Origin of the sequence: Thioalkalivibrio sp. ALE16 (genome assembly GCF_000381305.1) — a bacterium.
Lineage (GTDB): Bacteria > Pseudomonadota > Gammaproteobacteria > Ectothiorhodospirales > Ectothiorhodospiraceae > Thioalkalivibrio.
Map to the genome: position 1 here is coordinate 1 of NZ_KB906368.1, position 55,904 is coordinate 55,904.

General features: G+C 69.5%; 54 protein-coding genes and 1 pseudogene (1 of these 55 running past the window's edge). 21 read left to right on the top strand and 34 right to left on the bottom strand.

Features of this window, described 5'->3' with window-relative positions; translation table 11 throughout:
* Positions 1–259: integrase core domain-containing protein (locus tag F627_RS0111695; RefSeq protein WP_019583405.1), on the top strand; the 259-nt coding region annotated here is incomplete at its 5' end.
* Positions 260–514: 255 nt separating this feature from the next.
* Here F627_RS0111695 and F627_RS0111700 read toward each other — a convergent pair.
* A complete protein-coding gene (locus F627_RS0111700; protein WP_018875780.1) occupies positions 515–2,113 on the bottom strand; it encodes a hypothetical protein in 1,599 nt (532 codons plus the stop codon).
* 13 nt (positions 2,114–2,126) lie between these two features.
* Positions 2,127–2,711 (bottom strand): cytochrome b, encoded by a 585-nt coding sequence (locus F627_RS0111705; RefSeq protein ID WP_019584118.1) that lies wholly within the window; start codon positions 2,709–2,711, stop codon positions 2,127–2,129.
* 130 nt (positions 2,712–2,841) lie between these two features.
* Here F627_RS0111705 and F627_RS0111710 point away from each other — a divergent pair, with 130 nt between their 5' ends.
* The 3 genes from F627_RS0111710 to F627_RS0111720 all read left to right on the top strand — a co-directional run bounded on the left by F627_RS0111710 (position 2,842) and on the right by F627_RS0111720 (position 8,597).
* Complete coding sequence (locus tag F627_RS0111710; RefSeq protein WP_018875782.1) at positions 2,842–3,588, top strand: HAD family hydrolase; 747 nt, start codon at positions 2,842–2,844, stop codon at positions 3,586–3,588.
* A 282-nt stretch (positions 3,589–3,870) separates the two neighbouring features.
* Entirely contained in the window at positions 3,871–5,148 is a 1,278-nt protein-coding gene (locus F627_RS0111715; protein ID WP_019584119.1) for a metallophosphoesterase, read from the top strand.
* A complete protein-coding gene (locus F627_RS0111720; RefSeq protein ID WP_019584120.1) occupies positions 5,145–8,597 on the top strand; it encodes an AAA family ATPase in 3,453 nt (1,150 codons plus the stop codon). The genes F627_RS0111715 and F627_RS0111720 overlap by 4 nt, the downstream gene beginning before the upstream one ends.
* A gap of 15 nt (positions 8,598–8,612) precedes the next feature.
* Here the strand turns inward: F627_RS0111720 and kdsB are convergent, their stop codons facing one another.
* From kdsB to cysM, 10 genes are read right to left on the bottom strand one after another with little or no spacing between them, the layout of a single operon-like run.
* Positions 8,613–9,380 carry a 3-deoxy-manno-octulosonate cytidylyltransferase gene (gene kdsB / locus F627_RS0111725; RefSeq protein WP_019584121.1) on the bottom strand — a complete coding sequence of 256 codons (768 nt, stop codon included), beginning with the start codon at positions 9,378–9,380 and terminating at the stop codon, positions 8,613–8,615.
* An 8-nt stretch (positions 9,381–9,388) separates the two neighbouring features.
* Positions 9,389–9,583, bottom strand: a complete 195-nt coding sequence (locus tag F627_RS0111730) for a Trm112 family protein (protein ID WP_018866918.1) — start codon at positions 9,581–9,583, stop codon at positions 9,389–9,391.
* 3 nt (positions 9,584–9,586) lie between these two features.
* Entirely contained in the window at positions 9,587–10,609 is a 1,023-nt protein-coding gene (gene lpxK, locus F627_RS0111735) for a tetraacyldisaccharide 4'-kinase (RefSeq protein WP_019584122.1), read from the bottom strand.
* Between the two features lie 2 nt (positions 10,610–10,611).
* The gene (locus F627_RS0111740) at positions 10,612–11,745 is read right to left on the bottom strand and encodes a glycosyltransferase N-terminal domain-containing protein (protein ID WP_019584123.1); all 1,134 of its coding nucleotides are present in this window, start codon (positions 11,743–11,745) and stop codon (positions 10,612–10,614) included.
* Positions 11,735–13,516 carry a lipid A export permease/ATP-binding protein MsbA gene (gene msbA / locus F627_RS0111745; protein ID WP_018875789.1) on the bottom strand — a complete coding sequence of 594 codons (1,782 nt, stop codon included), beginning with the start codon at positions 13,514–13,516 and terminating at the stop codon, positions 11,735–11,737. Before msbA ends, F627_RS0111740 begins: the two co-directional genes overlap by 11 nt.
* Positions 13,506–13,934 carry a biopolymer transporter ExbD gene (locus F627_RS0111750; RefSeq protein ID WP_018875790.1) on the bottom strand — a complete coding sequence of 143 codons (429 nt, stop codon included), beginning with the start codon at positions 13,932–13,934 and terminating at the stop codon, positions 13,506–13,508. The genes msbA and F627_RS0111750 overlap by 11 nt, the downstream gene beginning before the upstream one ends.
* Positions 13,931–14,578, bottom strand: a complete 648-nt coding sequence (locus F627_RS0111755; protein ID WP_019584124.1) for a MotA/TolQ/ExbB proton channel family protein — start codon at positions 14,576–14,578, stop codon at positions 13,931–13,933. The genes F627_RS0111750 and F627_RS0111755 overlap by 4 nt, the downstream gene beginning before the upstream one ends.
* A 35-nt stretch (positions 14,579–14,613) precedes the next feature.
* The gene (gene rlmD / locus F627_RS0111760) at positions 14,614–15,942 is read right to left on the bottom strand and encodes a 23S rRNA (uracil(1939)-C(5))-methyltransferase RlmD (protein WP_019584125.1); all 1,329 of its coding nucleotides are present in this window, start codon (positions 15,940–15,942) and stop codon (positions 14,614–14,616) included.
* Positions 15,942–16,748: a 3'-5' exonuclease gene (locus tag F627_RS0111765; RefSeq protein WP_019584126.1), complete on the bottom strand. Its 807-nt coding sequence runs from the start codon at positions 16,746–16,748 to the stop codon at positions 15,942–15,944. Before F627_RS0111765 ends, rlmD begins: the two co-directional genes overlap by 1 nt.
* Positions 16,745–17,656: a cysteine synthase CysM gene (gene cysM / locus F627_RS0111770; RefSeq protein ID WP_019584127.1), complete on the bottom strand. Its 912-nt coding sequence runs from the start codon at positions 17,654–17,656 to the stop codon at positions 16,745–16,747. The genes F627_RS0111765 and cysM overlap by 4 nt, the downstream gene beginning before the upstream one ends.
* A 218-nt stretch (positions 17,657–17,874) precedes the next feature.
* Here cysM and F627_RS0111775 point away from each other — a divergent pair, with 218 nt between their 5' ends.
* A complete protein-coding gene (locus F627_RS0111775) occupies positions 17,875–18,582 on the top strand; it encodes a MarC family protein (protein ID WP_019584128.1) in 708 nt (235 codons plus the stop codon).
* Positions 18,583–18,596: 14 nt separating this feature from the next.
* Here F627_RS0111775 and F627_RS0111780 read toward each other — a convergent pair whose 3' ends face one another.
* Complete coding sequence (locus F627_RS0111780) at positions 18,597–19,367, bottom strand: HAD family hydrolase (protein WP_019584129.1); 771 nt, start codon at positions 19,365–19,367, stop codon at positions 18,597–18,599.
* Between the two features lie 168 nt (positions 19,368–19,535).
* Between F627_RS0111780 and dksA the strand changes: the two genes are divergently transcribed.
* The 6 genes from dksA to thpR all read left to right on the top strand — a co-directional run bounded on the left by dksA (position 19,536) and on the right by thpR (position 26,025).
* Complete coding sequence (gene dksA, locus F627_RS0111785; protein WP_018866929.1) at positions 19,536–19,988, top strand: RNA polymerase-binding protein DksA; 453 nt, start codon at positions 19,536–19,538, stop codon at positions 19,986–19,988.
* A gap of 13 nt (positions 19,989–20,001) precedes the next feature.
* Positions 20,002–20,949, top strand: a complete 948-nt coding sequence (gene gluQRS / locus F627_RS0111790; protein ID WP_019584130.1) for a tRNA glutamyl-Q(34) synthetase GluQRS — start codon at positions 20,002–20,004, stop codon at positions 20,947–20,949.
* Between the two features lie 92 nt (positions 20,950–21,041).
* On the top strand, positions 21,042–21,215 hold the full coding sequence (locus tag F627_RS17150) for a hypothetical protein (RefSeq protein ID WP_018866931.1): 174 nt from the start codon (positions 21,042–21,044) through the stop codon (positions 21,213–21,215).
* Entirely contained in the window at positions 21,205–24,132 is a 2,928-nt protein-coding gene (locus F627_RS0111800; RefSeq protein WP_019584131.1) for a sensor histidine kinase, read from the top strand. Before F627_RS17150 ends, F627_RS0111800 begins: the two co-directional genes overlap by 11 nt.
* Positions 24,129–25,493 (top strand): sigma-54 dependent transcriptional regulator, encoded by a 1,365-nt coding sequence (locus F627_RS0111805; protein ID WP_019584132.1) that lies wholly within the window; start codon positions 24,129–24,131, stop codon positions 25,491–25,493. Before F627_RS0111800 ends, F627_RS0111805 begins: the two co-directional genes overlap by 4 nt.
* 10 nt (positions 25,494–25,503) lie before the next feature.
* Positions 25,504–26,025: an RNA 2',3'-cyclic phosphodiesterase gene (gene thpR / locus F627_RS0111810; RefSeq protein ID WP_019584133.1), complete on the top strand. Its 522-nt coding sequence runs from the start codon at positions 25,504–25,506 to the stop codon at positions 26,023–26,025.
* A 55-nt stretch (positions 26,026–26,080) separates the two neighbouring features.
* Here thpR and F627_RS0111815 read toward each other — a convergent pair whose 3' ends face one another.
* From F627_RS0111815 to F627_RS0111825, 3 genes are all read right to left on the bottom strand, one after another.
* Positions 26,081–26,680 (bottom strand): hypothetical protein, encoded by a 600-nt coding sequence (locus F627_RS0111815; protein WP_018878860.1) that lies wholly within the window; start codon positions 26,678–26,680, stop codon positions 26,081–26,083.
* Between the two features lie 146 nt (positions 26,681–26,826).
* Positions 26,827–27,117, bottom strand: a complete 291-nt coding sequence (locus tag F627_RS0111820; RefSeq protein WP_026280909.1) for a nitrogen regulatory protein P-II — start codon at positions 27,115–27,117, stop codon at positions 26,827–26,829.
* A 4-nt stretch (positions 27,118–27,121) separates the two neighbouring features.
* Entirely contained in the window at positions 27,122–28,069 is a 948-nt protein-coding gene (locus F627_RS0111825; protein ID WP_018881507.1) for a sodium-dependent bicarbonate transport family permease, read from the bottom strand.
* A gap of 204 nt (positions 28,070–28,273) precedes the next feature.
* On the opposite strand from F627_RS0111825, the gene F627_RS0111830 reads away from it, so the two are divergent.
* On the top strand, positions 28,274–28,852 hold the full coding sequence (locus F627_RS0111830; protein WP_018881508.1) for an NAD(P)H-dependent oxidoreductase: 579 nt from the start codon (positions 28,274–28,276) through the stop codon (positions 28,850–28,852).
* 185 nt (positions 28,853–29,037) lie between these two features.
* Here F627_RS0111830 and F627_RS16600 read toward each other — a convergent pair whose 3' ends face one another.
* The 12 genes and pseudogenes from F627_RS16600 to F627_RS0111885 all read right to left on the bottom strand — a co-directional run bounded on the left by F627_RS16600 (position 29,038) and on the right by F627_RS0111885 (position 39,689).
* On the bottom strand, positions 29,038–29,367 hold the full coding sequence (locus tag F627_RS16600) for a hypothetical protein (RefSeq protein ID WP_081630755.1): 330 nt from the start codon (positions 29,365–29,367) through the stop codon (positions 29,038–29,040).
* 115 nt (positions 29,368–29,482) lie between these two features.
* Entirely contained in the window at positions 29,483–30,004 is a 522-nt protein-coding gene (locus F627_RS0111835; RefSeq protein ID WP_018866939.1) for a phosphatidylglycerophosphatase A, read from the bottom strand.
* A 276-nt stretch (positions 30,005–30,280) separates the two neighbouring features.
* On the bottom strand, positions 30,281–31,294 hold the full coding sequence (gene thiL / locus F627_RS0111845; RefSeq protein ID WP_019584134.1) for a thiamine-phosphate kinase: 1,014 nt from the start codon (positions 31,292–31,294) through the stop codon (positions 30,281–30,283).
* Positions 31,295–31,319: 25 nt separating this feature from the next.
* The gene (gene nusB, locus F627_RS0111850; protein ID WP_018881511.1) at positions 31,320–31,847 is read right to left on the bottom strand and encodes a transcription antitermination factor NusB; all 528 of its coding nucleotides are present in this window, start codon (positions 31,845–31,847) and stop codon (positions 31,320–31,322) included.
* A 17-nt stretch (positions 31,848–31,864) separates the two neighbouring features.
* A complete protein-coding gene (gene ribE, locus F627_RS0111855) occupies positions 31,865–32,350 on the bottom strand; it encodes a 6,7-dimethyl-8-ribityllumazine synthase (protein ID WP_018875807.1) in 486 nt (161 codons plus the stop codon).
* Positions 32,351–32,822: 472 nt separating this feature from the next.
* A pseudogene (locus tag F627_RS17350) lies at positions 32,823–33,027 on the bottom strand (hypothetical protein); the annotation flags it as partial.
* A gap of 364 nt (positions 33,028–33,391) precedes the next feature.
* Positions 33,392–34,498 (bottom strand): bifunctional 3,4-dihydroxy-2-butanone-4-phosphate synthase/GTP cyclohydrolase II, encoded by a 1,107-nt coding sequence (ribBA, locus tag F627_RS0111860; protein WP_018867828.1) that lies wholly within the window; start codon positions 34,496–34,498, stop codon positions 33,392–33,394.
* 27 nt (positions 34,499–34,525) lie between these two features.
* A complete protein-coding gene (locus F627_RS0111865) occupies positions 34,526–35,209 on the bottom strand; it encodes a riboflavin synthase (protein WP_018875809.1) in 684 nt (227 codons plus the stop codon).
* 366 nt (positions 35,210–35,575) lie between these two features.
* A complete protein-coding gene (gene ribD / locus F627_RS0111870) occupies positions 35,576–36,751 on the bottom strand; it encodes a bifunctional diaminohydroxyphosphoribosylaminopyrimidine deaminase/5-amino-6-(5-phosphoribosylamino)uracil reductase RibD (RefSeq protein WP_019584135.1) in 1,176 nt (391 codons plus the stop codon).
* Positions 36,751–37,332 (bottom strand): transcriptional regulator NrdR, encoded by a 582-nt coding sequence (gene nrdR / locus F627_RS0111875; protein WP_026280521.1) that lies wholly within the window; start codon positions 37,330–37,332, stop codon positions 36,751–36,753. The genes ribD and nrdR overlap by 1 nt, the downstream gene beginning before the upstream one ends.
* Positions 37,333–37,362: 30 nt before the next feature.
* On the bottom strand, positions 37,363–38,622 hold the full coding sequence (gene glyA, locus F627_RS0111880) for a serine hydroxymethyltransferase (protein ID WP_019584136.1): 1,260 nt from the start codon (positions 38,620–38,622) through the stop codon (positions 37,363–37,365).
* Between the two features lie 272 nt (positions 38,623–38,894).
* Positions 38,895–39,689 (bottom strand): transglutaminase family protein, encoded by a 795-nt coding sequence (locus F627_RS0111885; RefSeq protein ID WP_019584137.1) that lies wholly within the window; start codon positions 39,687–39,689, stop codon positions 38,895–38,897.
* Between the two features lie 152 nt (positions 39,690–39,841).
* Here F627_RS0111885 and F627_RS0111890 point away from each other — a divergent pair, with 152 nt between their 5' ends.
* From F627_RS0111890 to F627_RS0111920, 7 genes are all read left to right on the top strand, one after another.
* Entirely contained in the window at positions 39,842–40,852 is a 1,011-nt protein-coding gene (locus tag F627_RS0111890; protein ID WP_026279322.1) for a TAXI family TRAP transporter solute-binding subunit, read from the top strand.
* Positions 40,845–43,628, top strand: a complete 2,784-nt coding sequence (locus F627_RS0111895; RefSeq protein WP_019558234.1) for a TRAP transporter permease — start codon at positions 40,845–40,847, stop codon at positions 43,626–43,628. The genes F627_RS0111890 and F627_RS0111895 overlap by 8 nt, the downstream gene beginning before the upstream one ends.
* A 30-nt stretch (positions 43,629–43,658) precedes the next feature.
* Positions 43,659–44,063: a DUF302 domain-containing protein gene (locus F627_RS0111900; protein WP_018867836.1), complete on the top strand. Its 405-nt coding sequence runs from the start codon at positions 43,659–43,661 to the stop codon at positions 44,061–44,063.
* 181 nt (positions 44,064–44,244) lie between these two features.
* The gene (gene glcE, locus F627_RS0111905; RefSeq protein ID WP_019584138.1) at positions 44,245–45,354 is read left to right on the top strand and encodes a glycolate oxidase subunit GlcE; all 1,110 of its coding nucleotides are present in this window, start codon (positions 44,245–44,247) and stop codon (positions 45,352–45,354) included.
* 4 nt (positions 45,355–45,358) lie between these two features.
* Positions 45,359–46,624 carry a glycolate oxidase subunit GlcF gene (gene glcF / locus F627_RS0111910; protein ID WP_018875816.1) on the top strand — a complete coding sequence of 422 codons (1,266 nt, stop codon included), beginning with the start codon at positions 45,359–45,361 and terminating at the stop codon, positions 46,622–46,624.
* A 64-nt stretch (positions 46,625–46,688) separates the two neighbouring features.
* Complete coding sequence (locus F627_RS0111915; RefSeq protein WP_026280250.1) at positions 46,689–47,873, top strand: alanine--glyoxylate aminotransferase family protein; 1,185 nt, start codon at positions 46,689–46,691, stop codon at positions 47,871–47,873.
* Positions 47,874–47,945: 72 nt separating this feature from the next.
* Complete coding sequence (locus F627_RS0111920; RefSeq protein WP_018867840.1) at positions 47,946–48,275, top strand: hypothetical protein; 330 nt, start codon at positions 47,946–47,948, stop codon at positions 48,273–48,275.
* A 147-nt stretch (positions 48,276–48,422) separates the two neighbouring features.
* Here F627_RS0111920 and F627_RS0111925 read toward each other — a convergent pair whose 3' ends face one another.
* The 6 genes from F627_RS0111925 to F627_RS0111950 all read right to left on the bottom strand — a co-directional run bounded on the left by F627_RS0111925 (position 48,423) and on the right by F627_RS0111950 (position 54,510).
* A complete protein-coding gene (locus F627_RS0111925) occupies positions 48,423–48,953 on the bottom strand; it encodes a phosphatase PAP2 family protein (protein WP_026280251.1) in 531 nt (176 codons plus the stop codon).
* The gene (locus F627_RS0111930; RefSeq protein WP_019584139.1) at positions 48,928–50,163 is read right to left on the bottom strand and encodes a glycosyltransferase family 1 protein; all 1,236 of its coding nucleotides are present in this window, start codon (positions 50,161–50,163) and stop codon (positions 48,928–48,930) included. The genes F627_RS0111925 and F627_RS0111930 overlap by 26 nt, the downstream gene beginning before the upstream one ends.
* A gap of 26 nt (positions 50,164–50,189) precedes the next feature.
* Positions 50,190–50,933: a 1-acyl-sn-glycerol-3-phosphate acyltransferase gene (locus F627_RS0111935; protein ID WP_019584140.1), complete on the bottom strand. Its 744-nt coding sequence runs from the start codon at positions 50,931–50,933 to the stop codon at positions 50,190–50,192.
* A gap of 4 nt (positions 50,934–50,937) precedes the next feature.
* Complete coding sequence (locus F627_RS0111940) at positions 50,938–51,753, bottom strand: GNAT family N-acetyltransferase (protein ID WP_018867844.1); 816 nt, start codon at positions 51,751–51,753, stop codon at positions 50,938–50,940.
* A gap of 157 nt (positions 51,754–51,910) precedes the next feature.
* On the bottom strand, positions 51,911–52,324 hold the full coding sequence (locus F627_RS0111945; protein ID WP_018867845.1) for a rhodanese-like domain-containing protein: 414 nt from the start codon (positions 52,322–52,324) through the stop codon (positions 51,911–51,913).
* 152 nt (positions 52,325–52,476) lie between these two features.
* Positions 52,477–54,510 carry a thioredoxin domain-containing protein gene (locus tag F627_RS0111950; RefSeq protein ID WP_019584141.1) on the bottom strand — a complete coding sequence of 678 codons (2,034 nt, stop codon included), beginning with the start codon at positions 54,508–54,510 and terminating at the stop codon, positions 52,477–52,479.
* Positions 54,511–54,611: 101 nt separating this feature from the next.
* On the opposite strand from F627_RS0111950, the gene lgt reads away from it, so the two are divergent.
* Both lgt and F627_RS0111960 read left to right on the top strand, forming a co-directional pair.
* Positions 54,612–55,427 (top strand): prolipoprotein diacylglyceryl transferase, encoded by an 816-nt coding sequence (lgt, locus tag F627_RS0111955; protein WP_019584142.1) that lies wholly within the window; start codon positions 54,612–54,614, stop codon positions 55,425–55,427.
* A 1-nt stretch (position 55,428) separates the two neighbouring features.
* Positions 55,429–55,904, top strand: the 5' portion of a protein-coding gene (locus F627_RS0111960; RefSeq protein WP_018875823.1) for a thymidylate synthase. It continues 343 nt past the right edge of the window; only the first 476 of its 819 coding nucleotides appear in the window; its start codon is at positions 55,429–55,431; the stop codon falls past the right edge of the window.

Genomic DNA, 55,904 nt, shown 5'->3' on the forward strand with positions numbered 1-55,904 from the left:
CGGGCTCCAGCCCTCGGTGGGCCGGGTCGGTGACTCCTACGACAACGCCCTGGCGGAGACCATCAACGGGCTGTACAAGACCGAGGTCCGGGCCTACTGGGGACGTCTTAACGATCGACGCGACGTCGAGTGGGCTACGCTCCAGTGGGTCGACTGGTTCAACCGGCGACGCCTGTTGGAATCCAACGGGTATCGACCGCCGGCAATCATCGAAGCGCAGTACCATCAACCACTTCAGGGGTCCGTTCGTGCAGCGTGACCCAAACCAACGGGTCTCCGGGAAACCCGGGGCGGTTCACTTTCTTGGGCAAGCAAGAAAGGACCTCGGGGCGCGCTGGCGAGTCAGCGCCGGGCAGGCGGCGGACCGGAGGCACCGTAAACACCGGAGGACGAACCAGGACCAGCCACAGAAAGGCATGCGGCTGAACAAAGTCTCCGGATACACCCGATGCCGAAACAGGGTCTTGATGGGGCCGGGCAACCGAGGCGCTCGGCCAACGGCGGACAAGCCGCGTCACCCGTCCACTTTGGATGACGCACCGAACGCGTCGCGCAGCCAGCCTCGCAGGGCATCAAACCCTTCTTCGGCAGACTCGGACGGCGGCTGCATCCCCGACACAAAGCCGCGCGCGCGGAACGGCTCCAGCAACTCTGGATCGCCCGAGATCACATGCACCGGCACCGCCCAACTGGCGTCCTGCCCGGTGATCAACGCCGCCGGCTGATGATCCCCCAGCAGGAAAAACAGCGTGTCCTCGTCCGCATAGCGTGCCGCATAGTCCCCAGTCACCTCCAGCGAATAGCGCACCGACTCCGCGTAGAAATCGCGCACCCGGTCGAAGTCGCGCCAGAGCACCTCCGGCTCCGGCCCCTTCCCCGCCCACTCGTGGAACCGTTCACCATCCCCGATGCCCTCCCAGTCCTCCAGGACCGGCAGGATGGGGGTCCACGGCGCATGCGAACTGACCAGCGCGAGCATCGCGAACACCGGTGCATCGGAAGGCGACCGAACCTGCTGTTCGAAGAACGACCAGGTGTACTGGTCCGGCATGGTCACCCAGAAGAACGGCGGGCCGGCGTAGTCAAAGCCATGCTTGTCCACGATCCGATCCCAGCCGAACCAGCGTCCCTCGGGCCAGTCGAGCTGGATGGCCGGGGACAGCATCGCCGTGTGGTGGCCGGTCGCCTGGAAGTCCTGCACCAGGGTGTCGCGCGACGTGTCCTGCAGCGCCTCGTAATGCCCGGCGTAGCGCACCTGCAGGCCGGAGAGCAGGGAGGCATGGGCCAGCCAGGACTGGCCGCCGGCGATCGGCGCCTCCAGTACGCCGCTCACCACGTGCAGGTCCGCGGCCTCCAGGTCCCCTTCCAGCCGGTCGAGCGCGGGAACGATGACCGGCGCGTAGCGCGCGTCGAAAACGGCGGAGACGCCATAAGACTCCACCAGCCCGAGGATCACGTCGACCTCCGCGAGCCCCGGAAGGGCTGCCGCAGAGGCCTCTTCGCGGGTCGCCTCCAGACGGGCACGAAAGCGCTGGTTCTCGGCAAGGGCCGACCGCCCCGCCGCGACCTGCTGCTGGATCATCGCCATACCCGGCGCAGCCGTTCCCGGGGGTGCTGCTCCGCGCTCGGCGGCCAGCACGCCCCCCAGACCGACGCCAAACGCCCCGATGGCGATGGCCAGCGGAACACGACGACCGCCCCCCGCAGGCGCCGCGAGGGCACCGAGCCCCCGCCCGGCTCCCCAGATGACCGCCACCAGCAGGGTCACCAGGAAAACCCCCAGCAGCCCGGTCGCCAGCGCGCCCAAGTTGCCGGTCACCAGGCGGTAGACGGCGTCCAGCAGCACCCAGTCCTGCACCACGTTCAACGGTCGGGACAGGCTCGCGCGGGTCAGGGCATCGAACAACGCCAGCACCACCAGGATCAGGAGCACCGAAGCAACGAGCCAGGCCAGCCCCCGCGCAAGCCGGCCCGCCGGCAACAGTGCGAACAGGCCGACCAGCACGAAGGCCTCCCAGGCCAGCCCGTACGGCGCGAGCCCCGCATGACGCGGAATCTCCAGCCCCAGAAGGACCGCGTTCAGCGCCACCAGGGTCAGCAGCCACCGCGTCATCGGTATGCCGGGATCAGGATCGGCCTCGCCCGAAGCTCATGCGCTGCATCACCCCGTCGCGGCGAATGCGCCAGTGGTAGAGCGCGGCAACCACATGTCCCGACACCAGGATCAGGGTCACCCGGCCCAGGGCCTGATGCCAGGCGAACAGCGTCTCCGACAACGCCTCGTTCTCCGGGAACAGGCCCGGCAGGATCAGCGGCCCCAGTTGCACCGGGTAGCCACCGGCCGCGGTCGCCCACCACCCGATCACCGGCATCAGGATCAGCAGGACGTACAACAGCCCGTGCACGGCCTCGGAACCCATCCGCTGCCAGCGAGCCAGCGCGACCGCATACCCCGGCTTGCCGCGCCGCAGGCGCAGTCCGATCCGCACCAGCATCAAGACCAGAATCAGCACCCCGAAACTCTTGTGCCAGGTATAGAGCGTGTTGGTCGCCGCCTCGCCAAAGCGCGCCTGCAGACCCTCGAAGCCGAACCAGCCAATGGTCCCGCCCAGCCCCAGCGCCCCCAGCACCAGCACAGCCACCAGCCAGTGCAACACCCGCTGCGCGAGGCTGTAGCGCGGCCAGACGGCCGCATCCCCTTGCTGTCGCATCCCGAACCACCTCCTCGAGTCGGCTTTGCTGTCCGAAGGAAACACCCTATCAGTCCGCCACGCCCGAAGTATCCCCAACGACATCGGCCATATAACCGCTGCGTGCGGTGCCCGCGCTACCCTTGCGTGGATGAACCGTTCCCCCATCAGCGGACCGTCCCGGTCACATCCACTCGACCCGACCCGCATCCGCTGCCTGACGTTCGACCTCGACGACACCCTGTGGCCGGTGATGCCGGTCATCCACCACGCCGAGGCGCGCTTCTACGCCTGGCTGCGGGAACAGGCCCCCGCGGTCTGCGAACGCTTTGATCCAGACGCCCTGATCCAGTCCCGCACGGCCTTCATGCGCGCGGCCCCCGACCACGAGCGCCACGACCTGACCCGCCTGCGCAAGCGCTGGCTGCGCGAACTGGCCGAGACCTGTGGCTGCTGCCCGGAGCGTCTGTCGGGTGAAGGCTTCCAGGTGTTCTGGGAGGCGCGCAACGAGGTCACGCCCTACCCCGAGGCCGCGGGCGTGCTGACTACCCTGGCCCGCCACTTCCGTCTGGGCGCAATCAGCAACGGCAATGCCGACGTATTCCGCACCCCCCTCGGGCGGCAATTCGACTTCGCCATCGCCGCAGGCGAAGCGGGTGCGGCGAAGCCCGACCCGCGCATCTTCCACCAGGCCCGCGAGCAGGCCGGAGTCGAACCCGACGCCATCCTGCACGTTGGCGACGACAGCACCGCGGATGTCCTCGGTGCCCTGCAGGCCGGCTTTCGCGCCGCCTGGTTCAACCCGGCGTCCCTGCCCTGGGAGCACGGCCAGCCGCGCCCCTGCCTGACCCTCGGGCGTCTCGGCCAGCTGCCCCGCCAACTCGGCATCCCCACCTGACCCTGCACCGCCTTCCGTAGGAGGCCAGCCCCCTGGCCGATTGGGCTTACCAGCGCTCAATCGGCCAGGGGGCTGGCCTCCTACAGGGGGGACACCACCACACCCGTGGGAGCCTGCTTGCAGGCGAAGCCCCTGCCCGCGCCCGACTCTGGCAGGGCTTCGCCTGCAAGCAGGCTCCCACGGGGCAGAACCGATGAAGGAGCCAATCCTGCGATCCGGGATTGGCTTTGCCCCGCGATTCTTCCAAACTGCCGCCATGATCCCGACTGCCTCCCTGCGCCCATGAAGCTCCTGTGCGTGGGCGACATCCACCTGGGCCGTCAGCCCTCGCGCATCCCGCCCGCGGTCGATGACGCGGTCGGCATTGCGGCGCTCGGCCCCGCGGCGGCCTGGCGGCGCAGCGTCGACTACGCGCTGGAACAGCCGGTCGACGCCGTCCTGCTGGCCGGCGACGTGGTGGAACAGGAGGACGACTTCTTCGAGGCCTACCGCGACCTGCGCGAAGGCGTTCAGCGCCTGACCGCTGCCGGCATCCGCGTCCTCGGGGTCGCCGGCAACCATGATGTCCAGGTGCTCCCGCGCCTCGCAAAGGCCCTGCCGGCGTTCGAGCTGCTGGGCGCCGGTGGTCAGTGGGAGACCCGCGAACTTCAAAGCCGCGAGGGCGGCCGCGCGCGTATCGCGGGCTGGTCATTCCCGCAGGCCCGCGTCAGCGAAAGCCCGCTGGAGTCCGGCTTTCCCGAGCCCGTCGACTACCCCACCCTCGGTCTGCTGCACTGCGATCGCGACCAGGCGCGCAGCCCGCATGCACCGGTGCGCAGCAGCGCGCTGGAGGCGGCCCCGGCGGAGGCCTGGCTGCTCGGCCATATTCACCGCCCCGATGCCCTCGCCGCGCCGCGCCCGATGGGCTACCTCGGCTCCCTGACCGGCATGGACCCGGGCGAGCCCGGGCGCCACGGCCCCTGGCAGCTGGAACTGGCCGCGAACGGCGCGCTCGCCATCCAGCAGATCCCGCTGGCACCGCTGTACTGGGACACCCTGGAGATCCCGGTCGACGGCCTGGACGCCACGGACATCCATCACCGTGTGACCGAGGCCCTGGAACGCCTGCACACCGAAATCGAGCAATGGCCGCAGCAGCCACGGGCGGTCGGCTGCCGGCTGCGATTCACCGGCCGCAGCGACCAGCGCGCGGCACTGGAGCGTGTCCTGCATGCAGACGATCCGCGCGCCACGGTGCAGACCCTGGGGGATCGCCTGTACTTCGTCCACGACTGGCGCCTGGAGGCCCAGCCGGCCGTGGACCTCGAGGCGCTGGCCGCGGGGAGTGACCCGGCCGCCCTGCTCGCACGCAAGCTTCTGCTGCTGCAGGGGGCGGACAGCGAAGCGCGCCGCGCCCTGCTGGACGCCGCGCGCGAGCCCCTCGCCGAGGTGACCCGCGCCCCGCACTACCGCGCGCTGGGACGCGAGGCTCCGGATGACACCGCGCTCGCGGCGACCCTGGAGGCCGCGGCCCTGCACGCACTGGACCGCCTGCTGCTGCAGCGCGAGGGCGACCAGTGAAGCTGGAATCCCTGGACATCCAGCGCCTCCCCGGCATCCATCCGGGCTTCCGGCTGGAGGCCCTGGGACCGGGCGTGAACGTCGTGGTCGGCCCCAACGCCTCGGGCAAGTCCAGCCTGCTGCGCGGCCTGCGCGCCGCCCTCTATCCGCAGGAACAGCGCAACAGGGGCGTGCAGGTCGCGGCCCGTTTCAACGACGCACAGGGCAGCCTCGAGGCGCAGCGCGTCGGCACCGACCTCTACTGGCTGCGCGACGGCCAGCGCGGCGATCCGCCGCCGCTGCCGGATCATCGTTTCATCGACTGCTACACCCTGCACATCGAGGACCTGCTGGCCGCGGACCACGCGACCGAACGGGCGATCGGCGACTGGCTGGCGCGCGAACTGGCCGGCGGCTACGACCTCCCCGCCCTGCGCGCGGACCCCGCCCTGGCCCTGAAGACCACTCATGCCCGCAGCGAAGCACAGGCCCTGGCCACCGCCGAGCAGGAGCTCCGCCAGCGCACGCGCGAACAGCGCGCCCTGCAGGAGGACGAACAACGCCTCGCCGAACTGGAGACGCAGCGCCAGGACGCGCAGCGGGCCAGCGACGCGGCGGCCCAGTACGAACGCGCCCTGGAGCTGCTGGAGGCCCGCCGCGAACGCCAGTCCCTGGAGACCCGGCTGGCGGCCTTCCCGGAGGGACTGGCCCGGCTGCGCGGCGACGAACTGGACAGCCTGGAACAGCTGCGGGAGACGCTGCGCCGCCTCGACCACGAGCGCCAGCAGGCCCAGGCCCGGCTCGATACGGCCCGCGACCAGCTGGACACCAGCGGGCTGTCCGACAGCCCTCTGGAAGCCGCCGCGTTCGACGACCCGCGCGCCCGCGTACGCGAACTGCAGGGACTGGAGAGCCGCGCCGATCAGGCCGCACGCGAGCTGCAGTCCGCCCGTTCGGCCGTCGCCTCGGCAGCTGACGCCCTGGGCGCCGACCCGGCTGCCGTCCCGACGCTGGACCCGACCGCGGTCCACACGACGGAACAGGCCCTCGAAACCCAGCGCCAGCTGCAGGCCGCGATCCGCCGCCGCGAGGACGAACTGGCTGGCCTGCCCGCGGCCGACCCCGACCGGCCCGACCCGGAGGCGCTGCGCCGCGCTCGGGACGAACTGCTGCACTGGCTCGGCGCCCCGCGCCCGCCGGCGAACTCCGTCCTGCACCGTGCGGCGCGGATCACCGCCCTGGCTGCGGCCGCCGCGGCCATCGGGAGTGCGGCCCTGTGGGTCCACTGGGGCTTCCTCGTCCTGGCGCTCCCCGTGGCCTGGTCGGGCTGGATACTGGCACGACCGAACCACGACGCCGTCCCGCGCCAGGCGGCCGAGGCGCGTTACCGCGATACCGGCATCGAGCCACCCTCGGCCTGGACGCCGGAGGCGGTGCGTGAACGCCTGGAGGCCGTGGAACGGGAACTGCGCGCAGCCGAGGCCGACCGCCACGCGGCCGAACGCCGCACCCGGCTGGAGCGTGAACTGGAGGAGAAGCACGACGCGCTGGCAGCTGCTCGGGAACAACTGCGCCAGACGGCCGCGGCGGTCGGCTTCGACCCCGAGTGTCTGGATGCCTCGTTGCAGCGCTGGATCCACCTGAGCGCGGAACTGGACCGCGCCCGTCGCGACGAGGCCACGGCCCGGGGCGAGCAGGAGCAACTGACGGCCCGTATGGACAAACGGCGCACGGCCCTGGTGCGGTTCCTGGACGCGTACGCGGCCGCCCCGGAGGACGCGCAGCCCACGGCCGACGCCCTGGCGCAGCGTCTGGAACGGCTGGCCCGCCGCCTGCAGGATCGGGACGAGGCACGCCGCGAACAGCACGAGGCGCAGCGCGAGCTCGAGCGCCTGGAAGTCGAGGCCGACACCACGCGCGCGCGCGTCACCAAACTGTACGCCCGGGCCGGGCTGGAAGAGGATGACGAAGCGGGACTGCGCGAACACCTGCGGCTGCGGCCGGAATGGCAGCGCCTGCAGGATGAGCTGCGCGACGTCCGCGCCCGCGAAGGCGATCGCAGCCGTCACCTTGAGGCACAACCGGACCTGCTGGCGCTGGTCGATCAGGACGCTGAGGCGGCGCTGCGCGAAGCGCTGGCCGAACGCGAACACCAGGCGCAGCAGCGCGACGAGCTCACCCGCGAAATGACCCGCATCGAGACCGAGATCGACCGCGCCGGACGGGATCGCGCACTGGAGACCGCGCGCGCCCGGTGGGCCCAGGCCCGCGACGCCCTGGACACGCGTCTGGACGAGGCCCTGTTCGCCACCGCGGGCCGGTTTCTGCTGGACCAGGTCACCATCGAGCACGAAGAGACCGCGCAGCCCGCTGCCCTGCGCCGGGCACGTGACTGGTTTCAGCGTTTTACGCGCCATCAGTACGAGCTGCTGTTCAGCCCCGGCGACACGGCCACACCATTTGGCGCGCGCGAGACCGCCAGTGGCAACACCCGCAGCCTGTCCGAACTCTCCAGCGGCACGCGCATGCAGCTCGTGCTGGCCGTGCGCATCGCCTTCGCGCTGGAGGCCGAGCGCGGGCGTACGCCCCTGCCGCTGTTCCTGGACGAGGCCCTGGGCACCGCCGACCCCGAGCGCTTCCGCGCGGTCGCCGAAAGCCTCCAGCTACTGGCACAGGAGGATGATCGGCAGGTCTTCTATCTTACGGCCCAGCCCGAGGATGCGCGCTACTGGTCCGCCCGGGACGCCACGGTGCGGATCATCGACCTGCCGGCCGTGCGCGGCGCCCAGCACGCCATCACCGATGCCGGTGACCTGGCCCTGCCCGAACCCCGGGCGATCCCGAGCCCGGGCGACGCCCGCCCCGAGGACTACGCCACCACGCTCGGCGTGCCCGCGATCGACCCGTGGCAGGATGCGGCGCGGATCCACCCGTTCCATCTGCTGCGCGACGACCTTGACGCCCTGCACCGGCTGCTCACCCTGGGGGTGGACAGCATCGGCACGCTGGAGACCGTCCTGCGCGGGCCCGATGCCGAACTCCTGGGGGACCCGGCGCAGCGCGAGCAGCTTGCGGCCCGGGTCGAGGGCGCGCGCGCCTGGCTGCGCGCCTGGCGCCAGGGCCGCGGGCGCCCCGTAGACCGTGCCGCGCTGGAGGGCTCCGGCGTGATCAGCGATACCTTTATCGAAGCAGTCAGTGAACTGGCCACGCAGGTGGACGGAGACGCCGAGGCCCTGGTCCGGGAACTGGAACAGGGCGCGGTCAAGCGCTTCCAGAGCGCGACGCGCGAGCGCCTGGAGGCATGGCTCGGCGAGCACGGCTACATCGACCCGGAACCGACCAACAGCGACACCACCCTCGAGCACCGGGTGATCGCCACACTGCAACCCTTCAGCCCATCCCCGGACGCCGCGACCCGCGACGGCCAGGCCCTGGCGCACAGTCTGCAGGCGGGCCTGCGCTCGAACTGAGCCCGCGGGCGGGGATCAGGCGCGGGCGCGCCCGGACAGGAAGGCGTCGACGCGGTCCAGGTCTTCCGGGGTATCGACGCCGGGCGGATGGGCCTCGGCACGGCGGCCGACCTGGATCCAGGCGCCCATGTCGAGGGCGCGCAGCTGCTCCAGCTGCTCCAGTTCTTCCAGCGGGGCCGGCGGCTCGGCGCTCATACGCCGCAGGAACCCGGCGCGGTAGGCATACAGGCCCAGGTGGCGGGTGGCCTGCTCTACGGCCGGCACCTGCCCGGCGCGGTGGGCCTCGCGATCCCAGGGGATCGGGGCACGGGAGAAGTACAGCGCCCGACCGCTGCGGTCGGTCACCAGCTTGACCTGATTGGGGTCCGCCAAATCCTGGGCACAGCGGATCGGCACGCCGAGGGTGGCCATATCCGCCTGCGGGGTCTGCGCCAGCAGGGCCGCCAGGTCATCCAGCAATGGTCCCGGAGTCAGCGGCTCATCGCCCTGCAGGTTGACCACGATGGACTCGTCCCCCCAGCCCTCGGCGGCCGCGACCGCGGCGATGCGGTCGGTGCCCGAGGGCAGCGCGGGATCGGTCAGGAAGGCCTCGGCCCCGCACTGGCGCGCGACCGCGAGGATGCGGTCGTCATCCCCGGCCACGATCACGCGGCCCGCGGCACTCTCCTGCGCCCGGCTGATCACATGCGCGATCAGCGGGCGCCCGGCGACCGCCGCGAGCGGCTTGTCCGGCAGCCGGCTGGAGGCCATGCGGGCCGGGATCACCACGACGAAGCCCGTCATGCGGCGACTCAGGCCTCGCGCCAGCGTTCCTTCTCGTCCTCGGAGAGCACGCGGGCCTCGTCCTCCAGCATGACCGGGATGTCGTCGCGGATCGGATAGGCGAGACCGGCGGAGACCGAGATCAGCTCCTGGTTCTCGCGGTCATATTTCAGCGGACCCTTGGTGACCGGGCAGACCAGAATATCGAGCAGACGCTTGTCCATGCATTACCCCAGGTGTTTGAGCCGACTGACGGTCTCCAGACGCGCGAGCAGCGCCGGCTCGAAAGTGGTTGGCAACCGGGCCGCGATCGGCCAGTACCAGTGATTGTCCTGTGCAAACGACCGGCATTTTACGGCATCCTTCTCGGTCATCAGAACCGGCAGCTCGTCATCGAAGCGGATCTGGTGCGGCAGGAACCGATGATGGTCGGGAAACGGATGTCGAATGATACCGATCTTCGCCGCCTCCAGGGTACGGAAGAAGCGCTCCGGATCGGCAATACCGGCGATGGCGTGGGCATCGCGCCGGGCAAACCGGTGGGGCTTGCGTGACTCGTCGGCCCCGTCCACCCGCAGCAGCCGGCTGGCCGGGACCAGTTCCATCGCGATCTCGCCGGGGCCGGCTTCGCCACCGGTCACGATCACGAAATCCGCCCGCTCGCGCGCCCGCCTGGGCTCGCGCAGCGGCCCCGCCGGCAGACACAGCCCGTTACCGAAGCGGCGCTTGCCGTCGACCATCAGGATGGTGATGTCGCGCGGCAGGCGGTGATGCTGCATGCCGTCATCGGCAATGACCACGTCCACCCCCTGCTCGGTCAGGGCCCGCGCGCCGCGGACCCGGTCGCGGTCCACCTGCACCGGCACCCCGGTGCGCCGCGCGATCAGCAGGGGTTCATCCCCCACCACCACCGGATCGGAATCGGGGGTCACCGCAATCCCGGCGACGTCCCCGCGCCCGCCGTAGCCACGGCTGACAATACCCGGCCGATACCCGGCGGCACGCAGACGCTTGGCCAGCCAGACGGTCATCGGCGTCTTGCCGCTGCCACCCAGCGTAAGGTTCCCCACCACGATCACCGCCTTGGCCGGGATGGTGATGTCGCGCCGCAATTGTTCCTGGCGCTGACGGTTCCACTCGGCCAGCCCGGCATACACCAGCGACAGCGGAAACATCGCCGCCGCGAACGGCCCGCGCTGGCTCCACTGATCCCACAGCCGGGCACCAAGCCATGCCTGCAGCGAGCCCATGGCTACCAGTCCCAGACCTGCTGCAGCACGGCATCGAAATTTGCATCCACCTGGCGTCGCTCCTCCCAGAAGCGCCGGCGGGCCGCGTCACCCTGCTGGCGCCGCGCAGCCGGGTCGTCCCGCAGCGCCTGCCAGGCCGCCAGCACCGCGGCCGGCTCGCCCAGCACCGGGCAGGGCACCTCCGCGGCCGGCGCCTCGCCCAGGCTCACGGCCGCGCCGCCGGCCAGGCCCTGCCACAGGGCCTGGCGATCCGGCGCGGCCAGATGCACCGCATGGGCGGCACTGGCCGCGGCCGCGAACCAGCGCCGATCATCCAGGTGCAGGATGGTCCCCGGCGGCAGCGCCGACCGGTCCCAGCCCGAGACCACCTGATCGGCACCCGGCAACGGGGCGGCGTCCGTCTCCCCGCGCAGGCTGGCCAGCAGGATGTCGGTCTGACCCCAGCCGGAGGCCTCCCAGGCCGCCCGCCAGGCCGGCCACTGCGCCGGCGTGCCATGCCACCACCACAGGCGTTCCACCCCGCCCCCGACCAGCGAGCGCAGCACCACATCGGCCTGCGCCTCGACGAACCGGGCCTGGGGGTCGGCCGGGTCCAGCGCCCGAACGCGGGCGGCCGGCCAGCCATCAGCGGCGACAGGATCGACGGGCCAGTGGCAGGCCACCGGGGACATGGCCCCGGCAGCCGGCGCGGTGTTCACCGCGATCACCGGCGCCTCGGTCTCCTGCAACAGATGGACCGGCGCCCGGCCACCGGCCAGCAGGATGCCGTGGGGCTGAAAGCGCCGCAGCACCCGGCGCACCACCCGCGGCCGGTCGCAGGGGCCGTAGCCCACCCCGACCTTGCGAAACGGCTGCATGTGGCGCTCGAAGAGCTCCGGGTAATCCTGCTCGAAGGTCAGGACGATGCGCACGTCCTGGCGCTTGTCGCGCACCGCCCCCAGCAGCTCGATCCCCAGGCGCACGTCCTCGGGGCTGCCGCCGGCCTTGATCCAGATCAGGCGCCCGCGATCCGCGGGCGGGGTGAGGAAACCCCGCCGGGCGCGTGCCCGGCTGCCATCGCCGCGGCGGTAATCCCGCCAGGTCGCGCGCCAGACCGGGAGCGGACGATCCCCGTAGCCCCCGGCATCAGCCCCCATCCCCCGCCTCCTCGCGGAACTGCAGGCGGTGCAGGTGGGTGTAGACCCCGCCTCGGGCGATCAGCTCCTCGTGCCGCCCGCTCTCCACGATGCGGCCGTTGTCCATCACCAGGATGCGGTCGGCGCCCTCGACCGTGGACAGGCGGTGGGCGATGACCAGCGTGGTGCGCGTGCTCACCAGCGCATCCAGCGCGGCCTGCACCTGGCGCTCGGATTCGTTGTCCAGGGCGGAGGTGGCCTCGTCCAGGATCAGGATCGGGGCGTCCCGCAGCAGGGCGCGGGCGATCGCCAGACGCTGGCGCTGCCCCCCGGAGAGACGGGTACCGTTTTCCCCCACCAGGGTCTGCATCCCGTCGGGCAGGCGCTCGATGAATTCCAGTGCATGCGCGGCGCGCGCCGCCTCGCGGATCTCCGCCTCGGTCGCCTCGGGGCGCCCATAGGCGATATTGGCGGCGACGGTGTCCGCGAACAGGGTGACGTTCTGGCCGACATAGGCAATCTGCCGACGCAGGTCGCGCAGGCGGATGGTCTCGAGGTCGTGGCCGTCCAGCAGGATGCGCCCCTCGGTCGGGTGATAGAAACGCGGCAGCAGATTGACCAGCGTGGTCTTGCCGCTGCCCGAGCGCCCGACCAGGGCCACGTTCTCGCCTGGCTCCACCGCGAAGGAGATGGCCTTCAGCACATCCGGGCCGTCCGCGCTGTAGCGAAACGCCACGTCCTCGAATGCCAGCTGACCCTCGGCGCGGTCCAGCGGCACGTGGCCGGTGTCGCGCTCCGGCGTCTCGTCCAGCACCGCGAAGATGTTCTGCCCGGCCGCGATACCCCGCTGCAGGGTCGCGTTGATCATCGACAGCCGGCGGATCGGGCTCAACAGCAGCAGCATCGCGGTCAGGAAGGAGACGAACGTGCCGGCCGTGACCGTGTCGTCGCCGAAATCCGAGGTCGCGACCCAGATCACGAAGGCCAGTACCGCCGCGACCAGGAACTGGATAGTCGGGGTATAGGCGGCCTTGATGCCCTCCATGCGCATATGCAGCCGGCGATTGCGCTCGTTGATGTCCTCGAAGCGTCCGCGCTCGTAGGTCTCGCCGCCGAAGATGCGCACCACCCGGTGGCCCTCGATCACCTCCTGGGTCACGTGGGTCACGTCGCCCATGTTGTACTGCAGGCGGTGCGAGATGCGGCGAAAGTGCTTGGTGACCACGCGCACCAGCACGGCCAGCACCGGGGCGATGATCAGGATGGTCAGGGTCAGGGTCGGCGTCAGCCAGAACATCCAGGCCAGCAGCGCGATGATCGTCAGGGTATCGCGTACCAGGGTACTGAAGCCGTCGGTCGCGGCCGTCGCCACCTGCTCCACGTTGTAGGTCACCCGCGAGATCAGCTCGCCGCTGCTCTGCTCCTGAAAGCGCTGCACCGGCATGTGCAGCAGCCGCTCGAACAGCTCCTCGCGCAGGCGCTTGACCACCTGCCGCCCGACATAGCGCATCGCATAGACCGACCCGAATTCGGCCACACCGCGGACCAGAAACAGGCCGATCAGGGCCAGCGGAATCCACGCCACCAGGGGATGGCCCTCGCCCTCGGCGAAGGACTCGTCCATCAGCGGCTTCATCAGCGCGGCGAAGCCCGCCTCGGTCGCCGCCATGCCCAGCATCGCGACCGTGGCAATCGCCAGCAATGGCCAGTAGACGAAGGCATAGCTCAGCAGGCGACGGTAGACCGTCCAGCCGGAATCGAAGTGCTGCGGGTGCTGCTCGTCAGTCGTCATCGGCAGCCTCGCCCAGCGTGGCGATCGACACGGACGTAATGCCCAGGCGGCCCACCACGTCCAGGGCTCGCACGACCGACTGATGGCTGGCGTTGGCGTCGGCGCGGATCAGCACCGGGTCATCCTCGCGACCCTCGCGCGCCTCGGACAGCACACGCTCCAGGGTCTCGGCGCGGCGATTGATCAGCTCCTGGCCATTGATGAAGTAGTTGCCGTTGGCATCCACCACGATATCGATCCAGGCGCGCTCCACCGCTTCGGCCTCGCGGTCGGCCGAGGGCAGGGTCAGCTCGATGTCCGCATGCTGGTCAAAGGTCGTGGAGACCATGAAGAAGATCAGCAGCAGGAAGACGACGTCGATCAACGGCGTCAGGTTGACACCCGGTTCCTCCTGGCGGCGTGGCGCGCGGAAGTTCACGCCTGCGCCCCGCCCTCGGCCGCGCCGGCCGCGCCGGCCGCGCGCTCGCCGTGGATCACCTCGACCAGCTTGGTGGCCTCCTGCTCCATCTCCAGCACCAGCTCGTCGATATGCCCGCGGAAGTAGCGATGGAAGGCCAGCGCCGGGATCGCCACGCCGATACCGGCGGCGGTGGTGATCAGGGCCTGGGAGATGCCCCCGGCCAGATCGCGCGGGCTGCCCACGCCGATCTCGGTGATTACGGTGAACACCTCGATCATCCCGACCACGGTGCCGAGCAGACCCAGAAGCGGCGTGATCATCGCGATGGTGCCCAGCGTATTCATGTAGCGCTCGAGCTCATGCGCAACGCGCCGGCCGGCCTCCTCGATGCTCTCCTGCGTGATCTGTCGGGCCCGGTCATGGGTCGCAAGCCCCGCCGCCAGGATCGCGCCCAGGGGCGAGCCGGCCCGGAGGCGCTGGATATCGTCGAGCTTGAGCCCCTGGGTGCGCATCTGCTCCCACACCGAGGTCAGCAGGCGGGGCGGGACCACGCGCGACCGCCGCAGCGTCCACAGCCGCTCCAGCACGATGGCGACGGCCAGTACGGAACACAGCAGGATCGGCAGCATCAGCCACCCGCCCGCCTGTACGATCTCCAGCATTCGGTCTCTCCCTCTTGGCTCGTCGGGCTGGCGCGTCAGTCGCGCCGGAACACGGCCATGGATTCCACATGGGCGGTATGCGGGAACATGTCCATGATCCCGGCCCGCTCCAGGCGATAGCCATGATGATGCACCAGGCGCTCGGCGTCACGGGCGAGCGTGGCCGGGTTGCAGGAAACATAGACCATGCGCTCAATGCGCTGCGGTGCCAGCGCCTCGATCACCGCGGCCGCGCCAGTACGCGGCGGGTCCAGCAGTGCGCGCTCAAAGCGTTCGGCCAGCCATGCGGCGTTCTTCAGGGCCTCCACGTCGTCCAGATCGGCGCGTTCGTAGCGGGTGTTGGCGATGCCCTGGTCGCGGGCATTGGCGCGCGCCCGTTCCAGCATCGCGTCGTCCACCTCGACACCGACCACCTCGCCCTCGGGCACCGTGCGCGCCAGCGGCAGGGTGAAGTTGCCCAGCCCGCAGAACAGATCCAGCACCCGCTGGCCCGGCTGCAGGTCCAGCGCGGCCAGCGCCTGCGGGACCATCTTGCGGTTGATGCCGGCATGCACCTGGATGAAATCCGTGGGCATGAACGGGACCGACACGCCGTAGTCCGGGTGGCGATAGACCAGTGGCTCGATCGGCCCGGCCAGCGGTTCCACCGTCTCCGGGCCGCCGGGCTGCAGGTACACCTGAATGCCCTCGGCCTCCGCCCAGGCCGACAGGCGCGCGCTGTCTGCCTCGGACAGCGGATCGAGGTTGCGGAAGATCAGCGCCACGCGCTCGTCGTCATCCACCGCCACCTCGATCTGCGGCAGGCGGTCGCGCGCCTCGAGGCCGCCGATCAGCTCGCGCAGGGCCCGGATGCGCTGACCCACCGCCGGGTGCAGCACCTCGCAATGGGTCATTTCGGCCAGATACGGGCTGCCGCGCTCGCGAAAGCCAACCAGCACCCCGCCCTTCTTGGGCACGTACTTCGCCCCCAGCCGCGCGGTGCGCCGATAGCCGAGGGTGGTGTCGGTCAGCGGCTCGAAACGGGCCTCCGGGGTCACATGGCCGATACGCTCCAGGGCATCGAACAGGGCCTGCTCCTTGATCGCACGCTGGGTCTCGATGGAGGCATGCTGCAGCTTGCAGCCGCCGCACAGGCCGAAAAACTCGCAGGGCGGTTCGACCCGGCCCGCGACCGGCTCCAGCACCTCGACCACCTCGGCGGAATCGAAACGGCGCTTGCGCCCGGTCTGCTGGGCCATCACCCGCTCGCCCTTCAGGGCACCGTGGATGAAGCAGGCCTTGCCGTCGCGGCGGATTACCCCCTGGCCGTCCAGCGTGACCTCCTCGATCACGGCCTCGAACGGGGTCTTGTCAATGCGTGCCATCAGTCCGCGCGTCCGGCCGGCTGCCAGGCGTCGAGGAATTCGCAGTGGTGTGCGGCACCGCTGGCCTCCAGATACTCGGCCAGCTGCTGCTGCCGGCTGGCCAGGGCCGCGTCGGTCAGATTGCCGCGCATGTACTCGAAGCGCAGCCAGACCAGATAGGTGTTCAGCACGTCGTGCTCCACGTAGTCGTGGATCTCGCGGGCGCGGCCGTCGCGCCAGGCCGGCCAGACCTGGGAGCCGTCCATGCCCAGCTTGCCGGGGAAGCCGAGCAGGCTCGCCATCATGTCGAGGCTGGTGACCGCGCGGCCCTGGAAGCCGGCCAGCACGTCCATCAGGTCCACATGGCGCCAGTGGAAGCGCGACAGGTAGTTGTTGTAGCGAAACTCGCGGTCGTCGTCGCCCTGCTCCCAGTAGCGCGGGGCCTGCACACCGTTGACCAGCGCGCGGTAGTGCAGCACCGGCAGGTCGAAGCCGCCGCCGTTCCAGCTGACCAGCTGCGGCGTGCGCTTGTCGATTACATCGAAGAACTGGCGCAGCAGCTCGGCCTCGGTCGGTGCCTGGCCATCCTCGCCCTCGCGCCCGAAGGCGGAGAGTTTCAGCGCGTCGCCCCCCTGGTAGAGCACGCCGATGGAGACGATACGGTGCAGCGGGTGCTTCAGGAACTCTGTGCCGGCTTGCGCGCGGCGCAGGGCGAACAGCGCCTCGGCCACCTCGTGATCGCTCAGGCCCTCGAAGTCGTGCAGGCGCCGGGCGCCGTCGATGTCGGGGACGGTCTCGAGATCGAAGATCAGGACCGGGGCACTCATGACGGGAACACGCCGGTGGAGATGTAGCGGTCGCCGCGGTCACAGATGATCGCGACGAAGGTCCCGCCCTCGGTCGCGGCCGCAAGCTTCAGGGCTGCGGCCACGGAACCCCCGGACGAGACCCCGGCGAAGATGCCCTCCTCGGCGGCCAGCCGGCGCATGGTGTCCTCGGCCTCCTCCTGGGTCACGTCCACGGTCTGGTCCACCCGCGAGGCCTCGAAGATGGTCGGCAGGTACGCCTCCGGCCAGCGCCGGATGCCCGGGATGGAAGAGCCTTCAGTCGGCTGCACACCGACGATCTGCACACTGGGATCGCGCTCCTTCAGATAGCGCGACACGCCCATGATGGTGCCGGTGGTCCCCATAGCGGAAACAAAATGGGTCACCGTGCCCTCGGTGTCGCGCCAGATCTCCGGCCCGGTGCCGATGTAGTGGGCATCGGGGTTGTCCGGGTTGCCGAACTGGTTCAGTACCCGGCCCTTGCCCTCGGCCTCCATGCGGTCGGCCAGGTCGCGCGCGCCCTCCATGCTCTCCTCGCGCGAGACCAGCACCAACTCGGCGCCAAAGGCCTTCATCGACGCGCGGCGCTCGGCGGACATGTTGTCTGGCATCACCAGGATCATGCGATAGCCCTTCATCGCCGCGACCATCGCCAGCGCGATGCCGGTATTGCCGCTGGTCGCCTCGATCAGCGTATCGCCGGGCTGGATGTCGCCGCGGCGCTCGGCCGCCTGGATCATGTTCAGCGCGGGCCGGTCCTTGACCGAACCGGCGGGATTGTTGCCCTCGAGCTTCACCAGCACGGTGGACGGCAGATCCGCCGCCATACGCTGCAGGCGCACCAGCGGCGTGTTGCCGACAAAGTGCTCGAGGGTCGGGAAGGATTCAGGGTGCAGGCGTTTCTTCATGCGCGCAGAGTATAACGACCGGGCCCCGTCCCTGCCCACGCACGCGACGGTCCGGCGTCGGGGCTTCCCATGGAGATTGCTTCGTCGCGTTGCTCCTCGCAATGACGCGAAGGGGGCATCGTCATCGCGAGGCGCGCAGCGCCGTGGCGATCGGTGTGACCGGGCCACCTGCGCAAGCCCATCTCGCAACCTCCCGGGTTCCTGCCTAAGATCGTGTCATGCTGGTACTGCTGGAATACCTGGTCGTTACCTTCCTGGCGGTGTTCGTGATCGTGAACCCGCTGACCACGGCGTTCATCTTCACGGCGATGCTGCCGCGCGCATCGGAGGAGAAGCGCCGGGCGATCGCGCTGCGCTCGGTGAAGGTCGCCACCTCCCTGCTGTTCGCCTTCGCCCTGCTGGGCGGGGTGATCTTCCAGCTGTTCGGGATCACCCTGGCGGCGTTTCGTATCGCCGGCGGGATCATCCTGTTCGGCATCGCGATCGGCATGATCCGGCAGAAGGGGGCGACCGAGAAGGAGACCGCCGAAGAGGTGAAGGCCGACAAGGGGCACGTGACCGAGGACATCTCGGTGATCCCGCTGGCGATCCCGTTCATGAGCGGCCCGGGGGCGATCGCCACGGTAATGATCCTGACCAGCGAGGCCCCGACGGTATACCACACGGGGCTCGTGTTCCTCGGCGTGCTGGCCTGCATGGTCGCCTGCTACTACGCGATGGTCTATTCGCGCTATATCGTCCAGTACCTGGGCGATACCGGGAAGGACATCCTCACCAAAGTCTTCGGCCTGATCCTCGCGGTGCTGGCCGTGCAGTTCGTGATCAACGGCATCAGCGACGCCGCGATCGGCTTCATGCTGGATACGCAGATGCTGGACGAGAACGAGGTCGAGGACCCGCGCATCCCTCCGCGCGAGCTCGACTGACCTGCCCCGTCCCGCTACGACTGGGCGCTGGCGTGCCAGGACCGCAACGTGGCCACGTCCACCGCCGGGCCCGGCAACGCGGGACCGGCCAGAACCCTCGCCGGTGCGTCCGGCTCGCCGAACCCGTCCAGCACCGCCAGCGCGCCCTCGAAGTCCTGTTCCCGGGTGTAGTCGTTGGTGGTGACCACCACCTCCAGCCCGGCGCCGCACGCGGACCGGACCCCGTTGTCGGAATCCTCCAGGGCGAGGCAGGCGCTGGCGGGCAGGTTCATCGCCTCCAGCGCATGGGTGAAGATATCCGGCGCGGGTTTCTTGGCCGGCACCACGTCCCCGGCGGAGATCACCTCGAAGCGGTACGGCCCCGCGCTCCCCAGCGTGGCCTCCAGCAACGCAGTCACGTTCTCGGGGGTGGTGGTGGTCGCAATGGCCAGGCGCAGTCCCTCGGCCTCCGCCTCGTCCAGCAGGCGGCGAACGCCCGGGCGCAACGGGATCGCGCCGGACTCGAGCATGGCCACGTAGTGACGCGTCTTGGCCGCATGCAGCTCGCGGATGCGGGCATCGATCCCCGGCTCTTCGAGAGCCTCGGGATGATCTTCCGACAGGTACTGGCGAATGCGTTCCTTGCCGCCGGTGACCCGCAGCAGTTTGCCGTAGCGCGCCACACTCCAGTCCCAGTCCAGGCCCGCGTCCGCGAACGCCTTGTTGAACGCCACCCGATGACCGTCCCGCTCGGTGTCCGCCAGCGTGCCGTCGACGTCAAAGATCAGTGCCTGCAATTCCGCCATCGTGATTCCCGGTCCCTTCTCGTATCTCGCTGAAAACAGTGCCCCGCCGCTCGCAGCCCCTGCAGGTCCGGAGGCGACCGGGCGCAAACCGTCATGGCACGGGACTTGCCCGCCCCGTCCGACTCTGGTACTAAGTGCGCCTCATTTTTCCAGCCGGAGAAAGCCCGCATGGCTGCAGACGAAAAGACCGACAAGCCCTCCACCCAGCACATGGTCGCCGGGGGCATTGCGCCCTACGAGCCGAAGCCGGACGAAGAGTACATGAATCCGGATCAGCTGGACCATTTCCGCAGCCTGCTGCGGGCATGGCGCCAGGAACTGGCGGAGGAAGTCGATCGCACCGTGGGGCACATGCGCCAGGACGCGGCCAACTTCGCCGATCCGGCCGACCGCGCCACCCAGGAAGAAGAATTCGGCCTGGAACTGCGGGCCCGCGACCGCGAGCGCAAGCTGTCGAAGAAGATCGACGAGGCCCTGCGCAAGATCGAGACCCACGACTACGGCTACTGCGAGACCTGCGGCGTGGAGATCGGCATTCGTCGCCTGGAGGCCCGCCCGACGGCCACCATGTGCATCGACTGCAAGCAGCTCGACGAGATCAAGGAAAAGCAGCGCGCCTGATCCCGGCCGGGCCGTGACCCCCACGCCCGAACCGCAGTCCCCGGTCGACGGCTACGTCGGCCGGTTTGCCCCGACCCCTTCCGGCCCGCTGCACGCGGGCTCCCTGCTGGCCGCCGTCATCTCCTGGCTGGACGCCCGGAGTGCCAATGGCGAGTGGCACCTGCGTATCGACGACATCGACGCCCCCCGGGTTCGCCCGGGGGCGGCCGATGCCATTCTGCGCACCCTCGAGGCCTTCGACCTCGGCTGGGACGGACCGATTGTCTGGCAAGGCCAGCGCGGCCCCGCCTACCAGCGGGCCCTGGATACCCTGATGGACACCGACCGGGCCTTTCCCTGCGGGTGCACCCGCAAGGACCTGGCTACCCACGGCCGCCCTGGCTGGGAAGGCCCCGTCTATCCGGGCACCTGTCGCCACGGCCTGCCGCCCGGTCGCGAGCCCCGCGCCCTGCGCGCCCGCGCCAGCCGGCGCCACTGGACCATCGAGGACCGTTTTCTCGGTGCGGTCGCCTTCGACCTGGAGGCCCTGGGGAGTGACTTCGTCATCCGTCGCGCGGACGGCATCGTGGCCTACCAGCTCGCCACCGTGGTCGATGACCTCGACCTGGGCGTCACCCATGTGGTCCGCGGGATCGACCTGCTCGGCTCCACCCCCCGCCAGCTGCAGCTCTACCGGGCGCTGGGACACCCCCCGCCGGCCTATGCCCACCATCCGGTGCTGGTCGCGCCCGGCGGCGACAAACTCGCCAAGGCCACGGGTGCTACGGGGATTCGAGCGGATGCGGCGCGGCGCCACCTCGCCGACACCCTGGGGCAGATCGGACTCGCGCCTGCCGACCGACAGGCCCCGGACGCGCCCGGTGCCCAGCTGGCGGAGGCCCTGGAACCGCTACGGCGCCGGCCGCTCGCGGCATACCTGCCGCTGCACGCCGCGCTGCCCGGAGCCACCGCCGCGGTGTAGACTCGCCGCATGCTGTCCCGCCGCGCGCCAATCCGGAAGGCCCCGCAGGAACCCGTGCCCCGCAGCGGCCCGGCACGGGGGAACATCTGACCATGGACGCCCCGCGCGCCATCCTGATCGCCCTCCTCGGGGCCCTGCTGTTCCTGAGCCCGCTGGTGATCTGGGTCGCCCACCTGAGCCCCGCCTGGTGGTGGCCGTTCGCCGCCTGGGCAGTCTTCATCCTGGCCATCGCGGCCCTGAGCCGGGGCGGTCGTCGTGACCCTTAGCCTCGGCCTGCTCTATGCGGTGGGCGTGGCCTACCTGGCCCTGCTGTTCGGCATCGCCTTCCTGGCCGACCGCGTCCCCCGGGTCGGCCGGCTGGCGGCGAACAGCTGGGTCTTCAGCCTGTCGCTGGGGGTCTACGCGACCTCCTGGACGTTCTACGGCAACCTCGGCTTCCTGGCCGAACAGGGCTATCTGTACCTGACAATCTACCTGGGCGTGACCCTGGCCTTCGCCGCCACGCCCTGGCTGCTGCGCCCCATCCTGCGCGTGACCCGCGAACAGCAACTGACCTCACTGGCCGACCTGTTCGCCTTTCGCTACCGCAGTCGCCTGACCGGACCGGTGGTGGCCCTGTTCATGCTGGCCGGCGTGCTTCCGTACATCGCCCTGCAGATCAAGGCGGTGGCCGAGTCCGCCGCGGTCCTGACCGCGGAAACCCCGCCCCACCTGCTCGCCTTGACCTTCAGCGCCACCATCGCACTGTTCGCGATCCTGTTCGGGGCCCGCCACATTGCCCCGCGCGAGAAGCACGCCGGCCTGGTGCTGGCCATCGCCTTCGAATCCATCGTCAAGCTGATCGCCATCCTCGGCATCGCGGCGGTGGCCCTGTACGCGGTGTTCGGCGGTTTCGCCGGCCTCGACGACTGGCTGGCCGCGCACCCCGAGGCGGTCGATGCGCTGTACGCCCCGGTGCGCGAGGGTGGCTGGTTCGCAATGATGATTCTCGCCTTTGCCGCGGCCTTCCTGCTGCCGCGCCAGTTCCACATGCTGTTTACCGAGAACATCAACCCGCAGGCCCTGACCACCGCCGCCTGGGCCTTCCCGGCGTTCCTGCTGCTACTGAACCTGCCGATGCCGATCCTCTACTGGGCCGGCGAGGCGGCCGGCCTCGGAATCTCGCCGAACTACTACGCCATCGGGATCGCCGGACTGCTGGAGTCGCCCAGCCTGGCGCTGCTGGTCTTTATCGGCGGCCTGTCCGCCGCCAGCGCCATGATGATCGTGACCACCCTTGCGCTGGCCCACATGGGGACCAACTACCTCTCGCCGCTGACCCGGCTGCACGAAGAAGAGCGCAGCGCCAACATCTATACCCGCCTGCTCTGGGGGCGGCGCATCTGGATCGTGTTCATCATCGGACTGGGCTATGCCTTTTACGGCCTGTTGCAGGTAGTCGAGGGGCTGGCGCAGCTGGGGCTGATCTCGTTTGCCGCGGTGGCCCAGCTCCTGCCGGGCCTGATCGGTCTGATGCTGTGGAAGCAGGCGACCCGGGTCGGCTTCCTGCTCGGACTGGTCGCGGGCATCACCGGCTGGGCCTTCACCCTGGTGATGCCGCTGTTGTCGGATGCCGGCATCGCCACCGGACTGCCGGATCCGCAACAGTGGCTGCTGGCCGGGATGCTGGACCCGTGGACCTTCGCCCTGATGCTGAGCCTGGGCGTCAACGCCCTGCTGTTCGTGATCGGGTCCCTGCTGACCCGCCCCAACCGCGAGGAGATCGAGGCCGGCCGCGCCTGCTGCCCCAACGAGTCCACCGGGGCCGGCGCCGGCCTGCCCCTGGCCGGAGACGTGACCGAGATGGAGACCGCCCTGGCCGCCACCCTGGGGCCGGGTGCCGCGCATCACGAGGTCCAGCGCGCGCTCGACGACCTCGGCCTGCCGCGGCACACGCGCTCGCGCAGCGACCTGCGCCACCTGCGCGAACGCATCGAGCGCAACCTGTCCGGTCTGCTCGGGCCGGTTCTCGCGCGCATGATCGTCGACCAGCACCTGCGCCTGGATGCCGCCGGACGCCAGACCCTCAGCGAGAGCCTGCGGCGCATCGAGGAGCAGCTGGAGACCCGCTCCCTGCCACTGTCCGGCCTGGCCGCCGAACTGGACGCCCTGCGCCGCTTTCATCGCCAGATCCTGCACGAACTGCCGCTCGGCGTGGCGAGCCTGACCAACAGCGGCGAGATCACTGGCTGGAACCAGGCCCTGGCGCAACTCACCGGTGTGGCCACCGAGGACGCCGTGGGCCAGAACATCGGCCGACTCGACAGCCCCTGGAGCGGCCTGTTGACGGCCTTCCTCGAGAGCCCGGACCGGCAGTGGTACAAGCTGAACGTGGACCTGCCCGCCGGCAATCGCCGCCTGAACCTGCACCGTTCCGAGCTACAGGATGCCCATGGCCAGGTGGAGGGGCGCGTGGTCCTGATCGAGGACGTGACCGAGCGCGCCCAGCTCGAGTCCGAGATCGCCCACGGCGACCGCCTGGCCTCCATCGGCCGCTTTGCCGCCGGGGTCGCCCACGAGATCGGCAATCCGCTGACCGGGATCGCCTCGCTGGCCCAGACCCTGCCGCTGGAGGATGATCCCGACGAGATCCGCGGCATCGCCGACGACATCCTCGCGCAGACCCGGCGCATCAATGCGATCGTGCAGTCCCTGATCACCTTCGCCCACGCCGACGAGGGGCCGTCCGCGGGGCACTTCGAGACCATCGCGCTGGACGAACTCCTGGCCGAGGCCATTCGCCTGACTCGCCTGGCCGGGCGCAAGGACCTGCAGTTCTCCACCACCGGCCTGGAGGGGCTGCATGTCCGCGGGTCGCATGCCACGCTGCTGCAGGTCTTCATCAACCTGCTGACCAACGCCGAGCAGGCCTCGCCCGAGGGCTCCACGGTCGTGATCGCCGCGCGCGTCCATGGCCGCCACATCCAGATCACCATCGACGATGCCGGCCCCGGGATCGACGAATCCAGCCTGGAACGCCTGTTCGAGCCCTTCTTCACCACCAAGCCGGCCGGTCAGGGCACCGGCCTGGGCCTGCCGGTGGCCTACAGCATCGTGCGCGACCACGGTGGTACCCTGATGGCCGCCAACCGCCCCGAGGGTGGGGCCCGATTCCTGCTCATGCTGCCGCACCAAGACCGATGACCCGCATCCTGCTCGTAGACGACGAAGCCCCGATCCGCCGCGCCGTGCGCCGGTTCCTGGAGCATCACGGCTTCGAGGTCGGCGTGGCCGAGAACCTGGCCGAGGCGCGCGCCCTGGCCGCGGCCGACCCCTACGACCTCCAGCTGGTGGATCTGCGCCTGCCGGACGGCGAGGGCATCGAGCTGCTGCCCGAGTTCACCCGCTCGCCCACGGTCATCATGACCAGCTACGCATCGGTCCCCTCGGCGGTAAACGCGATGAAAGAGGGCGCGGCCGACTACATCGCCAAGCCGTTCGACCACGACGCCCTGTTGCTGACCCTGCGCGCCGCCCTGCGCGAACGCGAGGCGCGCGACCGCCTCCCGCCCGAGGCGCCCGACGCCGGTACCGAAACCCTCAGTCACCCGGGCCTGGGCCTGATCGGCGACAGCCCCGCGATGCAGCGGCTTCGCGACCAGATCCGGCGCGTGGCGGCCACGCACTCCACCGTGCTGCTGCGGGGGGAATCCGGCACCGGCAAGGAGCTCGCCGCGCGCGCCCTGCATGAACTGAGCCCGCGCGCCGGGGGGCCCTTCGTGGCCGTCAACTGCGCCACCATCCCGGAGGGCTTGGTGGAGGCCGAGCTGTTCGGGCACGCCCAGGGCGCCTACACCGGGGCGGTCAAGGCCCGCACCGGCCTGATCCAGAGCGCCCATGGCGGCACCCTGTTCCTGGACGAGATCGGCGAACTCGCGCCGGCGGCCCAGGCGCGCCTGCTGCGCGTGCTGCAGGACGGCGAGATCCGTCCGGTGGGCGCCAACGAGAATCAGAAGGTCGACGTGCGCCTGCTGGCCGCGACCCATCGCGATCTGGAGGGCATGATCGAGGAACAGGCCTTTCGGGCCGACCTCTACTACCGCCTGCGGGTACTGGAGCTGGCCATCCCGCCCCTGCGCGAGCGGCGCGAGGACATCCTGCCGCTGGCGCAGCATTTCCTCGAGGGGCTGGCCGGATCGGGAACGATCCCCCGCCTGACGCAAGCGGCGCGGGATGCCCTGGAGGCCCAGGACTGGCCGGGCAACGTGCGCGAACTGGCCAATGCCCTGGAGCGCGGATGGGTCCTCTGTCCCGATGGACACATCGCGCCGGAGCACATGGGCCTGGAGGCCCCGGACGCCGCCGCGGCCGGGGAACACCCCAACCCGGCCTTCCCGACGCGCCGCAAGCCCCGGGGCTCGAGCCTGAACGAGTACTTCCGCCAGTTCGTGCAGGAGAACCAGGACCGCATGACCGAAACGGAGCTCGCGCGGGCGCTGGGCATCAGCCGCAAGACCCTGTGGGAACGCCGTCAGCGCGAGAATCTGCCGCGACCACGCACCTGAACCCGCCGCCGTGGCCGAGGCCCCCGAGTTCCGACGAGTCTTCCTCGCCCTGTGGCCCGACACGGCCACACGCGAACGACTGGATCGGCTGGGACGCACCCTGGATGGTCCCGGCCGTCCGATCCCGCCCGAACATCTGCATCTGACGCTGGCCTTCGCCGGCACGGTTCCCGCCGGGCAGGCCGATTGCCTGGCCGGTCACCTCGGGGCCCTGGCCTCCGAGCCGCTGGAACTAACCCTGGACCGGCTGGGGCACTTCGCCCGTCCGCGCATTACCTGGGTAGGCCCAAGCGATCCGCCAGCGGCCCTCCTGGACCTCGCGGATCGGGCCCATGCCCTCTGCCGGGAGTGCGGCATCGACACCGGCCCGCCCCGCCCGTTCCGGCCTCACGTTTCGCTGCGCCGCCACGCCGCGCCGCCCGCTCGCGAGCGGATCGAAACGCCGCTGCACTGGGCGACGGACACGATTGTCCTGATCGAGTCCGGCCGCGACGGGCATCCCGGGCCCTACCGCATCCTCGCCCGGACGTAAGGCGGGCCCGCTTCGCGCCCCCCCGGACGAAGCGCGATACCCCGGGCCGCCGCGATCAGTCCACCGGCGGGAGATTGCCCGTTTCTGCAGGGTCCGCCGGCTCTGACGGATCGGCGGGTTCGGCCGGGCGGTTACCGGTGTCCGGCCGCGTCGGGGTCTGGTCCCCCAGCGGAGGCGCATCCGCGCCTCGGGGCTGACGCTGCTGGCCCAGCGGCGGCGCGTCCTGGGGCTGCCCCTGTCCTTGCGGCTGCCCCTGGCCACCGGGCGGCTGGCCCTGCCCCTGAGGCGCGGTCGGCGCGCCGCCCTGACCGGGGGCCGGCTGACCACCGCGCTCCATCTGGCCCGGGGCCTGCTGCCCCTGGCCCGGCGGCTGGCCGGGGGCCGGCTGTGGCTGCCCCGGGGGCATGCCCTGACCACGCTCCTGGCCCTGGCCGCGCGGCATACCCTGACCGTGCTCCTGGCCCTGGCCGCGCGGCATGCCGCCGTGCCCCGGGGTGTCCTGCCCGCCCGCCGGAGGGGCACCCCGCTCGGCGGGGGGTGTACCCTGGCCCATGCCACCTTGCTGGCCGCCTTGCTGCGCCTGGGCATGGGCCGTTCCCACGGCGAAGAGCGAGCCAAGGGCAATGATCAATGCGGTACTGCGAAACCGGGTCATGGGAAACTCCTTGCGGCCGTGAAGCCATTCGTTCAGGCCCCCGGTGATAGCAGCCGGGCCCCGCGGCCCCCAAGGCGCAGGGGCGAGTTCCCCGGAATTTCGTGAAGCACTTCACTTCGTGGAGGCTGCCTGACTGTCCGGCCAGATCAATTCTTCAAGTCGACGGGCACGGTAAACATCAGCAATCCGTAGTCCGACTCGTACTGTTCCTTGAACCGGGCCGCGATCCGCTCGCACAGCTCCGACGAGGCCACGACCTCCAGCTTGATGTTGCCGCCGGCCCGCCAGTTGCCCCGGCGCTTGCCGTGCCGGCCCCAGCCGCGTGCGTCGGTCACCGTGTAGCCGGCCGCCCCCATGGCGCGTACCTCGTCGATCAGCATCTCCTCCAGGATCGCCTCGGCCACCACCGTCAGCAGGTACATGTCATCGCCTTGCATCGAGCTAGCCTCCGAGCGAATAAAGGGTCTGGGCCATCCAGAAATACAGCGGAACGCCCAGGAAGATATTGAACGGGAACGTCACACCCAGCGAGGCCCCGATCGACAACGCGGGGTTGGCCTTGGGCACGGCAATGCGCATCGCGGCCGGCGCCGCGATGTACGACGCACTGGCATACAAGGTGGCCAGCAGCAGCGTGCCCCCCAGGCTCATGCCCAGGCCCCATCCGAGCAGGATCCCGAGGATCGCGGAGACGATCGGCATGACGATCGCAAAGACGATGAGGAACAGCCCGTACTGGCGGACATCCGCGATGCGGCTGGAGGCCACCAGCCCCATCTCCAGCAGGAACAACGCCAGCACCCCCTTGAACAGATCAAAGAACATCGGCTCCAGCGGCTCGATGTGATCCGGGCCGGCAACGAACCCGATCACCAGTCCACCGGCCAGCAGGAAGATGCTCTTGCCAAAGATGACCTCGTGCAGGGTCTTGCCCCAGCGAGTGGGGCCCCGGCTGCCCATGCGCGCCAGCAGGATCCCGATGACCAGCGCCGGCATCTCCAGGAGTACGAGGAACACCACCATGTGCCCCTCGTAGTCCAGACCCCGGGACGCCAGAAACGCGACCGCGACCGAGAAGGTCACGACCGACACCGAACCGTAGTGGGCCGCAATGGAAGCCGAATCCGCCCGCGGCATCCGCCCGAGAAGGTACAGCACCGGAAACGCGATCAGCGGGATCAGCGAACCCACGGCGAGCACCGCCAGGCCCGGCAGCAGCAACGGAAGCAACTCGCTTTCCGCCAGCTTGACCCCGCCCATCAGGCCGATGGCCAGCAGCAGGTAGATCGACAGCGCCTCGTAGATCGCCATCGGGATCTTGAGGTCCGACTTCGCCAGACCCGCGATCGCCCCCAGCAGGAAGAACAGCACAACCGGATCGAATGCCATTTCGCCTCCGCGTCCCGACGCTACAAGCCACCGCAGCGCACCCCGTTATGGTAGGCAAGACCCTCGTGCCAGGGAACCGGTTTCCGGAGGCGTTTTTGGCGGCCAACCAACCGCCCCCTCACACCACGGCCCGTACCGGAACCACCGCGTCCGCCGGCTGGGCTACGCTTGGGAAACGGGCTTAGCCATCACGAGGGCCAACGCATGACGCGAATCCTGATCCTCCAGGGGCACCCGGACCCGGCCGGCGGCCATCTCGACCACGCGCTCGCCGACGCCTACCGCGAGGGGGCCGAACAGGGCGGCTTCGCGGTGGACACCTACACCATCGCCCATCGTGATGTCCCGCTGCTCAGGAGCCAGGCCGAGTTCCTCGACGCAAGCGTCCCGCCCGCGATCCTCGAGGCCCAGGCCCTGATCGAGGCCGCCCACCACATTGTGCTGATCTACCCGCTGTGGCTGGGCGACATGCCGGCCGGGGTGAAGGCCTTCCTGGAACAGACCCTCAGGCCAGCCTTTGTCGCCGATGGCGACATGAACCGCCTGCGCCACACGCGGCTGAAGGGCCGTTCCGTACGCATCGTGGTCACCATGGGCATGCCGGCCCTCGCCTACCGCTGGTGGTTCGGCGCCCACAGCCTGAAGAGCCTGGAGCGGAACATCCTGCGCTTCTGTGGCTTCGGCCCCGTCCGCCACACCCTGATCGGCCAGAACGGCGGCAACGCGGCCGCGCGCGAGCGCTGGCTGCAGCAGCTGCGCACGCTCGGCCGCCAGGCGAAGTAACCGACCAGTCGGTGCACTTGGGGACCATTCCCATCCAGCCGGCCTGTGTGTACCCCAACGACCTCCCACTGAGCGAAGGACGGGAGCACCGATCGGGACGTCCGAAATGAATTGACCACTACACGGTCAAACGGAGACCGCCCCACCCCGGGAACACGTGCGCAGGGCGGATCCGCCGCGCTCGGTCAGAGCCCCGGGAGATCCGGGCTCGGCGGGGTGGGCGGCTCGGGGAGATCGGACGGGTCCGGCAGCGGCGCGTCGTCCGGGGACGGCGGCGAGGACGGATCCGGCGCCCGCGGAAGGTCGGGCCCCCGATCGGGGCGCGGGTCGCCGCGGCGCTGCCCCGGCGGAGTACCGCCGTGTCCGGGTGGCAAGTCGCCGGCGGCTGGCGTGTCGCCACTGGCGCCCGGGGCGCCCGAAGGCGGTCCGCCCGCCGGCTGCGCCTGGGCGCCGCCATACGCCAGGAGGGCACTCACGAACAACACTTGAAGCCAATGACGCATGGAGATCTTCATGCCACACACTCCTTTGGTGGATACCTGACCCTGAGGCGTTGCCGTATCCGCACGAGTTCTCGCCATCGCGCGACTCTGACGACCCGTTCACACCCGGGCCCACCCGAGTGCTGTCCTACGCCTCGACCACCAGTTGCTGGAACAACCCGCCCAGGATCACCAGGGCGAAGCCTGCGTACAGGCCGGCGACCACATCGTCCATCATGATCCCGTGGCCGTCCTGCCACTTGTGGTCGAAATAGTTCGCCGGCCAGGGCTTGAGGATGTCGAAAATCCGGAACAGCAGAAAGCCGACCACCACCCACATCAGCCCCGCGGGGGCAAAGGCCAGGGTAATCAGCATGCCCGCCCATTCGTCCCAGACGATGCCCGGGTGATCGTGCACACCGAGCTTGCGGGCACTCTCGCCACAGATGTGGAAGCCGGCCATGACCACGATCACGGTCACGGCGATATAGGCCCATTCCGGGAAATTCATGATCGCGAAGTACAGCACCAGCGCGCCCAGCGAGCCGGTGGTGCCCGGGGCCCAGCGCGACAGGCCGCTGCCGAAGCCAAAGGCCAGCAGGTGGATCGGATCGCCGAATACGGTCTTCGCCGATGGCATCTGCGGCTTGCGGCTCTTCTGCTCCGTCATGGCTACCCTGTCCCTAGTGTTCCTTGGGAAACACTGATCAATGTACACGCTCGCGCTCGAGTCGCTTTTGCGTGCGAACAAGGCGCGGCGACGGCCGTGCAGCATTCTGCACAAGGGAGCCGCAACGCCGTGCGCGCGCAAAAGCGGCCGAGCCCCTTCGGGGTTGGTACCCCAGGTTCCCCGATCCTGCGTTGCGGCCCTTGCCGGTAGAACCACTACCGGCTGCGCACCGCGCCTTGTCTCGGAAAACCTGGGGTACCAACGCGAGTGTGTACATTAATCAGTGTTTCCCATGTTGTCCGCGAAATGATCGTGCCCCGCCCGCGTCACGTCCAGTCGCCGCCCGTCCGCGTCCTCGACGACCACCGCGTCACCCTCCGTGCATTCCCCGATCACGGTCAGCGGCAGATCCACGCTGAAGGCCAGCAGATCCAGCGATTCCCCGGCCGGCAGTGCGAACAGCAGTTCGTAGTCCTCGCCTCCGCCGAGCGCATACTCGCGGGCCTGATCGTCCGGGATCTGTGCCAGCAACGGATCGCGGGGGACGGCGGGCCAGTCGACCCGCGCGCCACAGCCCGACGCGGCACACAGGTGCCCGAGATCCGCCAGCAGGCCGTCGGAAATATCGATAGCCGCCCGGGCACGGTTCCGCAGGCCGCGCCCCAGGGCCAGCCGCGCCCGGGGCCAGAACAGCCGGTCGCAGGCCGGCTCCCGGGCATCGGCGGGCAGAGTCGCGCCCGCGGCGCCCCGCGCCCGCCGGGCGGTCTCGTGGGCAAGCCCGAAGGCCGCCCCGCCCAACGCACCGGATACCACCAGTCGGTCGCCGGGCCGGGCCCCGGCCCGGCGCAGGGCCTGGCCCGCGGGCGCGGTACCCAGCACGGTCACGCTGATTGCCAGAGGGCCCCGGTTGGTATCCCCGCCTACCAGCGGGATACCAACCTCTTCGGCCAGCGCCAGGAAGCCCTCGCTGAAACCCGCCAGCCAGTCATGATCGACCCGTGGCAGGGTCAGCGACAGCAGCGCGCCCAGCGGCTCGGCCCCCATCGCGGCCAGGTCACTGAGGTTGGAAGCCAGGGCCTTGTGCCCAACGCTCGCCGGCGGGTGATCGGGGAAAAAATGGGTACCCTCAATCAGGGTGTCGACAGTGACGGCCAGCTCGTGGCCGCTCGCCACAGCCAACAGGGCGGCATCGTCCCCGATGCCAAGCCGAACGCCCTCGGCGTTCACGTCCGCCGACGGCGCGCCGAAATAACGCTGAATCAGGTCGAACTCGGAGTCGGAGCCGGCCATTGCCGTGCTGCGGCGTTGCGCGGGGTCAGCGCGGCGTGGCGCGCTCGGGACCGCGCAGCTCGGCGGAGAGCCGGTCCAGCACACCGTTGATGTAACGATGCGACTGCTCCGCACCGTAGCGCTTGGCCAGGTCCACGGCCTCGTTGATCACCACGCGATAGGGCACCTCGATCCGCTCGGCCAGCTCCCACTGACCCAGCCACAGCAGGGCATGCTCCACCGGGTCGAGCTGGTCCAGCGGGCGGCCGAGGTACGGCTCCATGCGGGCATCCAGGGCCTCGCGATCGCGGGTCACACCGATCAGCAGCTCGCGGAAATACTCGGCATCCGCCTTCGCGTGTTCCTCGTCGTCACGGAACTCTGCCAGGATGTCCTTGGGGTGGGCGCCGGTCATCTGCCAGGAGTACAGCGCCTGCATGGCGCGACGCCGCGCGAACGAGCGCGCGTGGCGCGCCCGCTGCTCGGGCGTGCTGCGCGGGCGCTTGGCGCGGGCGCCGCCCGCGCCCTTGGCGGCCGGACGGTCGGGTTGGGAGGGATTGCCAGGTTCGGTCACGTCGGTTTCGTGCTCGCTCAGGCGCCGCCGCGCAGCTGCCGCATCAGGCTGACCATCTCGATCGCGCCCATCGCGGCATCCGCGCCCTTGTTGCCGGCCTTGGTGCCGGCGCGTTCAATCGCCTGCTCAATGGAGTCCGTCGTCAGAACACCGAAGCTGATCGGCAGGTCCTCGGCCATCTGCACCTGGGCCAGGCCCTTGGCCGCCTCGCCGGCGACGTAGTCGAAATGCGGGGTGGAGCCGCGGATCACGCAGCCCAGGGCAATGACCCCGTCATACTGCCCGGAACGCGCCATCGCCTGGGCCGCCAGCGGCAGTTCATAGGCCCCCGGCACGCGGGCGATGGTCAGATTCTTTTCCTGCACGCCATGGCGCTTCAGAGTATCCACCGCGCCTTCCAGCAGGCGTTCGACGATCAGGCTGTTAAAGCGCGCCAGCAGCAGGCCATAGCGATGGTCGGCGGCGTCGGTGAATACGCCTTCCAGGGTCTTAATGTCGTGCATGGTTTCATTCCGATTGAGACGGAGACGAGGCGGCCGTTCGGGGCCGACCCGCGGGGCCGAGTTGCAAATGCCGCCTAGTGTAGCACCGCGAACCCGCGCGGTAGAGCGCGCCCGCACGAATCGCGCAGCCGCCCGCCTGCCATGGCGCTGACTGGACCTGCATTTGGCGCCGGTATGCTCAGTGGCGTCGGCCCGGCGTCCTGCCCGATCATGGCGGACCCTTGTTCATCGCTCGGTGGTTGACGGTCCCTTCGTTAGGTCGCCTGCCTCGTGGTGGCTGGTCTGGGTTCGGCATCCGGTGTTTACGTGCTTTCGGTCTACATACTGCCGTGCGCTGACTCGCCAGCGCGCCCCGAGGCACTTTCTTGCTTGCCCAAGAAAGTACCCAAAGAAGGGCACCCGGATTTCGCCCAGGAACCTTGCTCCAGGGCCCTCGGGCCGGCGGCGCTGAACTCGCTACGCTGCGCTCCGCTCAGACATCCAGCGCCTTCTCCCGCCCCGAGAACCCTTCCGCAAGGGGCTCCATACGGGAGGCGAAGGTCAAGACAGAAGGTATTCCGACCCCGCGACACCACAATGGCCCTGCCGCCTGAAAGCCCCCGGCGCCCGCTGCGCGGGCGCGGCACGCAACGGCCAAAGGCCGAGCGTGCCCAGATGTCCGAAGACCTAGCCTTCGTCCACTCGCAATATCGTCGGGACGGCCGTTGTTTTGACCTGCCTCCCCGTTGTCGTCGCGCCGAGCGGAGAGGGTTTTCGCGGGATCAGAGGCGCTGGATGTCTGAGCGGAGCCGAAGGCGCAGCGAGTTCAGCGCCGCCCGCGAAAAGCCTCGGAGCGAGGGAAACCCCGGCCCGCAAAGCGGGCCGGGGTCGCGGCAGTCGGGCGTGTTTCTTGGTGACTTCTTTGCACGAGCAAAGAAGTCACTCGGGGCGCGCTGGCGAGTCAGCGCACGGCAGTATGTAGACCGAAAGCACGTAAACACCGGATGTCGAACCAGGGCCAGCCACCACGAGGCAGGCGGCCAGGCGCGTGCCGGCCGGGGGCTACTCGTGGACGTAGTCCACAACCTCCAGGCCGAAGCCACCGAGGCCATGAAAGCGCTTGGGCGCCGACATCAGCTTCATGCGCCCCACCCCGCAGTCAGCCAGGATCTGGGCACCAATGCCATACATGCGCCACTCGGCGGAGTTCTCCCGCCCACTGCGCTCTTCCGGCGCCGGCTGGCCGATATGCTCCAGACGCTGGGCCAGGGCCTCCGGGCTCTCGTGCTTGCGCAGCACCACCACCACACCCTCGCCGGCCGCGTCGATCCGGCGCAGGGCATCGTCCAGCGGCCAGCCACGATCCGGACCGGCGTAACCCAGCGTGTCGTACAGCGTGCTTTCCAGGTGGACACGCACCAGGGTCTCCTGGTCCGGCTTCGGCTCCCCGCGCACCAGCGCGAAATGCAGCTCGTGATCCACCTCGTCCTCGAACGCCAGCAGGCGGAATTCGCCATGCTCGGTCGGGAACGGACGCTCCGAAACCCGACGCACGGTCTTCTCGTTCTCGATGCGATAGCGGATCAGGTCCTCGATGGTGCCCATCTTGAGGTCATGCTCGGCGCAGAAGCGTTCGAGATCCGAACGCCGCGCCATGCTGCCGTCCTCGTTCAGGATCTCGACAATCACCGCCGCCGGTTCGGCCCCGGCCAGGCGCGCCAGATCGCACCCGGCCTCGGTATGGCCGGCGCGCACGATGACCCCACCGGGCTGTGCCATCAGCGGGAACACGTGCCCCGGTTGGACGATATCCTCGGGCTTCGCGTTGGGCGCGACCGCGGTCCGGATGGTGTGTGCGCGATCGTAGGCCGAGATGCCGGTGGTCACGCCCTCGGCGGCCTCGATCGACAGCGTAAAGTTGGTGCCATGCACGTCATTGGTGTCGGTCACCATCAGCGGCAGCGCCAGCTGCTTGCAGCGCTCGCGGGTCAGCGTCAGGCAGATCAGGCCGCGGCCGTACTTGGCCATGAAGTTGATGTCCTCGGGCCGCGCGTGCGAGGCCAGCATCAAGAGGTCGCCCTCGTTCTCGCGGTCCTCGTCGTCGACGATGACCACCATGCGTCCGGCCTGCAGTTCCTCGAGGATGGTTTCGGTACTGGAAAATTCCATGCGTGCCTTCGGTCGGGGGCCGTGCGTTCAGTCGCGCGGCCCGGATTGATTGGGAAAGCCCTGTTCAGCCAGCCAGGCCTCCGACAGGTCGCCCGCCTGCGCGCCGGGCTCGGCCGCCCGCTCGCCCAGCATCAGACGCTCCAGATAGCGGGCGATCAGGTCGACCTCGAGGTTGACCGGGGTGCCCACCGTATAGACGGCGAAGCGGGTCAGGGACCAGGTATGCGGGATGATGTTGACCTCGAACTCGGCGCCGTCCACGCGGTTCACGGTCAGGCTGGTGCCATCAATAGTGATCGAGCCCTTGGCCGCGATGTAGCGGGCCAGTGCCGGTGGCGCGCGAAAGCGCACGCGGGTCGAGCGCGCATCGGGCTCCATCGCCACCACCTCGCCGACGCCGTCGACGTGCCCGGACACCATGTGCCCGCCCAGGCGGTCGCCCAGGGCCAGCGCCCGTTCGAGATTCACCCGGTCCCCCGGTCCGAGATGGCCCAGCGTGGTCACCTCCAGCGACTCGCGCGAGACATCGGCGGCAAAGCCGCTGCCCGCCAGATCGGTCACCGTCAGGCAGACCCCGTTCACCGCGATCGAGTCCCCCAGCCGGGTGTCCGACAGGTCCATCCCGGTCGCGTTCACGTGCAGCCGCACGTCGCCACCACTGGGGGTCAGGCGCTCCAGGCTGCCTAGGGTCTCGATGATTCCGGTAAACATGGACGTCCGCTCGTTCCGGGGTGCCCGCACGAACCGCGCCGGGCTGCTCGCCGCCCATCATAGGGAAACCCTAATGAGTTCGCACCACGCCCCGCCCTTTTACCCGGTTCCTGCCCGGAAACCCCTTGTTCACCACGAAGCACACGAAGGCACGAAGAAGGGACAGGTCAAGGACGATCTACAGGAAGATAAGAAGACTGGAAGGATGATTGGGTTTGAAACGGGGTACACATCGGCCTCGCAGGGGCAGGCCATGACCACCCCCCTATTCTTCTTTACCGAAAAACCCTTCCGATCTTCCCATCTTCCTGTGAATCGCCTTTGACCTCCTTCGTGCCTTCGTGTGCTTCGTGGTGAAATCGGCCTTCAGGAACGCGGGTGGGCGCGCAGGCGCAGGGTTTCGCCGACCCAGCGGGAATCGACGATCTCGAGTTCGGCGCGCTCGGACATGCGGGCCAGCGGCCACTCGACCAGGGGGCGAGCATTGGAGCCCATCAGCAGGGGGGCCTGGTAGATCAGCCATTCGTCCACCCAGCCACCACGGGCGAGCGCCCCGGCCAGCCCCGGCCCGGATTCCACATGCAGCTCGTTGACCTCGGCGCGGCCCAGCTCCGCCAGCACCGCGCCCAGATCCAGCCCGCCCTCGGCGGATTCCTCCGCCAACGGCACGGGCCGGACCTCCGCCCCTCGGCCGCGCAGGGTGTCGGCGGCCGGCGAGTCCGCGGCATCGGGGCCCGTGAGGATCCAGACCGGTCCCTCGCGCAGGATCTGCGCGCCTGGCGGCGTCCGCAGGCGGGCGTCCAGGATCACCCGCAGGGGCTGGCGTCCCGGCAGGTCGTAATAGCGGGGGTCATCCGGAAACCCGGCATGGGCGGCCAGGTCGAAGGGCTTCATGCGCACGTTCAGGCGCGGGTCGTCGGCGACCACGGTGCCGCTGCCGGTCAGGATCGCGCCCGCGCGGGCCCGCCAGAGCTGGACGTCGCGGCGCGCCGCCTCGCCGGTGATCCACTGCGACTCGCCGGAGGCCATGGCGGTACGCCCGTCGAGGCTCGCGGCAAGCTTGACGCGCACCCAGGGGTGTCCCTGCTCCATGCGCCGCACGAATCCGGGGTTCAGGGCACGCGCCTCGGCCTCCAGCACGCCGCTGTAGACCGGGATACCTGCTGCCCGCAGGGCCTCGATCCCGCCGCCACAGACCTGCGGGTTGGGGTCCTGCATGGCGATCACGACCCGGGCTACCCCGGCGCCGATCAGGGCATCGGTGCAGGGCGGGGTCCGGCCGTGATGGCTGCAGGGTTCCAGGGTGACGTAGGCGGTTGCGCCACGCGCGGCCTCGCCGGCCGCCCGCAGTGCGTTCACCTCGGCATGGGCCTCGCCGGCCTTCCAGTGCAGTCCCGCGCCGACTTCGCGTCCGTCGCGCACGATCACGCACCCGACCCGCGGGTTCGGGTCCGCGGTGAAGCGGCCGTAGTCGGCCAGCTCCAGGGCCCGCGCCATGTAACGGCGGTCCGTGATCGCCTGCTCGGTCGTGGGTGCTTCCATCACTCCCCCCTGGACGAGTCACCACTCCCCGGTGGCTCCTGCGGGCCACCCGCCGCCGATTCCGGGGCAGGGCCGGGTGCCTCCTCGTCGATCAGGCGCAGCTGCGAGCGGCGCATCTCCGGGCTGAGGTCTTCCTCCAGCCGTTCGATGGCTTCGCGGAAGGACTGCACACTGGCGAAGCTGAGATAAATGGAGGCAAACCGGATATAGGCCACATGGTCGAGGCCGTGCAAGGCGGCCAGGACCATTTCGCCGATACGGTCGGATTTCACTTCCGGGGCGGTGAGCGCGGACAGCTGGCGCTTGATGTCGTCGATGACCCGCTCGACATCGTCGGTCTTCACCGGGCGCTTGTGCAGGGCCCGGCGCAGACCGCTACGCAGCTTTTCCTCGTCGAAGGCGACGCGCTCGCCGGAGCGCTTGACCACCCGCGGCAGGCTGAACTCCGCCCGCTCGAAGGTGGTAAAGCGCGCCCCGCAGGCGCGGCACTGACGCCGGCGCCGGATCTGTTCCTGCTCCGGGCCGGCCACCCGCGAATCGACCACGCGGGTATCCTGATCATGACAGGACGGACAGCGCATCCCGCGCCCGCGACCCGTGACTCGCCGAGATTATTCGGGCGCGCCGTAGACCGGGAAGCGGCGGCAGATCTCGACGACCTTGTCGCGGGTCGCGTCGATCACCTGCTCGTTCTCGTGGTCGTCCAGCACGTCGGCGATCCAGCCGGCCAGCTCGCGCGACTCGGCCTCGGTAAAGCCACGCGTGGTCAGCGCGGCGGTGCCGATGCGGATGCCGGAGGTTACGAACGGGGACTGCGGGTCGTTCGGCACCGCGTTCTTGTTGACGGTGATGTTGGCGCGACCCAGCGCGGCATCCGCGGCCTTTCCGGTCATGCCCTTGGACACCAGGCTCAGCAGGAACAGGTGGTTGTCGGTGCCTCCGGAGACGATGTCGTAGCCGCGTTCGACCAGGACCTCGGCCATCGCGCGGGCGTTGGCGATCACCTGCTTCTGGTAGGTCTTGAATTCCGGTTCCAGGGCCTCCTTGAACGCCACCGCCTTGCCGGCGATCACGTGCATCAGCGGGCCACCCTGGGTACCCGGGAAGATCAGCGACTGGAACTTCTTGTTCAGCTCCGGCTGACCCTTGGTGATGATGAAGCCGCCACGCGGCCCGCGCAGGGACTTGTGCGTGGTGGAGGTGACCACGTGGGCGTGGTCGATCGGATTCGGGTATTCACCAGCCGCGATCAGGCCGGAGACGTGGGCCATGTCCACCATCAGGTAGGCGCCCACGGAATCGGCGATCTCGCGGAAGCGCTTCCAGTCGACCACACGCGAGTAGGCGGAGAAGCCGGCGACGATCATCTTCGGCTGGTGCTCGGTGGCCAGACGCTGGACCTCGTCGTAGTCGATCAGGCCCTCGTCGGTGATGCCGTACTGCACCGCGTTGTAGATCCTGCCGGAGAAGTTCGGCTTGGCGCCGTGGGTCAGGTGGCCGCCGGCGTCCAGGCTCATGCCGAGCACGGTGTCATGCGGCTGCAGCAGGGCCATGTACACGGCCGCGTTGGCCTGCGAGCCGGAATGCGGCTGCACGTTGGCGTAGTCGGCGCCGTAGAGTTCCTTGAGACGGTCGATCGCGAGCTGTTCGACGATATCCACGTACTCGCAGCCACCGTAGTAGCGCTTGCCCGGGTAGCCCTCGGCGTACTTGTTGGTCAGCACGGAGCCCTGGGCCTCCATCACGCGCGGGCTGGTGTAGTTCTCGGAGGCGATCAGCTCGATGTGCTCTTCCTGACGCTGCGCTTCCTTGCTGATGGCGCCCCAGAGTTCGTCGTCGTAACCGTGGATACTCATGTCGATCGAAAACATTCGGTTCTCCCGTTCAAGGCTTCGGATTCGGTGGATTGCGGCGCGCCCGCCGGAAGGCGGCACTGCCGTCAAAAAGGCCGCTTATCATACGTCATCCGGCCCCTCTTTTCAGACCGGGCGGCTCCCGGGGCGCCCACCACGACGCCTCGCGAACGCCCCGAAATTGCGGGTTTCGCAAGCCCGATCAAGTACTTTGATGCCGGTCCGTTCGGCGCGGACGGGGCCGGCTCAAGCCCCTTCCAGCGACCGTGGAATACCGCGCCCGGCGCGCGTCAGGCGGGTCCGTCGATCCGCTCGACACCCACCTCGTGGCGGATCGGGTAGACCGGGAGCCCGAACTGGTTGTAGATCGCCACGTCCGCCGCGTCGCGGCCGTAGCCCACCACCACATAGCCGCCCCGCAATTCCGTCTGGGTCGCATCGAAGCTGTACCAGCGACCGCCGACGAAGGCCTCGAACCAGGCGTGCATGTCCATCGGCTGCAGGCCGTGCAGATACCCGACCACCATGCGCGCCGGGATGCTGAGACTGCGGCAAAGCGCAATGCCGAGATGCGCCAGGTCGCGGCACACCCCACTCCCGCGCTGGTTCACCTCCACCGCCGAGATCGGGATGTCGCTGGTGCCGGGAAGATACTCGATGCGGTCACGCAGCCACTGCTCGATCGCGGCCACCTGGTCGTAGCCCAGCCACTGGCCAGCGGTGATCTCGGTGGCCATCAGATTGAAGCGGTCCGATTCGCAGAAGCGGCTGGGCAGCAGGTAGCCAAGGGTCGCGTCCGGCAGGGCCTGCACCTCGACAAACGGGGCGCCGGGGGCGCGATCCAGGGCATCGGCCGTCTGCACCTCGGCCGCTGTGTGGATCGAGAACGGCCCAGGCGGTGCCACCAGACGCTGGCAGAGATTGCCGTAGACATCCACGAACTCGGTCACCGGGGCGTTCGGCACCAGGCGATACTCCTCGCGCGCGATCCACTGCAGCGGGCCGCTGCGCGGGCGCAGCATCAGCACGAACGGTGTCGGGACAGGGATCTCGAATTCGAAGTCACAGCGGGTTTCAAGCCACATGGGGCAATGCCTGCGTCGGATGGAGGTCCCCACCCTACGCGCCGCTTGGCCGCAGAACCAGAAAAACCTTGCCGCGCGCCCCGGACTGGCGGGCGTGTACATTGCGGCCCGATTCCCTACACTCGCGATACCGTCTGTTCCCGGGAGAACACATGCGAGGATCCCCCGTGCACCGCATCCCTACACGTCACCTGACCCGCGGGCTGCCGGCCCTGGGCCTGAGCCTGGCCTTGTTGCTGCTCGCGCCCCTGGCGGCGGCCGAGCAGCGCTTCATCAACATCGGTACCGGCGGCGTCACCGGGGTCTACTACCCGGCCGGCCAGCACCTGTGCCGCCTGTTCAACACTCGCCGCGACGAACACGGGATGCGCTGCACCGCGGAAAGCACCGGGGGCTCGGTGTTCAATCTGAACATGGTGCGCTCCGGTGACATGGATTTCGGCGTGGCCCAGTCGGATCTGCAGTACCACGCCTACCATGGCAGCGGCCGCTTCGAGGCCTTCGGGCCGGCCACGCACCTGCGGGCCATGTTCAGCCTGCACCCGGAGCCCCTGACCCTGGTGGTGCGACCCGACGCGGAGATTGCCGGACTGGATGATCTGCCGGACAAGCGCGTGAACATCGGCAACCCCGGATCCGGCCAGCGCACCCTGATGGAAGAGCTGATGGAGAAGCTCGGCTGGGATCACGATACCTTCCGCCGAGTCAGCGAGCTGCCCTCGCGCGAGCAGGCCCAGGCCCTGTGCGACAACCGCATCGACGCCTTCGTGTTCTCCGTCGGCCACCCTTCGGCGGCGATCCAGGAGCCCATCGCCACCTGTGATGCACGCCTGGTCTCCATCGAGGGGCCGGCCATCGAGGAACTGATCCGCTCGACCCCCTACTACCTCACCGCCGTGATCCCCGCCGATACCTACCCAGGGCAGGACCAGGACATCCGCACCTACGGCGTGGGCGCCACCCTGGTCACATCGGACCGCACGTCGAATACCGCCGCCTTTGAACTGACCCGCGCCGTGTTCGAGAACTTCGAGACCTTCCGCGGCCTGCACCCGGCCTTCAGCGGGCTCGAACGCGAGGGCATGGTGGACGAGGGCCTGTCCGCGCCCATGCACCCCGGCGCCCGACGCTACTTTCGCGAGGCAGGACTGATCGATGACTGATACCCGAGCCCAGGATGCCGCCAGCCCGGAAGACCGTCAGGTCGCCGAGCTGGAGACCGGCGGCCGCCACCCCGGCCGCGCGACCCGCAGTCTCATCTGGATCACGGCCGTCGCGTGGTCGCTGTTCCAGATCTGGATCGCCGCGCCGATGGCCGACTGGGTGGATGTCTTCGTGGTCTCCGAGACCGAGGCCCGCTCCATCCATCTGGCCTTCGCGATCTTCCTCGGCTACCTGCTCTTCCCCGCGGTACGTCCCACCGCCCGCGGCAAGGGCTGGCAGCACGCGATCGGCATCCTCTATGCCCTCGGCGGCCTGGCCCTGATCGCACTAGGGCTATGGCAGCTGCTGGGCCTTGAACGCCTCGGCGAGGTCTATCTGGCCCTGGGCATTGCTTTGGTAGTAGTGGCCTGGCCCCTGCTGCGCGGGAACGACCCCGTGCATCGTGTGCCCCTGGGCGACTGGGTATTCGCCGCGGTCGCGGCCTTCAGTGCGCTCTACCTCTACCTGTTCCACGAGGCGCTGGCGGCGCGCCCTGGCGCCCCCACCGAGCTGGACCTGGTCATGGCCGGGATCGGCCTGATCCTGCTGCTGGAGGCGACCCGCCGCGTGCTCGGTCCGGCGCTGACCATCATCGCGGCGATCTTCCTGTTCTACACCTTCGCCGGGCCGCTGATGCCCGACCTGATCGCCCATCGCGGCGCGAGCTACCCGCGCGCGATGGCGCAGCAGTGGCTGTCCAACGAGGGGGTGTTCGGGATCGCGCTGGGGGTCTCCACCAGCTTCGTGTTCCTGTTCGTGCTGTTCGGCGCGCTGCTGGAACGCGCCGGCGCCGGCGACTACTTCATCCGCGTGGCCTTCTCCCTGCTCGGGCACCTGCGCGGGGGCCCGGCCAAGGCCGCGGTGATGGCCTCGGGGATGACCGGCGTGGTCTCCGGTTCATCCATCGCCAATGTGGTCACCACCGGCACCTTCACCGTGCCGCTGATGCGCCGGGTCGGTTTCGCCCCGCACAAGGCCGGCGCGGTGGAGGTGGCCAGCTCGGTCAACGGCCAGTTGATGCCGCCGGTGATGGGGGCCGCCGCCTTCCTGATGGTCGAGTACGTCGGCATCCCCTACGTGGAGGTGCTCAAACACGCGATTCTGCCGGCGCTGATCGCCTATATCGCGCTGATCTATATCGTGCATCTGGAGGCCTGCAAGAACGGCATGGAGGGGCTCCAGCGCGCCACCGTGACCACCTGGCGCGGGCGCCTGATCAGCTTCGGAATCACCGTCTCCAGCCTGATCATCCTGGCCGCCGCGGTGTACTGGGGGCTTGGCTGGATCAAGGAGGTGGCCGGCGACGCCGCCGCCTGGATCATCGCCGGCCTGCTGTTCGCCGCCTACCTGATCCTGCTGTGGATCGTCGCCCGCGAACCCGAGCCGGAACCCCTGGACACCGAGCAACCCCTGCCGCGCGTGCTACCCACGGTACTGGGCGGTCTGCACTATGTGCTGCCGCTGGTGGTGCTGGTCTGGGCCCTGGTAGTGGAGCGCCTGTCGCCGGGGCTGGCGGCGTTCTGGGCGGTGGCCTTCATGATCTTCATCGTCCTGACCCAGCGCCCGCTGGTCGCGCTGTTCCGGCGCCAGGGCCGGCTGCTGCAGGCGACCTGGGTCGGGGTATGGGAGCTGTTCCAGGGCTTCGAGACCGGCGCGCGCAACATGATCGGTATCGGCCTGGCCACCGCCGCGGCCGGGATCATCGTCGGCACCGTGGCGATGACCGGCGTCGGACTGGTGCTGACCGACCTGGTGGATACCCTGTCCGGCGGCAACCTGCTGCTGGTGCTGGTGCTGACGGCCCTGATCAGCCTGATCCTGGGGCTGGGCCTGCCGACCACCGCGAACTACATCATCGTGGCGACCCTGATGGCCCCGATCATCGTCGACCTGGGCGCCCAGCACGACATCCTGATCCCGCTGATCGCGGCCCACCTGTTCGTGTTCTATTTCGGCATCATGGCCGACGTGACGCCGCCGGTGGGTCTGGCCTCGTTCGCTGGCGCGGCGATCGCGAAGGCCGACCCGATCCGTACCGGGATCCAGGCCTTTGCCTACAGTCTGCGCACCATCGCACTGCCGTTCTTCTTCATCTTTAACAGCCAGTTGCTGCTGATCGGCGTGGACAACGTGTTCCAGCTGACGCTGGTATTCCTCGGCTCGCTGGCGGGCATCCTCGCGTTTACCGCGGCCACTCAGGGCTGGTTCCTGACCCGCAGCCGCTACTGGGAATCCGGCGCCCTGCTGGTGGTGGCCTTCGTGCTGCTGGTGCCCACGGTACTGATGGACCGCATCGCGCCGCCCTTTGCGCACCAGCCGCCGGAGACCCTGCTGGAGGTCGTCGAGACGATCCCGGATCGTGACTCGCTGCGCGTGGAGGCCACCGGCATCGACCTGGAGGGCCGCGAGATCACCCGCACGGTGATGTTCCCACTGGGCAGCCCGGATCTGGCCCCGCGCGAACGCCTGGCCGATGCCGGCCTGGACGTGCGCTTCGATCCCGACGCGCAGAAGGCGCAGATACAAACGGTTGCTTTCGGCAGCCCGGCCGGCCGGGTAGGCTTGGAGGGTGGCTGGGCCATCACCGGCGTGCTGGTGCCCACCGACCGTCCGAGTCCCTACTGGTTCTACCTCCCCGCACTGGCCCTGGGGCTCCTGGTCGCCTGGAACCAGCGCCGGCGCACGACACCACCGGGAGGCGGGCCATCCGCCGACGCCCCGGCGCTGTCGGCGTAACCCGACCTCACCACGAACGGAGGACCCGCGATGGAACAACCTCAATACGGCTTCAACGTGATCGTGCCGGGCGCGATCGATCAGGTGATCGAGCGCACCACCGCCGCCCTGGGCGAGGAAGGCTTCGGCATTCTCAGCGAGATCGACGTGGCCGCGGCCTTCAAGAAGAAACTGGACCTGGATCATCGGGCCTACCGCATCCTCGGCGCCTGCAACCCGAACCTGGCCCGCCAGGCGATCGAGGCGGATCCGAACATCGGGCTGCTGCTGCCCTGCAACGTCCTGGTACAGGACAACGAGAACGGGACCTGCACGGTCGGCTTCATGGACCCGGTCGCGGTGATGGGTCTGGTCAACAAGCCCGGTGTCGAGGACCTTGCTCAAGATGTGCGGCATCGCCTGGAACGGGTACGCCTGACACTGGAGACGGGCTAGTGGGCCATGCGGGACGTTCGGTGACGATGGAGCACAGCCAGAAGTGCCGGAGCAAGGCGGGCAAGTGCCGGAATAGCCACGCTATTTCAAACTTGCCCAACGCAGCGCCGGCGCTTCTGGCGAAGCGATCCGTTACCGAACTTTCCGCGTGGCCCGCTAGCCCCGGCCGCGCCCGCATCTGATGGAACCCGGAACCGACCAGTCCTTGCTACTGGCCGAGCGCATCCGTTCGGCCAGTGCAGCCGGCCACCGCCTGGCCATCACCGGCAGTGGCAGTCAGCGTGCCCTCGCGTTCCCCGAAGGATATCCGGCGGATGTGCAGCTGCTGGAGGCAGGCCGCCACCACGGCATCGTCAATCTGGCCCCCAGCGAGCTGGTGGTGACGGTGCGTGCCGGCACACCGGTGATGGAATTGCAGGCCGCGCTGGAAGAGGTCGGCATGATGCTGCCCTTCGAGCCGGCCATGCCCACCCCGTCCAGCACCGTGGGCGGCATGGTCGCCCTGGGGCTGTCCGGCGCGCGCCGCCCCTGGACCGCCAGTCTGCGCGACGCGCTGCTGGGTACACGCATCGTGAACGGCCGCGGCGAGATCCTGCGCTTCGGTGGCGAGGTCATGAAGAACGTCGCCGGCTTCGACGTCTCGCGCCTGATGGCGGGCAGCCTGGGCAGTCTGGGCCTGCTGCTGGAAGCCAGCTTCAAGCTGCTCCCCGCCCCCGCCTACCAGGCCTGGCTGCGCCGCGAGGACTCCGCGGCCGAATTCATCCAGCAGGCCCGGGACTGGGGACGCACCGCCCTGCCCTTCTCCGGCCTGGCCTGGGCCGACGGGATCACCCGGATCCGCCTGGGCGGTGGGCAGGAGGCCGTGCAGGAGGCCGCCGAGCGCCTGGGCGCGGATGCCGATCTGGAGGGTCCGCCCTTCTGGACCCGACTGCGCGATCGTCACCTGCCGTTCCTGACCGGTTCGGTGACCGGCGACGAACGCCTGTGGCGTCTGAGCCTGCCGCCGGCGACCCCGCCCCTTGACCTGCCGGGTGAGTGGCTGATGAACTGGGGCGGCGGCGAGCGCTGGCTGCGCTCCAGCGCGGCCCCGGAAACGGTCCGCACGACGGTCGCAGACGCGGGCGGGCATGCCCGGCTGTGGCTGGGCAATCCCGCCGGCGGCTCCTGGCTGCATCCGCGCCCCGCGCCGCACGCGCGCCTGGAAGGGGAAGTCCGCGCGGCGATGGACCCGGACGGGGTATTTTTCGCCCCACTGATTGCCCCCCATCCACGCCCCGCCCGGGCGAGCTGAGACCATGGAAACCCGCCTGCACCCCCGCTTCGAGAACGACCCGGCGGCGCGCATCGCCGAGGACGCGCTGCGCGCCTGCGTGCACTGCGGCTTCTGCAACGCGACCTGCCCGACCTATCAGGAACAGGGCGACGAGCTGGACGGCCCGCGCGGCCGGATCTACCAGATCAAGGAGGTCCTGGAGAGCGGCGAGGCCAATGCCACGACGCGCACCCATCTGGACCGCTGCCTGACCTGCCTCAACTGCATGACCACCTGCCCCTCCGGCGTGGACTACAACCACCTGGTGGCGGTGGGCCGCGAGGTCGTCGAGCGCGACCTCGACCGCCCCTGGCGCGAGCGGCTGCTGCGCGGCCTGCTGGCGCGCGCCCTGCCGGCGCGCTGGCCGTTCCGTCTGGCCCTCGGGCTGGGGCGTCTCGCCCGCCCGGCCCTGCCCGCGCGACTGAAGCGGCGCGTGCCGCCGCGCCAGGCCACCGAGACCGTACCCCGGCCCGCCAACGGTGCTGCGGGACCCGGCTTCCAGCATGGGCGCGTGCTGCTGCTGGGCGGCTGCGTGCATGACGCCATCGACGCCCGCATCAACGCGGCCCTGCGCCACCTGCTGGCCCGCCGCGGCGTCGAGGTAGTGGAGACCGGGGCGGCCCGCTGCTGTGGAGCGGTGGAACACCACCTGGCCTTCGAGGAACGGACCCGCGCCCGGGTCCGCGCCAACCTCGACGCCTGGGAACCGGTCCTGGAGCGCGGCGTCGACGCGGTCGTCAGCACCGCCAGTGGCTGCGGCGTGCTGCTACGCGACTACGGGCACATCCTGGCCGACGACCCGACGTACGCCGAGCGCGCGGCCCGGCTGGCGGCACGGGTTCGCGACCCGGTGGAACTGTTCGACGCCGAAAGCATCCGCGAGCTCGGGATCCGCGCACCGGCCGATCACCCACCAGTGGCCTGGCACGCCCCCTGTACCCTGCAACACGGCCAGGCCCTGCCCGGGCGCGTGGAACCGCTCCTGCAGGCCGCCGGTTTCAATCTGGTTCCGGTCATCGAGCCGCACCTGTGCTGCGGCTCTGCCGGCACCTACTCGATCCTGCAGCCGGAGATGGCAGGTCGGCTTCGCCAGCGCAAGCTGGACAACCTCGAGGCCGCGGGCCCCGCGCGCATCGTCACCGCCAACATCGGCTGCCAGACCCATCTGCAAAGTGGCACGGACACCCCGGTCGAGCACTGGCTCACGCTGCTCGAGCGCCACTGTCCGGCAACTCCCGCCGGTGCGTAGGGGCGCTTGCCCGCGCCCGGACGGCGATCTAGATTCCCCCTTTTCCAATCCGGTAGACGCATCCATGCAGGCAAAATCCTTTCTCCCCCCGCAGCGCACCCTGATGGGCCCCGGCCCCTCCGATGTGAACCCGCGTGTTCTGAGCGCGATGAGCCGCCCGATCATCGGCCACCTGGACCCGGTCTTCGTCGGCATGATGGAGGAGATGAAAGGCCTGCTGCAGTACGCCTTTCAGACCAACAACGCGCTGACCCTGCCGGTCTCCGCCCCCGGCTCCGCCGGCATGGAGACCTGCTTCGTGAACCTGGTCGAGCCGGGCGACAAGGTGATCGTCTGCATCAACGGCGTGTTCGGCACGCGCATGAAGGAAAACGTCGAGCGCTGTGGCGCCACTGCCGTGGTGGTGGAGGACGACTGGGGCGCCCCGGTCTCCCCGCAGAAGGTCGAGGACGCGCTGAAGGGCAACCCGGATGCGAAGATCCTGGCCTTCGTGCACGCCGAGACCTCCACCGGCGCGCGCTCGGATGTCGAGACCCTGTGCCGGCTGGCGCGCGAACACGACTGCCTGACCATCGTCGACTCGGTCACCGGCCTCGCCGGCAGCCCGCTGTACGTGGATGACTGGGGCGTGGACGCGATCTACTCCGGCTCGCAGAAGTGCCTGTCCTGCACCCCGGGCCTGTCGCCGGTCAGCTTCAGCGAGCGCGCGGTGGAACGCATCCAGGCGCGCAGCCACAAGGTCCAGAGCTGGTTCCTCGACCTGAACCTGGTCATGGGGTACTGGGGCGGCGGCGGCAAGCGCGCCTACCACCACACCGCCCCGATCAACGCCCTGTACGCCCTGCACGAATCGCTGGTAATCCTTGCCGAGGAAGGCCTGGAGAACAGCTGGTCGCGTCACTGCCGCCACCACGACGCCCTGCGCGCCGGCCTTGAGGCCATGGGCCTGAGCTTCCTGGTGGATGCCGAGCACCGCCTGCCGCAGCTCAATGCGGTGCACGTGCCCGAGGGCGTGGACGAGGCCGCGGTGCGCAGCGAACTACTGAACCGCTACGGCCTGGAGATCGGCGCCGGGCTGGGACCCTATGCCGGCAAGGTCTGGCGCATCGGCCTTATGGGCTACGGCGCCAACGAGAAGAACGTCCTGCTATGCCTGTCCGCGCTGGAGGCCGTGCTGGCCGACATGGGGGCCGTCACCCCCGGCCGCGCGATGCCCGCCGCCCGGGCCGCCTACGCGCAGCAGGGCTGAACCCACCGATCACCGGTCGCCGCCGCGCCCATGCGCGCTGGCGGCCACTCGAGACCCAACGGGAGGCGCATCATGACGCTAAGTGAACTGCTGCAGTACCTGGATGAACACATGGACGGCGTGTTCCTGGACGGCGACCCTGCCGCGTCGCTGGAAAAGGCGCGCAGCGGCGAACACCGCAACCCCATCGCGGCCGAGGTCCTGGTCGCGCTGATGGACGGGGCCGGCGCCGACAGCCCGGACACCACCCTGGAGCGCGCCGAGGCGGTCAAGGCCATCGGCCCGACCCGCCTGAAGTACATGGGCGATGATGCACCCGTAGAGGGCTTCCGCCTGGTGGAGAAGACCATCGTCACCATCGACGCCGCCTACAACGAAGAGGCGCTCGCCTCCCGCGGCTGATCCCGCCCGCTAAGGTGTCATCCCGGAAACCGCGCAGCGGTTATCCGGGATCTCCGACGCCAGGGCAGATCAGGGCGATGGGGCATCCGCGACGCGGGGATCCCGGCGCTTCGCTGCGCTTCGGCCGGGATGACGAGAGGTGTTCCCCTAGAACAGCCCGGCGAGCCAGAGCACCGCGCCGGCCATCGAGGCCCCGATCAGCGCGCCAATGGCGACGTCGCTTGGATAGTGCAGCGCCAGTACCAGCCGCGAGGCGGCCACCAGCGCCGCGAACGGCACCACCAGCCAGGCCCAGACCGGGAACCACGCCACCAGGACCACGGTGAATCCCACCGCGTGCATGGTATGGCCGGAGGGGAAGCTGAACTCGTCCAGCGGGTCCACCGTCCGCGTGAACGGGCGATCACGGTGGCAGGGCCGCCGCCGGCTGGTGCGTCGCTTCAGCCACTTGTACACCGGCAGCGACGCCAGACCCACCACCGCCATCTGCAGGCTGACCCAAGCCGCCTGCGGCCCGTGCAGCAACGGCAGCACCAGCATCAGCGCATACCAGGCCACCCCGTCGCCCAGCCGGCTCACCCCGCCAAAGAATCCGCTGACGACACGGCGCCGGTTGTAGTGGTTGAACTGCCGGCAGACCGCCAGCTCCAGCTCATCCATCCATTGCAGGACTCGCATCGCGCCCCTCCTTGAGGATTCCCAGACACTGGGACTCGAACTCGGCCACCACCTCGACCCAGTCGAGCCCGCGGGCATGCGCTCGCGCCTGACGGCCCATCTCGCGCCAGGCCTCCGGATCCTGCGCGAGAGCGCCCGCCGCGCCGACGAAGGCGGCGGCATCCTCGGACGCCGTTCCCGTCAGCGGCACCCGGGCGCCACTCACGCCGCTGGTCACATGCTCGTGAGCCGCGGCCGAATCGAAGGCCAGCACCGGGAGCCCGCTCGCCATGGCCTCGATCACCACATTGCCGAAGGTCTCGGAAGTCGACGGAAACAGGAACAGATCGGCGCTGGCGTAGTGCTGTGCCAGGGCCTGGCCCACCTGCTGGCCGGTGAAGATCGCGTCCGGATTGGCCCGCTCCAGCTCCGTTCGCGAGGGGCCATCGCCGACCACCACCAGGCGCGCGTCGGGGCGCGCCGCCTGGATGGCGCGAAAGGCATCCACCACCAGGGCCAGATTCTTCTCCGGTGCCAACCGCCCGACGTACAGCACGACCGGTGTGGCGGTCGCCGCACCCCATTGCTGGCGCAGGCGCGATGACCGCCGCGCCGGGGTGAAACGCCGGGTATCCACGCCCCGCGCCATCACCCGCACGCGCTGGAATCCCTGCGCCGCCAGCGTGTGCGCCAGTGCCCCGGTCGGGGCCAGGGTCACGTCACAGCGGTTGTGGAAACGGCGCAGGACAGCGCGCACCAGCGGGGTCAGCCAGCCGACACCGTAGTAGCGGGCATAGCCGTCGAAATGGGTATGGAAACCCGAGGCGACCGGAATCCCGAGGCGCCGCGCCGCGCGCAGGGCCGCATGCCCCAGCGGACCCTCGGTGGCGATATACACGGCATCCGGGCGGTCCTCCGACCACAGGGCCTGCAGCCGGCGGCGCGCCGGGAGACCCATGCGCAGGCCGCTGTAGCCAGGCAGCGGCAGGCCCGCGAGCAGGTGGTCACACGCCACTGATTCGTCGCCCGCCCCGCAGGGGCGCGCCACCTCGCCCGGCTGGCGCGGGCGGGCGACCTGCACCCGGTGGCCACGCTCGCGCATCCCCTCGACCAGCCGCGCGAGGGTATGCGCCACGCCGTTAACCTCCGGCGGCCAGGTCTCGGTGACCAGCGCCAGATGCAGGCGTGTGCGGCAGGGGCCCGGGGACTCGATGTGCGGTTGCGACCACATGATGAATCCCCGTGCCGCGGCCGGCGCTATGCAGGCGAGCGATCGCTTTCGCGACCAGCTGGCGGTTCCAGTGGCAGGTCCAGCACGCGGACGATGGCCTCACGGGCACCGTCCGCCAGGCTGCGCCGGTCCTGGTCCGCGACTTCCAGCGGCGCCAGAAAATGCAGGTCCACACGCGTCTCGCGGCGGCACAGCAAGCGCCATACGTTGGGGATCAGGCGATCCCCGCCGGAATACGACACCGGAACCGCGCCGTCGGGCGCCCGCTCGTAGGCCAGCGCCACCGGCTGCACCGGATGCCGAGTGCCGGTGACGGCCGCGAACAGGCGCGGGTGGAAACGGCGCACGAACTCGCCCCGGCTGGTGGTCCCCTCCGGAAACACCACGAAGTGGCGGCCCTCGTCCAGGCCAGCCTGCATGGCCTCGACATGGGCGGAGGCCTGGTGCGCACCGCGCTCGATGAAGCGGGTGTCGTGCTGCCGGGCCAGCCAGCCAATGACCGGCCAGCGCGCGATCTCCGCCTTGGACAGGAAGCACGGGTCCAGCGCTGCCCCGATCAACGGGATATCCAGCCAGGAGACATGGTTGGAGACCACCAGCGACGGCCGCCGGGGCGGCTCGCCATGGATCCGGAAACGCACCCCCGCGATCCACAGGGCACGGTCGTACCAGGCCCGGCGGATGCGACTGCGCTCCTCGAAGTCGGCCTCGCGGCGGGCCATCCGCCAGGTCAGCCAGACCCCCGCCAGCATGTGCAGCACGATACGCATCAGCCTAGCCAGTGCCCGCAGTGTTCCGGTCATGTTCCGTTCCTCGGCTTGCAGGCGCCGCGGCGCCCAGGAAGTGCCGATGGTAACGGTCCGGCATGGCGCGCACATCCAGCAAGACGAGCACGTCGGCCACATTGAAATCGGGATCGAAACAGGCCTCGCCGCAGACCCGCGCGCCCAGGCGCAGGTAGGCCTTCAATAGCGGCGGCATACCGCTGCGGCTGGGCGTGCCGTGGCAGATGGTCAGGGCGTTGGGAAGCGGTCGGCGCGGGGTGACCCGCAGGCGCGACGGGGCCCGATGGAACATGCGCAGCCAGGCCAGCTGGGCCGGTGTCTGCTCGGTCAGGGGCAGGCTGGCGCAGCCCATCAGGTAGTCGTAGCGATGGGCATTCATGAAACGGGCCAGCCCGGTCCACAGTGCGTTGATGGCGCCGCCCTGGCGATGGTCCGCGCGCACGCAGGTACGACCGACCTCCAGAGTGCGCCCGGGCAGATTCATCAGCGGGCCCAGTTCGAATTCGGACAGCGAATAGAAACCGCCGGCCGTGCTCGCACTCTCTTCGGTGAGGATGCGCGTGCAGGCCACCACACCGCCCGAACGTCGGTCACGCACCAGCAGGTGATGACAGAAGGCGTCCAGCGGGTCTCGATCCAGCCCCGAGGCGGTGTCCGGCAGCGCTGCGCCCATCTCGCCGGCGAAAACCTCGTGGCGCAGGCGCTGGGCGGCTTCCAGATCCGCGGGGCTGGAAGCCAGATGGACGCGATAGGCAGTTTCGGCATCCGTGGAGGACACGGACAGGGAGCGAGGCGGTGCGGTCATGGTGGCGACCTCCGGTTGAACTGCCCCGGAGACTACGCCGCGCGCTTGACCATCCCGTGTAGAAACGATGACGGTCGGGTGAACCCGCCGTCGGATGCCCACCCGCAGAGGGTGGCATTGGGGGCGGAGGCACCAGCCCCCGCCCCGCGAGGCCGTGCTACGGCAGCTTGCCGGTGTAGGCGCCGGATTCGACCGGCAGGTCCTCGCCTTCCCAGCCCTTGATGCCACCGGCGATATTCACCACGTTGGTGAAGCCCATCTCCTGCAGCCGCTGCACGGACATGGCAGCCCGGCCGCCGGTCGCGCACATCACGGCCACCGGTTTCTCGCGGGCCTCCACCAGGGCGTCGATGCGGTGCGGGGTGTTGGGGTCGGCCGCGCCCTCCAGCAGGCCGCGCGGGACGAGGATGGAATTCGGCGCGTGCATCTTTTCGAACTCATAGGGTTCGCGCACGTCGACCACCAGCCAGTCCTCGCCCGCTTCCATCTTCTCGGCGAGATCCGCCGGGGCAATCTCCTTCACGTTCTTGCGCGCCTCGGCGACGAAATCCATCAGCTTCTTCTCGCTCATTCGAATCTTCCCTTTTGCAATGATCTGGATGTCTTTGTAGGAGCCTGCTTGCAGGCGAAGCCCCTGCCCATGTCGGAGTTTGGCAGGGGCTTCGCCTGCAAGCAGGCTCCTACCACCGGACGCATTCTACCGTGGGTACGTGACCCGGCGTTTCAACCCTGTGAGAACGCGCTGTCCAGCGCCGCAGGGTCAGTCACGGGCGCCTCGCATTGCAGCCCGCGGCAGAGATAGGCACGCACACCCGTCTCCGGCGCGGCCTTCTCCGCCAGCGCAGCGGGCAGGTCGCCGGCATCGGCCGGGATCGCGAGGGCCCATACCGGAGCAGCCTGCGCCCGCAGGCGCTGCTGCCACGCGGGAAGTTCGTCCGCCGCCCCGCGCAGCACGACCAGGGCCGGCGGCTGGTAGTGGATGTCCAGCGCCATCAGCAGGCTCATGTGTCCCACCGGGGCCTGCTCGATCATCGGTCCGGCGTTGGCGAGGGTGCGCTCGGCCGCCTCGATATACCGTGGCTCGGCCAGCATGAACCCGAGCTTCTGCAAGGCCTGCGCCGCGACACCGTTGCCATTGGCCATGGCATCGTCGGAATACACTTTCGGGCGCTGGATCAGCGCCTCGTGATCGCCGGCGGTAAAGAAGAAACCGCCGTGCTCGCGGTCCTCGAATTCCGCCAGCAGGGTATCGGCCAGAGTCACGGCCCAGCCCAGCAGCTCGCTGTCCCATTCAGTCTCCAGCAACGCCAGCGTGGCCTCCAGCAACAGGGCGTGATCGTCGAGATAGGCGCGCGGCATCGCACCGGTGGCCCCCTCGCGCACGCTGGCGTACAGCCGGCCGTCGCGCCACAGGCGCTCGCGCACGGCGGTCATCGCGTCACGTGCCAGGTGCAGCCATTCCGGACGCCCCAGGGCGCGCGCGGCCCGCGCCAGTCCGGAAATCATCAGGGCATTCCAGGCGCCGAGGATCTTCTCGTCCCGGTGCGGTCGCACCCGATCCGCGCGGGCCGTCAGCAGACGTTCCCGGGCCTGATCCAGCCGCCGGTTCACCTCCGCCTCGTCGATCCCCAGCGCCTCCGCGACGGTCGCCGGCGGCACGACCTCGTGCAGATGCCAGCGCCCCTCGAAATTGGCCGGGCCATTGAGCCCCCAGACCCGGCTGGCAACGGCCCATTCGTCCTCCGGCAACAACGCCTCCACGGTGTCCGGATCCCAGACGTAGAAGCGTCCCTCCTCGCCCTCGGAGTCCGCGTCCAGGCTCGAGTAGAAGGCCCCGGAGCCGTCCCGCATCTCGCGTTTCAGCCAGGCGACCGTCTGTTCCACCACCCGCCGCGCGCGAAGATCGCCGCCGGCCGCGCGCTCGGCATAGAGCCCCAGCAGCGGGCCGTTGTCGTAGAGCATCTTCTCGAAGTGCGGAATCATCCAGCGGGCATCCACCGAGTAGCGACAGAAGCCACCCCCCGCCTGATCAAAGATGCCACCCGCGGCCATCGCGTCCAGGGTGCGCCCCAGCATGCGGTCGGCCTCGGCATCGCCATGGCGCGCCGCATGCCAGGCCAGCCACTCGAGCGAGGCCGGGTGCGGAAACTTGGGGGCATCCCCGAAGCCGCCAAACTGCTCGTCGAAGGTCTTCGCCAGTTCCGCGCGCCCCTTGTCGATGACACTGAGCGCCGGGATCGCGCCTCCGGCGGGGCGGTAGATCCGACCCAGCGCCTGCTGCAGCGATTCGTTCTGGCGCTGGATCTCGTCGGGGTGCTCGGCGAGGAAGTCGGCAACCCGCGTCATCAGATCCACGAACGATGGCAGGCCGTGGCGCGGGGTGCTCGGGAAGTAGGTCCCGGCAAAGAACGGCACCTGGTCGGGCGTCAGGAAGACGGTCAACGGCCAGCCCCCGGGACGCTGCGACAGCAGCATATGCGCGTTCTGGTAGATGCGGTCGAGATCCGGGCGCTCCTCGCGGTCCACCTTGATATTGACGAACCGCTCGTTCATCACCGCGGCGGTGTCCGGGTCCTCGAAGGACTCGTGCGCCATCACATGGCACCAGTGGCAGGCGGAGTAGCCGATCGACAGCAGGATCGGCTTGCCCTCGCGGCGGGCGCGTTCCAGCGCCTCCTCGCCCCAAGGGTACCAGTCCACGGGGTTGTCGGCGTGCTGCAACAGATAAGGGCTGCTGGCCCCGGCCAGTCGATTCATCGCGCGACCTCCTGGAAAGTGGATCCGACGACCCGCATGCAGGTGCATGCCGGCGCCCAGCCGGGTAGCATGTGCAGCCGGTTTTTCATCCGCAAGCGCCCATGCCCACACACCCGTTTATCGACCCGGTCGCGCTGTCCATCGGCCCGCTGACCCTGTACTGGTATGGCCTGATGTACCTGGTCGGCTTCATCGCCTTCTGGGCACTCGGCGTCTGGCGCACGCGCACCCGCGGCTGGGACCCCCTGCACCCCTGGCAGGTCGGCGACCTGCTGTTCTGGGGCGTGGTCGGGGTCGTGGTCGGCGGACGGCTCGGCTATGCCCTGTTCTACAACCTGGACGCCACACTGGCCGACCCGGTGAGCCTGTTCCGCATCTGGGAAGGTGGCATGGCCTTCCACGGCGGACTCGCCGGGGTGCTGGTCACCTGCTGGCTGTATGCCCGCAAGATCGGCCAGCCGTTTTTCCGCCTGACCGACTTCATCGCCCCGCTGATCCCGATCGGCCTCGGCGCCGGCCGCATCGGCAACTGGATCAACGGCGAACTGTGGGGCAAGCCCACCGACCTGCCCTGGGCCATGGTCTTCCCGGCCGCGGACTACATCCCGCGCCACCCGTCGCAGTTGTACCAGGCCTTTCTCGAGGGGCTGGTGCTGTTCGTGGTGCTGTGGATCGTCTCGCGCCAGCCGCGCCGCACGGGCCTGATCTCCGGGCTGTTCCTGACGCTCTACGGCGGCTTCCGCTTTGCGATCGAGTTCGTCCGCGTGCCCGACGCCCACATCGGTTACCTTGCCTTCGACTGGCTGACCATGGGCCAGGTCCTGAGCCTGCCGGTTATCCTGTTCGGCGTGGCCCTGATCGTCTGGTCGCGGCGCAACCCGCTGCCCGCAGCCCGCCCGGCCCCGGAGGCCTCCTGAGATGCAGCAATACCTCGATCTGGTGCGGCACATCCGCGACCATGGCACGGATCGTCCGGACCGCACCGGTACCGGCACGCGCTCGGTGTTCGGCTACCAGATGCGGTTCGATCTGGCTGACGGCTTCCCGCTGGTAACCACCAAGCGCACTCACCTGCGCTCGGTGATCCACGAGTTGCTGTGGTTCATCGCCGGCGACACCAATATCCGCTACCTGCGCGACAACAAGGTCCGCATCTGGGACGAATGGGCAACCGAGGACGGCGACCTGGGCCCGATCTACGGCGCCCAGTGGCGCAACTGGGCCGGCCACGACCAGTTGGCCGAACTGGTCGACAACCTGCAGAACCGGCCGCATTCCCGGCGCCACATCATCAGCGCCTGGAACGTGGCCGATCTGCCCGACGAGTCCGTCTCGCCGCAGGCCAACGCGGCGGCCGGGCGCATGGCGCTGGCGCCCTGCCACACCCTGTTCCA

Bases quoted from the DNA above. Each gene is read 5' to 3' on its own strand.
- F627_RS0111700 (WP_018875780.1), bottom strand. From the start codon at position 2,113: ATGACGCGGTGGCTGCTGACCCTGGTGGCGCTGAACGCGGTCCTTCTG.
- F627_RS0111705 (WP_019584118.1), bottom strand. From the start codon at position 2,711: ATGCGACAGCAAGGGGATGCGGCCGTCTGGCCGCGCTACAGCCTCGCG.
- F627_RS0111710 (WP_018875782.1), top strand. From the start codon at position 2,842: ATGAACCGTTCCCCCATCAGCGGACCGTCCCGGTCACATCCACTCGAC.
- F627_RS0111715 (WP_019584119.1), top strand. From the start codon at position 3,871: ATGAAGCTCCTGTGCGTGGGCGACATCCACCTGGGCCGTCAGCCCTCG.
- kdsB (WP_019584121.1), bottom strand. From the start codon at position 9,380: ATGACGGGCTTCGTCGTGGTGATCCCGGCCCGCATGGCCTCCAGCCGG.
- F627_RS0111730 (WP_018866918.1), bottom strand. From the start codon at position 9,583: ATGGACAAGCGTCTGCTCGATATTCTGGTCTGCCCGGTCACCAAGGGT.
- lpxK (WP_019584122.1), bottom strand. From the start codon at position 10,609: ATGGGCTCGCTGCAGGCATGGCTTGGTGCCCGGCTGTGGGATCAGTGG.
- F627_RS0111740 (WP_019584123.1), bottom strand. From the start codon at position 11,745: ATGGGGGCTGATGCCGGGGGCTACGGGGATCGTCCGCTCCCGGTCTGG.
- msbA (WP_018875789.1), bottom strand. From the start codon at position 13,516: ATGACGACTGACGAGCAGCACCCGCAGCACTTCGATTCCGGCTGGACG.
- F627_RS0111755 (WP_019584124.1), bottom strand. From the start codon at position 14,578: ATGCTGGAGATCGTACAGGCGGGCGGGTGGCTGATGCTGCCGATCCTG.
- rlmD (WP_019584125.1), bottom strand. From the start codon at position 15,942: ATGGCACGCATTGACAAGACCCCGTTCGAGGCCGTGATCGAGGAGGTC.
- F627_RS0111765 (WP_019584126.1), bottom strand. From the start codon at position 16,748: ATGAGTGCCCCGGTCCTGATCTTCGATCTCGAGACCGTCCCCGACATC.
- cysM (WP_019584127.1), bottom strand. From the start codon at position 17,656: ATGAAGAAACGCCTGCACCCTGAATCCTTCCCGACCCTCGAGCACTTT.
- F627_RS0111775 (WP_019584128.1), top strand. From the start codon at position 17,875: ATGCTGGTACTGCTGGAATACCTGGTCGTTACCTTCCTGGCGGTGTTC.
- F627_RS0111780 (WP_019584129.1), bottom strand. From the start codon at position 19,367: ATGGCGGAATTGCAGGCACTGATCTTTGACGTCGACGGCACGCTGGCG.
- dksA (WP_018866929.1), top strand. From the start codon at position 19,536: ATGGCTGCAGACGAAAAGACCGACAAGCCCTCCACCCAGCACATGGTC.
- F627_RS17150 (WP_018866931.1), top strand. From the start codon at position 21,042: ATGGACGCCCCGCGCGCCATCCTGATCGCCCTCCTCGGGGCCCTGCTG.
- F627_RS0111805 (WP_019584132.1), top strand. From the start codon at position 24,129: ATGACCCGCATCCTGCTCGTAGACGACGAAGCCCCGATCCGCCGCGCC.
- F627_RS0111815 (WP_018878860.1), bottom strand. From the start codon at position 26,680: ATGACCCGGTTTCGCAGTACCGCATTGATCATTGCCCTTGGCTCGCTC.
- F627_RS0111820 (WP_026280909.1), bottom strand. From the start codon at position 27,117: ATGCAAGGCGATGACATGTACCTGCTGACGGTGGTGGCCGAGGCGATC.
- F627_RS0111825 (WP_018881507.1), bottom strand. From the start codon at position 28,069: ATGGCATTCGATCCGGTTGTGCTGTTCTTCCTGCTGGGGGCGATCGCG.
- F627_RS0111830 (WP_018881508.1), top strand. From the start codon at position 28,274: ATGACGCGAATCCTGATCCTCCAGGGGCACCCGGACCCGGCCGGCGGC.
- F627_RS16600 (WP_081630755.1), bottom strand. From the start codon at position 29,367: ATGAAGATCTCCATGCGTCATTGGCTTCAAGTGTTGTTCGTGAGTGCC.
- F627_RS0111835 (WP_018866939.1), bottom strand. From the start codon at position 30,004: ATGACGGAGCAGAAGAGCCGCAAGCCGCAGATGCCATCGGCGAAGACC.
- thiL (WP_019584134.1), bottom strand. From the start codon at position 31,294: ATGGCCGGCTCCGACTCCGAGTTCGACCTGATTCAGCGTTATTTCGGC.
- ribE (WP_018875807.1), bottom strand. From the start codon at position 32,350: ATGCACGACATTAAGACCCTGGAAGGCGTATTCACCGACGCCGCCGAC.
- ribBA (WP_018867828.1), bottom strand. From the start codon at position 34,498: ATGGAATTTTCCAGTACCGAAACCATCCTCGAGGAACTGCAGGCCGGA.
- F627_RS0111865 (WP_018875809.1), bottom strand. From the start codon at position 35,209: ATGTTTACCGGAATCATCGAGACCCTAGGCAGCCTGGAGCGCCTGACC.
- ribD (WP_019584135.1), bottom strand. From the start codon at position 36,751: ATGGAAGCACCCACGACCGAGCAGGCGATCACGGACCGCCGTTACATG.
- nrdR (WP_026280521.1), bottom strand. From the start codon at position 37,332: ATGCGCTGTCCGTCCTGTCATGATCAGGATACCCGCGTGGTCGATTCG.
- glyA (WP_019584136.1), bottom strand. From the start codon at position 38,622: ATGTTTTCGATCGACATGAGTATCCACGGTTACGACGACGAACTCTGG.
- F627_RS0111885 (WP_019584137.1), bottom strand. From the start codon at position 39,689: ATGTGGCTTGAAACCCGCTGTGACTTCGAATTCGAGATCCCTGTCCCG.
- F627_RS0111890 (WP_026279322.1), top strand. From the start codon at position 39,842: ATGCGAGGATCCCCCGTGCACCGCATCCCTACACGTCACCTGACCCGC.
- F627_RS0111895 (WP_019558234.1), top strand. From the start codon at position 40,845: ATGACTGATACCCGAGCCCAGGATGCCGCCAGCCCGGAAGACCGTCAG.
- F627_RS0111900 (WP_018867836.1), top strand. From the start codon at position 43,659: ATGGAACAACCTCAATACGGCTTCAACGTGATCGTGCCGGGCGCGATC.
- glcE (WP_019584138.1), top strand. From the start codon at position 44,245: ATGGAACCCGGAACCGACCAGTCCTTGCTACTGGCCGAGCGCATCCGT.
- glcF (WP_018875816.1), top strand. From the start codon at position 45,359: ATGGAAACCCGCCTGCACCCCCGCTTCGAGAACGACCCGGCGGCGCGC.
- F627_RS0111915 (WP_026280250.1), top strand. From the start codon at position 46,689: ATGCAGGCAAAATCCTTTCTCCCCCCGCAGCGCACCCTGATGGGCCCC.
- F627_RS0111920 (WP_018867840.1), top strand. From the start codon at position 47,946: ATGACGCTAAGTGAACTGCTGCAGTACCTGGATGAACACATGGACGGC.
- F627_RS0111925 (WP_026280251.1), bottom strand. From the start codon at position 48,953: ATGCGAGTCCTGCAATGGATGGATGAGCTGGAGCTGGCGGTCTGCCGG.
- F627_RS0111930 (WP_019584139.1), bottom strand. From the start codon at position 50,163: ATGTGGTCGCAACCGCACATCGAGTCCCCGGGCCCCTGCCGCACACGC.
- F627_RS0111935 (WP_019584140.1), bottom strand. From the start codon at position 50,933: ATGCGTATCGTGCTGCACATGCTGGCGGGGGTCTGGCTGACCTGGCGG.
- F627_RS0111940 (WP_018867844.1), bottom strand. From the start codon at position 51,753: ATGACCGCACCGCCTCGCTCCCTGTCCGTGTCCTCCACGGATGCCGAA.
- F627_RS0111945 (WP_018867845.1), bottom strand. From the start codon at position 52,324: ATGAGCGAGAAGAAGCTGATGGATTTCGTCGCCGAGGCGCGCAAGAAC.
- F627_RS0111950 (WP_019584141.1), bottom strand. From the start codon at position 54,510: ATGAATCGACTGGCCGGGGCCAGCAGCCCTTATCTGTTGCAGCACGCC.
- lgt (WP_019584142.1), top strand. From the start codon at position 54,612: ATGCCCACACACCCGTTTATCGACCCGGTCGCGCTGTCCATCGGCCCG.